General features: G+C 42.5%; 68 protein-coding genes, 1 tRNA gene and 3 pseudogenes (2 of these 72 running past the window's edge). 32 read left to right on the top strand and 40 right to left on the bottom strand.

Features of this window, described 5'->3' with window-relative positions; genetic code table 11:
* Both NLP_RS05420 and ruvB read right to left on the bottom strand, forming a co-directional pair.
* Positions 1-62: the beginning of a tetratricopeptide repeat protein gene (locus tag NLP_RS05420; RefSeq protein WP_104905486.1), read on the bottom strand. The gene continues 742 nt to the left of window position 1, outside the view; the window shows 62 of its 804 coding nt (coding positions 1-62); its start codon is at positions 60-62; its stop codon lies beyond the left edge, outside the window.
* Between the two features lie 340 nt (positions 63-402).
* Complete coding sequence (ruvB, locus tag NLP_RS05410; protein WP_104905485.1) at positions 403-1,503, bottom strand: Holliday junction branch migration DNA helicase RuvB; 1,101 nt, start codon at positions 1,501-1,503, stop codon at positions 403-405.
* Positions 1,504-1,704: 201 nt separating this feature from the next.
* Between ruvB and hisF the strand changes: the two genes are divergently transcribed.
* The gene (gene hisF / locus NLP_RS05405) at positions 1,705-2,478 is read left to right on the top strand and encodes an imidazole glycerol phosphate synthase subunit HisF (protein ID WP_104905484.1); all 774 of its coding nucleotides are present in this window, start codon (positions 1,705-1,707) and stop codon (positions 2,476-2,478) included.
* 99 nt (positions 2,479-2,577) lie between these two features.
* Positions 2,578-2,769, top strand: a complete 192-nt coding sequence (locus NLP_RS05400; RefSeq protein WP_104905483.1) for a hypothetical protein — start codon at positions 2,578-2,580, stop codon at positions 2,767-2,769.
* Positions 2,770-3,094: 325 nt separating this feature from the next.
* On the opposite strand, the gene NLP_RS05395 is transcribed toward NLP_RS05400, so the two are convergent.
* Positions 3,095-4,576 (bottom strand): GTP-binding protein, encoded by a 1,482-nt coding sequence (locus tag NLP_RS05395; protein WP_104905482.1) that lies wholly within the window; start codon positions 4,574-4,576, stop codon positions 3,095-3,097.
* Between the two features lie 228 nt (positions 4,577-4,804).
* On the opposite strand from NLP_RS05395, the gene tpiA reads away from it, so the two are divergent.
* Both tpiA and folP read left to right on the top strand, forming a co-directional pair.
* The gene (tpiA, locus tag NLP_RS05390) at positions 4,805-5,536 is read left to right on the top strand and encodes a triose-phosphate isomerase (RefSeq protein ID WP_104909784.1); all 732 of its coding nucleotides are present in this window, start codon (positions 4,805-4,807) and stop codon (positions 5,534-5,536) included.
* 52 nt (positions 5,537-5,588) lie between these two features.
* On the top strand, positions 5,589-6,449 hold the full coding sequence (folP, locus tag NLP_RS05385; protein ID WP_104905481.1) for a dihydropteroate synthase: 861 nt from the start codon (positions 5,589-5,591) through the stop codon (positions 6,447-6,449).
* On the opposite strand, the gene NLP_RS05380 is transcribed toward folP, so the two are convergent.
* A complete protein-coding gene (locus NLP_RS05380; RefSeq protein ID WP_104905480.1) occupies positions 6,446-7,288 on the bottom strand; it encodes an SPFH domain-containing protein in 843 nt (280 codons plus the stop codon). The two genes, folP and NLP_RS05380, sit on opposite strands and share 4 nt — an antisense overlap.
* Before the next feature lie 371 nt (positions 7,289-7,659).
* Here NLP_RS05380 and NLP_RS05375 point away from each other — a divergent pair, with 371 nt between their 5' ends.
* Both NLP_RS05375 and rpsU read left to right on the top strand, forming a co-directional pair.
* Positions 7,660-8,004, top strand: coding sequence for a hypothetical protein (locus tag NLP_RS05375; RefSeq protein WP_104905479.1), 345 nt, complete (start codon positions 7,660-7,662; stop codon positions 8,002-8,004).
* A gap of 292 nt (positions 8,005-8,296) precedes the next feature.
* Positions 8,297-8,476 (top strand): 30S ribosomal protein S21, encoded by a 180-nt coding sequence (rpsU, locus tag NLP_RS05370; RefSeq protein ID WP_104909783.1) that lies wholly within the window; start codon positions 8,297-8,299, stop codon positions 8,474-8,476.
* Between the two features lie 270 nt (positions 8,477-8,746).
* On the opposite strand, the gene pth is transcribed toward rpsU, so the two are convergent.
* The gene (gene pth / locus NLP_RS05365; RefSeq protein WP_104905478.1) at positions 8,747-9,388 is read right to left on the bottom strand and encodes an aminoacyl-tRNA hydrolase; all 642 of its coding nucleotides are present in this window, start codon (positions 9,386-9,388) and stop codon (positions 8,747-8,749) included.
* A gap of 30 nt (positions 9,389-9,418) precedes the next feature.
* The gene (locus NLP_RS05360) at positions 9,419-9,691 is read right to left on the bottom strand and encodes a TatA/E family twin arginine-targeting protein translocase (protein WP_104905477.1); all 273 of its coding nucleotides are present in this window, start codon (positions 9,689-9,691) and stop codon (positions 9,419-9,421) included.
* A 112-nt stretch (positions 9,692-9,803) separates the two neighbouring features.
* On the opposite strand from NLP_RS05360, the gene NLP_RS05355 reads away from it, so the two are divergent.
* Positions 9,804-10,382 (top strand): Uma2 family endonuclease, encoded by a 579-nt coding sequence (locus NLP_RS05355; protein ID WP_104905476.1) that lies wholly within the window; start codon positions 9,804-9,806, stop codon positions 10,380-10,382.
* A gap of 1 nt (position 10,383) precedes the next feature.
* Here the strand turns inward: NLP_RS05355 and NLP_RS05350 are convergent, their stop codons facing one another.
* Positions 10,384-10,578, bottom strand: a complete 195-nt coding sequence (locus NLP_RS05350; RefSeq protein ID WP_442946644.1) for a hypothetical protein — start codon at positions 10,576-10,578, stop codon at positions 10,384-10,386.
* Positions 10,579-10,935: 357 nt separating this feature from the next.
* Between NLP_RS05350 and NLP_RS32845 the strand changes: the two genes are divergently transcribed.
* Positions 10,936-11,130 carry a hypothetical protein gene (locus tag NLP_RS32845; RefSeq protein ID WP_158680297.1) on the top strand — a complete coding sequence of 65 codons (195 nt, stop codon included), beginning with the start codon at positions 10,936-10,938 and terminating at the stop codon, positions 11,128-11,130.
* Between the two features lie 33 nt (positions 11,131-11,163).
* Here NLP_RS32845 and psbH read toward each other — a convergent pair whose 3' ends face one another.
* Positions 11,164-11,367, bottom strand: coding sequence for a photosystem II reaction center phosphoprotein PsbH (psbH, locus tag NLP_RS05345; protein WP_104905475.1), 204 nt, complete (start codon positions 11,365-11,367; stop codon positions 11,164-11,166).
* 85 nt (positions 11,368-11,452) lie between these two features.
* Here psbH and psbN point away from each other — a divergent pair, with 85 nt between their 5' ends.
* Positions 11,453-11,584 (top strand): photosystem II reaction center protein PsbN, encoded by a 132-nt coding sequence (gene psbN, locus NLP_RS05340; RefSeq protein ID WP_104905474.1) that lies wholly within the window; start codon positions 11,453-11,455, stop codon positions 11,582-11,584.
* A gap of 231 nt (positions 11,585-11,815) precedes the next feature.
* On the opposite strand, the gene NLP_RS05335 is transcribed toward psbN, so the two are convergent.
* From NLP_RS05335 to NLP_RS05320, 4 genes are all read right to left on the bottom strand, one after another.
* Entirely contained in the window at positions 11,816-12,820 is a 1,005-nt protein-coding gene (locus NLP_RS05335; RefSeq protein WP_104905473.1) for a transaldolase, read from the bottom strand.
* A 147-nt stretch (positions 12,821-12,967) separates the two neighbouring features.
* Complete coding sequence (gene pyk / locus NLP_RS05330) at positions 12,968-14,398, bottom strand: pyruvate kinase (RefSeq protein ID WP_104909782.1); 1,431 nt, start codon at positions 14,396-14,398, stop codon at positions 12,968-12,970.
* A gap of 239 nt (positions 14,399-14,637) precedes the next feature.
* Positions 14,638-15,681, bottom strand: a complete 1,044-nt coding sequence (gene gap / locus NLP_RS05325) for a type I glyceraldehyde-3-phosphate dehydrogenase (RefSeq protein WP_104905472.1) — start codon at positions 15,679-15,681, stop codon at positions 14,638-14,640.
* A gap of 244 nt (positions 15,682-15,925) precedes the next feature.
* Positions 15,926-17,770, bottom strand: coding sequence for a vWA domain-containing protein (locus NLP_RS05320; RefSeq protein WP_104905471.1), 1,845 nt, complete (start codon positions 17,768-17,770; stop codon positions 15,926-15,928).
* Positions 17,771-18,019: 249 nt separating this feature from the next.
* Between NLP_RS05320 and NLP_RS05315 the strand changes: the two genes are divergently transcribed.
* The 8 genes from NLP_RS05315 (at position 18,020) to NLP_RS05280 (ending at position 22,713) form a co-directional block, all read left to right on the top strand.
* A complete protein-coding gene (locus NLP_RS05315; protein WP_104905470.1) occupies positions 18,020-18,379 on the top strand; it encodes a Rieske (2Fe-2S) protein in 360 nt (119 codons plus the stop codon).
* 342 nt (positions 18,380-18,721) lie between these two features.
* The gene (locus NLP_RS05310) at positions 18,722-19,183 is read left to right on the top strand and encodes an HAD family hydrolase (RefSeq protein ID WP_234017222.1); all 462 of its coding nucleotides are present in this window, start codon (positions 18,722-18,724) and stop codon (positions 19,181-19,183) included.
* Between the two features lie 58 nt (positions 19,184-19,241).
* A complete protein-coding gene (locus NLP_RS05305; protein WP_104905469.1) occupies positions 19,242-20,024 on the top strand; it encodes a class I SAM-dependent methyltransferase in 783 nt (260 codons plus the stop codon).
* A 24-nt stretch (positions 20,025-20,048) separates the two neighbouring features.
* Positions 20,049-20,510: a GNAT family N-acetyltransferase gene (locus tag NLP_RS05300; RefSeq protein ID WP_104905468.1), complete on the top strand. Its 462-nt coding sequence runs from the start codon at positions 20,049-20,051 to the stop codon at positions 20,508-20,510.
* Positions 20,511-20,518: 8 nt separating this feature from the next.
* Complete coding sequence (locus NLP_RS05295; protein ID WP_104905467.1) at positions 20,519-21,028, top strand: GNAT family N-acetyltransferase; 510 nt, start codon at positions 20,519-20,521, stop codon at positions 21,026-21,028.
* A 23-nt stretch (positions 21,029-21,051) separates the two neighbouring features.
* The gene (locus NLP_RS05290) at positions 21,052-21,279 is read left to right on the top strand and encodes a 4Fe-4S dicluster domain-containing protein (RefSeq protein ID WP_012408944.1); all 228 of its coding nucleotides are present in this window, start codon (positions 21,052-21,054) and stop codon (positions 21,277-21,279) included.
* Between the two features lie 29 nt (positions 21,280-21,308).
* Positions 21,309-22,268, top strand: a complete 960-nt coding sequence (locus NLP_RS05285; protein WP_104905466.1) for a HEAT repeat domain-containing protein — start codon at positions 21,309-21,311, stop codon at positions 22,266-22,268.
* Between the two features lie 4 nt (positions 22,269-22,272).
* Positions 22,273-22,713, top strand: a complete 441-nt coding sequence (locus NLP_RS05280; protein WP_267894930.1) for a P-loop NTPase — start codon at positions 22,273-22,275, stop codon at positions 22,711-22,713.
* A gap of 469 nt (positions 22,714-23,182) precedes the next feature.
* On the opposite strand, the gene NLP_RS05275 is transcribed toward NLP_RS05280, so the two are convergent.
* Entirely contained in the window at positions 23,183-24,067 is an 885-nt protein-coding gene (locus NLP_RS05275; protein ID WP_104905465.1) for an NAD(P)-dependent oxidoreductase, read from the bottom strand.
* Positions 24,068-24,221: 154 nt separating this feature from the next.
* Between NLP_RS05275 and NLP_RS05270 the strand changes: the two genes are divergently transcribed.
* Positions 24,222-24,896: an O-methyltransferase gene (locus tag NLP_RS05270; protein ID WP_104905464.1), complete on the top strand. Its 675-nt coding sequence runs from the start codon at positions 24,222-24,224 to the stop codon at positions 24,894-24,896.
* Positions 24,897-24,940: 44 nt separating this feature from the next.
* On the opposite strand, the pseudogene NLP_RS05265 reads toward NLP_RS05270, so the two are convergent.
* From NLP_RS05265 to NLP_RS05250, 4 genes and pseudogenes are all read right to left on the bottom strand, one after another.
* Positions 24,941-25,292 (bottom strand): annotated as a pseudogene (locus NLP_RS05265) (TauD/TfdA dioxygenase family protein); the annotation flags it as partial.
* 81 nt (positions 25,293-25,373) lie between these two features.
* A complete protein-coding gene (locus NLP_RS05260; RefSeq protein WP_104905463.1) occupies positions 25,374-26,240 on the bottom strand; it encodes a CmcJ/NvfI family oxidoreductase in 867 nt (288 codons plus the stop codon).
* Positions 26,241-26,325: 85 nt separating this feature from the next.
* Positions 26,326-26,997 (bottom strand): glutathione S-transferase family protein, encoded by a 672-nt coding sequence (locus NLP_RS05255; RefSeq protein ID WP_104905462.1) that lies wholly within the window; start codon positions 26,995-26,997, stop codon positions 26,326-26,328.
* Between the two features lie 796 nt (positions 26,998-27,793).
* A complete protein-coding gene (locus tag NLP_RS05250; protein WP_104905461.1) occupies positions 27,794-27,982 on the bottom strand; it encodes a hypothetical protein in 189 nt (62 codons plus the stop codon).
* 163 nt (positions 27,983-28,145) lie between these two features.
* On the opposite strand from NLP_RS05250, the gene NLP_RS34675 reads away from it, so the two are divergent.
* The 3 genes from NLP_RS34675 to NLP_RS34665 are packed head-to-tail and all read left to right on the top strand — an operon-like array spanning position 28,146 to position 29,146.
* The gene (locus NLP_RS34675; RefSeq protein ID WP_234017221.1) at positions 28,146-28,382 is read left to right on the top strand and encodes a hypothetical protein; all 237 of its coding nucleotides are present in this window, start codon (positions 28,146-28,148) and stop codon (positions 28,380-28,382) included.
* Positions 28,372-28,863 carry an RNAseH domain-containing protein gene (locus tag NLP_RS34670; protein WP_234017220.1) on the top strand — a complete coding sequence of 164 codons (492 nt, stop codon included), beginning with the start codon at positions 28,372-28,374 and terminating at the stop codon, positions 28,861-28,863. The genes NLP_RS34675 and NLP_RS34670 overlap by 11 nt, the downstream gene beginning before the upstream one ends.
* A gap of 40 nt (positions 28,864-28,903) precedes the next feature.
* On the top strand, positions 28,904-29,146 hold the full coding sequence (locus NLP_RS34665; RefSeq protein WP_234017219.1) for a hypothetical protein: 243 nt from the start codon (positions 28,904-28,906) through the stop codon (positions 29,144-29,146).
* Here the strand turns inward: NLP_RS34665 and NLP_RS34660 are convergent.
* A pseudogene (locus tag NLP_RS34660) lies at positions 29,138-29,257 on the bottom strand (arsenate reductase); the annotation flags it as partial. The gene NLP_RS34665 and the pseudogene NLP_RS34660 sit on opposite strands and share 9 nt — an antisense overlap.
* Before the next feature lie 60 nt (positions 29,258-29,317).
* Here NLP_RS34660 and NLP_RS05230 point away from each other — a divergent pair.
* From NLP_RS05230 to NLP_RS05215, 5 genes and pseudogenes are all read left to right on the top strand, one after another.
* Positions 29,318-29,872, top strand: coding sequence for a Uma2 family endonuclease (locus NLP_RS05230; protein ID WP_104905460.1), 555 nt, complete (start codon positions 29,318-29,320; stop codon positions 29,870-29,872).
* Positions 29,873-29,969: 97 nt separating this feature from the next.
* The gene (locus NLP_RS34655; protein ID WP_234017218.1) at positions 29,970-30,164 is read left to right on the top strand and encodes a hypothetical protein; all 195 of its coding nucleotides are present in this window, start codon (positions 29,970-29,972) and stop codon (positions 30,162-30,164) included.
* Between the two features lie 57 nt (positions 30,165-30,221).
* A pseudogene (locus NLP_RS05225) lies at positions 30,222-30,794 on the top strand (gamma-glutamylcyclotransferase).
* Positions 30,795-30,947: 153 nt separating this feature from the next.
* A complete protein-coding gene (locus NLP_RS05220) occupies positions 30,948-31,322 on the top strand; it encodes a hypothetical protein (protein WP_104905459.1) in 375 nt (124 codons plus the stop codon).
* A gap of 103 nt (positions 31,323-31,425) precedes the next feature.
* Complete coding sequence (locus NLP_RS05215; protein ID WP_234017217.1) at positions 31,426-32,733, top strand: site-specific integrase; 1,308 nt, start codon at positions 31,426-31,428, stop codon at positions 32,731-32,733.
* A gap of 97 nt (positions 32,734-32,830) precedes the next feature.
* On the opposite strand, the gene NLP_RS05210 is transcribed toward NLP_RS05215, so the two are convergent.
* Entirely contained in the window at positions 32,831-33,055 is a 225-nt protein-coding gene (locus NLP_RS05210; protein ID WP_104905458.1) for a hypothetical protein, read from the bottom strand.
* A gap of 415 nt (positions 33,056-33,470) precedes the next feature.
* Here NLP_RS05210 and NLP_RS05205 point away from each other — a divergent pair, with 415 nt between their 5' ends.
* Positions 33,471-33,767 carry a hypothetical protein gene (locus NLP_RS05205; protein ID WP_104905457.1) on the top strand — a complete coding sequence of 99 codons (297 nt, stop codon included), beginning with the start codon at positions 33,471-33,473 and terminating at the stop codon, positions 33,765-33,767.
* Between the two features lie 541 nt (positions 33,768-34,308).
* Here the strand turns inward: NLP_RS05205 and NLP_RS05200 are convergent.
* The 7 genes from NLP_RS05200 to NLP_RS05180 all read right to left on the bottom strand — a co-directional run bounded on the left by NLP_RS05200 (position 34,309) and on the right by NLP_RS05180 (position 39,046).
* The gene (locus NLP_RS05200) at positions 34,309-35,928 is read right to left on the bottom strand and encodes a VapE domain-containing protein (RefSeq protein WP_104905456.1); all 1,620 of its coding nucleotides are present in this window, start codon (positions 35,926-35,928) and stop codon (positions 34,309-34,311) included.
* 93 nt (positions 35,929-36,021) lie between these two features.
* Entirely contained in the window at positions 36,022-36,168 is a 147-nt protein-coding gene (locus NLP_RS32830; protein WP_158680294.1) for a hypothetical protein, read from the bottom strand.
* A gap of 191 nt (positions 36,169-36,359) precedes the next feature.
* Positions 36,360-36,908: a transposase gene (locus NLP_RS05195; protein ID WP_104905455.1), complete on the bottom strand. Its 549-nt coding sequence runs from the start codon at positions 36,906-36,908 to the stop codon at positions 36,360-36,362.
* Positions 36,905-37,213 carry a transposase gene (locus NLP_RS05190; protein WP_104905454.1) on the bottom strand — a complete coding sequence of 103 codons (309 nt, stop codon included), beginning with the start codon at positions 37,211-37,213 and terminating at the stop codon, positions 36,905-36,907. The genes NLP_RS05195 and NLP_RS05190 overlap by 4 nt, the downstream gene beginning before the upstream one ends.
* 65 nt (positions 37,214-37,278) lie before the next feature.
* Entirely contained in the window at positions 37,279-37,509 is a 231-nt protein-coding gene (locus NLP_RS05185) for a hypothetical protein (protein WP_104905453.1), read from the bottom strand.
* Positions 37,510-37,513: 4 nt separating this feature from the next.
* Positions 37,514-37,687, bottom strand: coding sequence for a plasmid mobilization protein (locus NLP_RS32825; RefSeq protein WP_158680293.1), 174 nt, complete (start codon positions 37,685-37,687; stop codon positions 37,514-37,516).
* Positions 37,688-38,398: 711 nt separating this feature from the next.
* Entirely contained in the window at positions 38,399-39,046 is a 648-nt protein-coding gene (locus NLP_RS05180; protein ID WP_104905452.1) for a hypothetical protein, read from the bottom strand.
* A 256-nt stretch (positions 39,047-39,302) separates the two neighbouring features.
* Between NLP_RS05180 and NLP_RS05175 the strand changes: the two genes are divergently transcribed.
* Positions 39,303-39,518, top strand: a complete 216-nt coding sequence (locus NLP_RS05175) for a hypothetical protein (protein WP_104905451.1) — start codon at positions 39,303-39,305, stop codon at positions 39,516-39,518.
* Positions 39,519-39,563: 45 nt separating this feature from the next.
* Here the strand turns inward: NLP_RS05175 and NLP_RS05170 are convergent, their stop codons facing one another.
* The 5 genes from NLP_RS05170 to NLP_RS05150 form a co-directional block, all read right to left on the bottom strand.
* A complete protein-coding gene (locus NLP_RS05170) occupies positions 39,564-40,157 on the bottom strand; it encodes a hypothetical protein (RefSeq protein ID WP_104905450.1) in 594 nt (197 codons plus the stop codon).
* Between the two features lie 93 nt (positions 40,158-40,250).
* Complete coding sequence (locus tag NLP_RS05165; RefSeq protein ID WP_104905449.1) at positions 40,251-40,793, bottom strand: hypothetical protein; 543 nt, start codon at positions 40,791-40,793, stop codon at positions 40,251-40,253.
* Positions 40,783-41,049, bottom strand: coding sequence for a hypothetical protein (locus NLP_RS05160; RefSeq protein WP_104905448.1), 267 nt, complete (start codon positions 41,047-41,049; stop codon positions 40,783-40,785). Before NLP_RS05160 ends, NLP_RS05165 begins: the two co-directional genes overlap by 11 nt.
* 314 nt (positions 41,050-41,363) lie before the next feature.
* Positions 41,364-41,434, bottom strand: a tRNA-Cys gene (locus tag NLP_RS05155).
* A 242-nt stretch (positions 41,435-41,676) separates the two neighbouring features.
* A complete protein-coding gene (locus tag NLP_RS05150; RefSeq protein ID WP_104905447.1) occupies positions 41,677-42,267 on the bottom strand; it encodes a chromophore lyase CpcT/CpeT in 591 nt (196 codons plus the stop codon).
* A 358-nt stretch (positions 42,268-42,625) separates the two neighbouring features.
* Between NLP_RS05150 and NLP_RS05145 the strand changes: the two genes are divergently transcribed.
* Entirely contained in the window at positions 42,626-43,852 is a 1,227-nt protein-coding gene (locus NLP_RS05145) for a tetratricopeptide repeat protein (protein ID WP_104905446.1), read from the top strand.
* 64 nt (positions 43,853-43,916) lie between these two features.
* Entirely contained in the window at positions 43,917-44,717 is an 801-nt protein-coding gene (locus NLP_RS05140; protein ID WP_104905445.1) for a Uma2 family endonuclease, read from the top strand.
* Positions 44,718-44,803: 86 nt separating this feature from the next.
* Here the strand turns inward: NLP_RS05140 and NLP_RS05135 are convergent, their stop codons facing one another.
* The 6 genes from NLP_RS05135 to NLP_RS05110 all read right to left on the bottom strand — a co-directional run bounded on the left by NLP_RS05135 (position 44,804) and on the right by NLP_RS05110 (position 50,320).
* Positions 44,804-45,238, bottom strand: a complete 435-nt coding sequence (locus NLP_RS05135) for a type II toxin-antitoxin system VapC family toxin (protein ID WP_104905444.1) — start codon at positions 45,236-45,238, stop codon at positions 44,804-44,806.
* Complete coding sequence (locus tag NLP_RS05130) at positions 45,238-45,537, bottom strand: hypothetical protein (RefSeq protein ID WP_104905443.1); 300 nt, start codon at positions 45,535-45,537, stop codon at positions 45,238-45,240. The genes NLP_RS05135 and NLP_RS05130 overlap by 1 nt, the downstream gene beginning before the upstream one ends.
* 126 nt (positions 45,538-45,663) lie before the next feature.
* Entirely contained in the window at positions 45,664-46,008 is a 345-nt protein-coding gene (locus NLP_RS05125) for a DUF5615 family PIN-like protein (protein WP_104905442.1), read from the bottom strand.
* Entirely contained in the window at positions 46,005-46,298 is a 294-nt protein-coding gene (locus NLP_RS05120) for a DUF433 domain-containing protein (RefSeq protein WP_104905441.1), read from the bottom strand. The genes NLP_RS05125 and NLP_RS05120 overlap by 4 nt, the downstream gene beginning before the upstream one ends.
* 106 nt (positions 46,299-46,404) lie before the next feature.
* Positions 46,405-49,704, bottom strand: coding sequence for a tetratricopeptide repeat protein (locus NLP_RS05115; RefSeq protein ID WP_104905440.1), 3,300 nt, complete (start codon positions 49,702-49,704; stop codon positions 46,405-46,407).
* A 220-nt stretch (positions 49,705-49,924) separates the two neighbouring features.
* Positions 49,925-50,320, bottom strand: a complete 396-nt coding sequence (locus NLP_RS05110) for a hypothetical protein (protein ID WP_442946643.1) — start codon at positions 50,318-50,320, stop codon at positions 49,925-49,927.
* Positions 50,321-50,858: 538 nt separating this feature from the next.
* Here NLP_RS05110 and NLP_RS05105 point away from each other — a divergent pair.
* Entirely contained in the window at positions 50,859-51,254 is a 396-nt protein-coding gene (locus NLP_RS05105) for a hypothetical protein (protein WP_104905438.1), read from the top strand.
* Positions 51,255-51,388: 134 nt separating this feature from the next.
* Here the strand turns inward: NLP_RS05105 and NLP_RS05100 are convergent, their stop codons facing one another.
* From NLP_RS05100 to NLP_RS05090, 3 genes are all read right to left on the bottom strand, one after another.
* Positions 51,389-52,396, bottom strand: a complete 1,008-nt coding sequence (locus NLP_RS05100) for an aldo/keto reductase (protein WP_104905437.1) — start codon at positions 52,394-52,396, stop codon at positions 51,389-51,391.
* Between the two features lie 111 nt (positions 52,397-52,507).
* On the bottom strand, positions 52,508-52,957 hold the full coding sequence (locus NLP_RS05095; RefSeq protein ID WP_234017216.1) for a hypothetical protein: 450 nt from the start codon (positions 52,955-52,957) through the stop codon (positions 52,508-52,510).
* Positions 52,958-53,364: 407 nt separating this feature from the next.
* Positions 53,365-53,670 (bottom strand): RNA recognition motif domain-containing protein, encoded by a 306-nt coding sequence (locus NLP_RS05090; protein ID WP_104905435.1) that lies wholly within the window; start codon positions 53,668-53,670, stop codon positions 53,365-53,367.
* Positions 53,671-54,073: 403 nt separating this feature from the next.
* Between NLP_RS05090 and ilvA the strand changes: the two genes are divergently transcribed.
* A protein-coding gene (gene ilvA, locus NLP_RS05085; RefSeq protein WP_104905434.1) for a threonine ammonia-lyase, biosynthetic crosses the window boundary here: on the top strand, positions 54,074-55,156 show its 5' portion. The gene runs 429 nt beyond the window's last position; the window shows 1,083 of its 1,512 coding nt (coding positions 1-1,083); it begins with the start codon at positions 54,074-54,076; the stop codon falls past the right edge of the window.

Here is a 55,156-nt window from a genome sequence, read left to right as displayed (position 1 = left end):
ACTGGAGTAGCCCAGCCAAACACAAGCAACAGACTGAGAAAAATACCAATCAACTTAATCATCTAGGTTTACCTAATTTGTCATTTGTCATTTGTCATTTGTCATTTGTAATTGAGCATGGGACTCATTAAAGGAGTTCAAAGGCTCATTAAAGGAGTTCAAAGGCTCATTAATGGAGTTCAAAGGCTCATTAAAGGAGTTCAAAGGCTCATTAAAGGAGTTCAAAGGCTCATTAAAGGAGTTCAAAGACTCATTAAAGGAGTTTAAAGGCTCATTAAAGGAGTTCAAAGACTCATTAAAGGAGTTCAAAGACTCATTAATAGAGTTCAAAGACTCATTAATGGAGTTCAAAGACTCATTTACGAGTATCAATGCCCCATGCCCAATGCCCAATACCCATAATTACAATAATGACAACTGTTCATTAGGCGGCGTGAATCCCAAATGCTTATATGCTGCTTTTGTCGCCATCCTACCGCGATGAGTCCGAGTTAAATACCCAATCTGCATGAGGTAAGGTTCGTACACCTCTTCAATTGTTTGAGTATCTTCCCCCGTCGCTGCTGCCATTGTTTCTAACCCCACGGGGCCGCCGTTAAATTGTTCAATTATTACACTCAGCATCTGGCGATCTGTCCAATCTAAACCGCAAGGATCTACTTGGAATAGTTGCAATGCCTCAGATGCAATGTTTTCATTAATCTCTCCAGATATTTTTACTTCCGCATAATCACGCACCCGTTTCAGTAACCTGTTGGCAATACGTGGTGTTCCGCGTGAACGACGGGCAATTTCTGTGGCACCATCTTCTGTAACGGGGGTTTTGAGTAATTGAGCGGTTCGCAGTACAATTTTAGTCAGTTCGTCAACTTCGTAAAATCGGAGTTTTTGAATTAAACCAAAGCGATCGCGCAGTGGTGAAGTTAAAGCACCCACACGAGTTGTAGCCCCGACTAAGGTAAACTTTGACAGCGGCAAACTTCTAATGCGAGCGCTGGAACCCTTACCAATGGTAATATCTAAGCGATAATCTTCCATTGCTGGATAGAGAATTTCCTCCGTCATCCGCGAGAGACGATGAATTTCATCCACAAATAAGATATCCCCTGGCTTGAGATTTACTAGTAACCCAACAATATCTCGTGGACGTTCTAAGGCTGGCGCACTAGTAATTTTATAATTTACCCCCATTTCCGATGCTAAAATCATTGCCATTGTAGTTTTGCCCAATCCCGGCGGCCCATACAGCAGTAAATGATCCAACACCTCACCACGAGATTTGGCTGCTTTAATGGCAATATCTAGTACATCCTTTAAATCTTTTTGCCCAATGTAATCAGCAAATCGGTGTGGTCGAATACCTTCTTCTTGCTGTTCTTGCTCATCAATAGCAGCTTCAGGCTTCAAAATATTTTCTGTGGATGGTGCTTTCGCCGACTCTCGACGCTGCTTTGGTTCTCCGTTAGGTTCTGGAGGCTGTTTTTTCGAGGAGATTATCGCCATAATTCAGCTATCTACTTTATAAGGGACTAGAGAGTGGGAGTGGGGAGACAGCGATGCAGGGGAGCAAGGGAGATGTTGCAGTAAGTTTTTCCCCTGTGCACCTCTGACTCTTGTACCCCATGTGAAAATTTTCGTTTGAAAATACCCGCGCCAATTTAAAATTTAAATTCCGGTCAATTACCCAGAAGTACAAAAGTTATTATGTTATCTAAAAGAATCTTACCGTGCTTAGATGTGAAGGCGGGACGGGTTGTAAAAGGAGTTAACTTTGTCAATCTCCAAGATGCAGGCGATCCGGTAGAGCTGGCCAAGGTTTACAACGAAGCCGGTGCTGATGAGTTAGTATTTCTGGATATTACAGCTACTCATGAAGATCGAGCTACAATTTTAGATGTGGTCTACCGGACTGCTGAACAGGTCTTTATTCCATTGACTGTGGGTGGTGGCATTCAATCCTTAGAAAATGTTAAAGCTTTGTTACGAGCAGGCGCAGATAAGGTTAGTATTAATTCTGCGGCAGTGCGGGAACCAGACTTGATTAATCGGGCAAGCGATCGCTTTGGTAATCAGTGCATAGTTGTTGCTATTGATGCCAGACGCAGAAATAACCCGGAAAATCCAGGTTGGGATGTGTATGTGCGGGGTGGCAGAGAAAATACAGGCTTAGATGCCCTATTGTGGGCACAGGAAGTTGAAAAACGGGGGGCCGGAGAACTGCTAGTCACAAGTATGGATGCTGATGGAACCCAAGCCGGGTATGACATTGAAATCACACGGGCAATTGCCGATGCTGTAGAAATTCCAGTTATTGCTTCTGGTGGTGCAGGTAATTGTGAACATATTTACACTGCCCTAACTGAAGGCAAAGCTGAAGCTGCATTACTCGCGTCACTATTACATTACGGACAATTAACCGTAGCAGAAATTAAAAGTTACTTGCGCGATCGCAACGTGCCAGTTAGAACATTCTGCTGATCCACCATTTCTCATTTAATGACATCCATCTAAGGTTAGACACACTTCCTAAAAAGGGTGTTAATATTATTTTACAAGTATTAACAAATATTAAAAAATATGTTGCTTCCTATTTTACTTTTTGATGTAGCCCTGGTAGCGTGGTCGCTGCACTTAATGGAAAAAGCCTACGAGAGTAAAGAATTTTCTTTAATGTTAGCTGGTACATTGGTTGCTCTGGCTGCTGCTGCCATGTTAGTAGTTTACTTTTTGATGGGGCATTGTATGACCTATTTGTTGCGAGTATCCTAGAGAGTGCTGAGGGTGAGAGGAGATATTTAAAATTTAGTTTTCAGGAAAAGCTTGACAAACTAATAATAATTAAGCGATTATACATAACTTATTTTAAGTGTTTATAGTGCAGTTGGTAGCGCATCTGTACATTTACAAATTAGATGTCGCAATCGATTTCGGCGTTTGAGCAAGGATTATGAGTTTTAGACAGAGCTAAAGAGCTAAGTGAAGCAATGATTTATGGCTCATTGATTCGTCTGATGATAAAGTGAATGGCACCTCAAGCTTTTCTTGACGAATCAGCTCTAAGGACAAATATGGCTAACCAAACCTTATTTATGCATCACTTTTTGAGTTTTACTTTGTGAAGTAATTCATCTTTAATCCGATTAAGAATTGAAGTTTCATCCAAGTTTGCCAAAATCCGATTAATCACTGCTTTTGGCCCATCAGGCCCCCAAGTTGCGCCATTGGCTAAATAAACTTTGGTCACTTGTCCAATCCCGTAAGAAGAAACACCAGCTACTCCCCCTTGGGTGATTGCTACCGATATATAAGGGCCTAGCGCAATGCCACCCGTAGCTGTTGCAGAGATTCCAAGTAAAGTTTTTAGTCCACTCAAGCCTAAATTTGCTAATAATTCACTAGCACCGATGCCGCCCATACTCAGTGCGATTTTTTGTAGCAATTGTACAGCTCCGGCTTCGGTCATCGAGAAGCCATAGAGTTTAGATAAACCCAAAATCAGAGCAATATCAATTACCACACTACTGAGAATATCTACCACAGTTACAGGATTAAGTGCGATCGCTAATGCCTTAGTCATCACAGCCTTCCAAATCAACTGATTGGCATTCTGTTCCCGAATCATCAGTTTTCGTTCTATCAATTGCTCATTTACAATGTCGGCATAAAGCATGGTATTTAGGGCAACCAAGGCTTTACCCTCACGATGCAGAATCTCTAATATTTTCAGCTTCAGTTCCTCAACCTGGGCATTACCTGTACGTAACTGTATGCCCCTAGTACCATCAGGGCGACGAATCGCCGTCTTCACCAATGGCGATGCCGCAGCCATAACAATTTCTAAAGGTGTAAGTAATTCCCGTACCCTTTCATCCCGAATTTTATGATAAATTGCCATCCGGTCTGCTTCTGGATACTGATCTACTTTATTAAACACCAGAATGATCGGTTTACCTGCTTCCCGCAACTGAGAAAGGGCGCCATATTCCAGCTTTGTCATATCACCAGATATCACAAACAGAATCAAATCCGCTTGTTTGGCAATCTGTTCAGCTAAGGCGGCGCGGGTTGCACCATCTACTTCATCTAACCCAGGAGTATCAATTAATTCCACCTGGGATTGACCTACACCAGGAAGAGTAACACGCAAAGCCCGTTCAGTTTCCCCAATCGTCTCCTCGCTAATACTCCAATTAACTGTTTGTGCGGTACGGGTGACACCGTGCAGCGGCCCAGTTTCAAATACCGTTTGCCCAACCAAAGAATTGAGTAGCGAAGACTTACCACGTCCCACCATGCCAAAAGTCGCAATCTGCACTACCATGCGGTCTAACTTTCCCAGCATGGTTTCCAAATCAGCAATTTCCTTCTCTAACCCAGTTTTTTCCTGGGGAGTGAGGTCGAGATTGGCTACCAAGTTTCGTAGCGCCGTTTGTGCTTGTTTATAGTTCAGTTCTGTTTGAATGTCTTCAAAACTGAAAATGGCACTATCCAGTTCTTCCTCCCAGCTGAGAGAATTTGCGTCAGTGTTAGCGGAATCGCTTTGATGAGGTTCAGGCACGGGCAATGTGGAAGTCATATCAATTTGAGATTTGAAATTTGGGATTTTTAAATTAGCCCTGTCTCTTATCCTAGTTATTTTTAACAGAGGTTTGGGTCTTGGGACTGGTGACTGGGCTTTTCTTCAATCTCTAATACCTAATGACTAATGACCAATGACCAATGACTAATGACTAATGGCTAACAAAAAGTCATAAACTGAAAAATGCATCTAATATAACGCGTTAGGATCTTGACTAAATTACCTGTGCGGAAAATTGTTATTGCCGGCAACTGGAAAATGTTCAAAACCCAGGCAGAGACCCAGGAGTTTTTACAAGGATTTCTGCCCCACTTAGAGGAAACCCCCCAAGGGCGAGAAGTGATATTGTGTCCTCCTTTCACTGATTTAAGTGTTTTGTCCAAGACTTTGCACGGTAGCCTCATCCATCTGGGGGCACAAAATATCCATTGGGAAGAATATGGAGCCTATACGGGTGAGATTTCTGGCCCAATGCTGACAGAAAGTGGTGTGCGCTTTGTGATTGTCGGTCATAGCGAACGACGGCAATACTTTGCAGAAACGGACGCCACTGTTAATCTGCGCCTCCGAACTGCTCAAAGGTTTGGTTTGACTCCAATTCTCTGTGTTGGCGAAACTAAACAACAACGAGATGCGGGAGAAGCTGAATCTCTGATTGCTCTCCAACTCGACAAAGGCTTGGTAGATATCGATCAAGATAATTTGGTGATTGCCTACGAACCGATTTGGGCGATTGGCACTGGTGACACTTGTGAAGTAGAGGAAGCTAATCGAATAATTGGCTTAATTCGCAGCCAGTTGACTAATCCGAATGTATCAATTCAATATGGCGGTTCAGTCAAGCCGAATAATATTGATGAGATTATGGCTCAACCAGAAATTGATGGTGTCCTCGTGGGAGGAGCAAGTCTAGAACCTGAGAGTTTCGCTCGGATTGTGAATTTTCAGTCAGTGTGATGTGCTTTTTTCTCGTTCCCATGCAGAGCATGGGAATGCCTAATGTAGATTTATGCCAAGGAACTTGATAATTCGAGGACGCTATTTCGATTGGGGACAGCGGACTTATTTGATGGGCATTTTAAATGTAACGCCTGATAGCTTTAGTGATGGGGGTGAGTTTAACACTTCCTCTGCCGCTTTAGTACAGGCGCAAGCACTGGTGGCTGCTGGTGCTGACATCATCGATGTGGGCGGTCAATCAACTCGACCAGGGGCAAAGCAAATAACTCTAGCGGAGGAACTTGACCGGGTACTATCGGTATTACACGTGCTAAGACCAGAGATTTCAGTCCCGATTTCTGTAGATACAACCCGTGCTGCTGTAGCCCAGGCATCTGTAGCAGCTGGAGCAGATATTATTAATGATATTTCTGGCGGCACTTTTGACTCAGAAATGTTGCCAATAGTCGCAGAGTTAAGTGTGCCGATGATTTTAATGCACATTCGGGGAACACCACAGACAATGCAACAACAGACTGATTATCAAGATTTGCTCGGTGAGATTTCTAGTTTTTTGGCTCGGCAAATTCAGGCAGCAACTACCGCAGGCATTAACCTGGATAAAATTATTATCGATCCTGGTATTGGTTTTGCTAAAAACTATGAGCAAAATTTAGAAATTTTTCGCGGCTTGCGATCGCTCGCACCACTCAACTGTCCTATCTTGGTAGGAGCATCTCGTAAAAATTTCATTGGTCGCATTTTAAACCAACCAGATCCCAAAGCAAGAGTTTGGGGAACGGCAGCAGCTTGTTGTGCTGCTATTTTTAATGGCGCTGATATCCTCCGAGTTCATGATGTTCAAGAAATGCGTGATGTTTCACTAGTAGCTGATGCCCTATTGAGACAAGCTATACAGCATGACTCTTAAGGATTACCGTTTTCGAATTTTTTGCCGTTACCTTCTTGATTTCCTGACTCGGCTATCAACTCCTGAAACATTTCACTTGAGTTAGCTGGGTCTACAAAGACAATTTTGGCATTACTGCTCTCACCAAGTTTTTGGCTGGCATCTACGTAATCTTGAGCTACAAGATACCGCAGAATGTCCCTACTGTCAGGATTGGAACGTAGAGCTTGAGAAATGATTTGCACTGAAGCCATAGTTCCTTCTGCTTTTTTTATAGCAGCTTCCTTTTCCCCTTCTGCTTCGGTAATCAGTGCCCGTTTTTTGATGACGGCGGCTTGTTCCTCTTCCCTAGACTTTCGGACACTCTCAGGTAGAGTAATTTTCTGAATATCTAACCGGAGTATATCAACTCCCCAATCTGCCGTTACACTATTCAACTGGTCTAAGATCGCTGAGTCCATCTCTGCTCTGGAAACGTTGGTCTGCTCTAGGGTATTCTGAGCAATGATTTCTCGCAGCGTGGTTGTGGTTATCTGTGTCAATGCTCCTTGCAGATCCTCAATCGCGTAAAAGCTTCTCTCAATATCTCTAATGCGCCAATACACAATAGCGTCCACTTCCACGTAAATATTATCATAGGTGATCACATTCTGAGGTTTGATGTCTAAAATTTGCTCTCGTGTAGTATCTTCCATCACAATCTGATCTACCAAGGGAACAATAAAGTTCAGCCCAGGCTTAAGTTTCCGATGATACCGCCCCAAGCGTTCGACTAGGGCTTCATTTCCTTGATTAATCAGTTTTGCAGAACCTAAGGCATAACCTATAAGGGCTAAAACTATAGCAATAATTGGCTCCATGTATGCTCCTATTCAGCTTTGGGGAGATTTTAGTGTCAAAGATATGCTACTAGCTTGTCATATCTTTGAGTTTAATGTTTTGAGTCTGTAATTTTATCAACACCAGCAGCGATGTCGAGTCGCTGCAAGTTTTGTACATATTTTGTAGGTTTTTGCAGAATGCGATCGCTATTAAAGCACCTTGATAAAACGCTGGCAAGGACTAATTGATGTAATCAACATTACTTGTACTGGCATTTTCTAATAGCCTAGATTTTTATTAAATATATTTACGTAAAAAATTAAAGAGTAGGTAAATTTTTATACAATTTTAAAAACCCCACTATAATCGGATAAAAATTGGCTTCAGCCATTAAAAATATCAAAATATTATGGGCAGGTTGTTAATCAAACTTATAGGTTTAATTCTACTTTTCACAGGATTATACTTTTTTGGTCAAAACATCATATTTGTTAGCGGTTACTATTCATATTTTTACCGTAGCTTACCTGCTACAGCTTCAGTTTTGGCAACGATGATAGGTATATTTGCATTAGTCTTTTTTCAAAGAGAAACTGGTAACTTGGGATGGATTTTTCTCGGCATTGGCATAGTACTAGTTTTCTTAAGCGGTGGAGTTATTTTAAAGCCAACTAGCTTATGGAATTTTATAATTGCTTTTACAGCATTAGCAACTGGATATAAATTACTAAATGAGGGCAGAATCAACTTTTAAAATCTGTTTTCATCATGTATCTTAGTAACTAAGATTACATTATTCCCCAGTTTCAAGTACAGCTAGAAAAATTTAGCATTATAATTTCCCCATCTTCTCTATTGCTTCTGAGAGTGCATTAGGGCACTTAGATTAACTTTTAGTTAAGTGCTGGTTTCACGATACAGAAGCACACATAACCCGCCTCAACCAGACGAATAGCCTCTTAATCATGACTTTAGCTCAGAGGGGTTTTACTAAGGTTGAGAGTAATATTAGAATGGAAACTATTGATGATGAGGAAAAGGGAAGAATGACCCAGGTGGTTCTAGGAGAGAACGAAGGAATAGACTCAGCTTTGCGTCGGTTTAAACACCAGGTTTCCAAAGCTGGGATATTAGCTGATGTGAAATATCATCGACACTTTGAAACACCGATAGAAAAACGCAAACGTAAGGCAGTAGCAGCTAGACGCACAAGACGTTTTAAATAAACCTATTTGGTGTGATATTGGCGTTGCTTGAGGTTATGACCGAAAACAGGCAATAGCGCTCGCGCCATTATTCATACAAACATTAAGCAAAGTCTGCCGCACTGCTAATTAGGGTGTAAATGAGTTGCTTTTCCTATACTTAGAGCGCGTTAGAGGCTTTATCTTGGTTAGATGGAGCAAGCTAAAATCGCTGCCCATCAACCAAAATAAGCGCCTTTAAACATCGGTTAGCTTTCTTTAATAAGCTGATAGGACAGTATTCATCCAGCCCTAAGACTCAGAATTATTAATGGTGCGGCTATTACAAACATTCATCGCCTTTTCTACTCCCTGTTTGAGGCTTAGTTCAATACACTCAACCACGAACTGAAGTACAAGAGACATCTGCTGATTTTCGGCAGCGGAAAATCGCCCCAGTACATGGGAGATAGCACCGGAATCATCGTTATTAGCTGCATCTTTGGGTTTACCAATACCGATTCGCAAACGGGGAAAGTTTTGGCTACTAAGATGTGCGATCGCACTTTTCATGCCGTTATGTCCCCCAGCTGAACCAGATAAACGCAAACGAGTTTTTCCCAAGGGCAAATCCATATCGTCATAAATCACCAACACTGACTCAGGCGGCAATTTATACCAACTTGTCACCGCTTGTATTGCTTGTCCTGAGCGATTCATATAAGTTAACGGCTTTAGCAAGCGAATCTTACCTCCACCTGGGGCGATACCCTCGCCATACTCACCCTGAAATTTGCGGTTTTCTGCTAAGGGAATGCGCCAAGAATCGGAGAGACTTTCTACAGCAGCAAAGCCGATATTATGGCGTGTTTGGTCGTACTTAGCTTCTGGATTCCCTAACCCGACAATTAGCTGGGGAATCACCAAAGCTGGTTGCGTAACAGCTTCTGTCATTTTGCCTACAGTCAATTGATATGCAGCATCCTAGCTAGCTTGGGAAGAACTAGCGGTATCCTGCTCAGATTTAGCAGGGTGGATTTGCTTAGGTTCCAATTCAGCAGTAGTCTTGACAGTTTCTTCTAACTGTTCCGCTTCTTTTTGAAACTCGTTTTGAAACTCCTTGGAAGCTTCTTGGAAACTACGAATTGTTTTGCCCACACTCCGACCAATTTCTGGCAGCTTCTTTGGGCCAAAGATTAACAGCGCTACTACCATAATTACAGCCATTTCCGGCAGACCGATACCAAATATATTCATTTTTGTCTCCGATAAACTCTAAAACCACTACATAGACTCACATATTATTATGTAGTCTACTCAATAATCGCCTATCATAGAAAGCGATCGCCCCACAAGCGAGTTATGCCTTATGTCTCTGACAATCAAAGACTTAGAACAATTACAATCACAGAATCCTGATTGGCGGATGGAGCTAGTAGAGGGAAACATCATTGTTATGGGTCCATCCGATTATCAGTCAGACGAAATTGGTTCTCGTCTGCTGACGTTTTTGAATATATGGGTCATGCCTCGCAAACTGGGACGTGTTACTGGTTCTAGTGCTGGCTTTATCTTGCCCAGCATTGAAACAGATGAAACTGGAGGCGACCCGGAAAAAAGAAATCTACGCGCTCCAGATGTTTCATTTGTTCGAGCAGAAGGACTCAAGAAGACTCAACGTGACTTTGTGCAGTTAGTACCCGATCTCATGGTTGAGGTCAAATCGAAAAGCGATCGCCTCAAACCACTCCAAGAAAAGATTAAACTATTCCTAGAACTTGGATCTACAGTGGGTATTCTCATTGACCCTGATAAACTTTTAGTAACAGTTTATCGCTCTAACCTTGAACCAGTAGTTTTAAAAGATAACGACAAACTGACAATACCAGAATTACTTCCAGGTTGGGAATTAACAATAAAAGAACTGTGGCCACCTGAGTTTGAGTAAACTAAGTACTTAATGACATCAAATTGAAGTCGAGCAGCATTCGTGTTTTATAGCGCAAAATATCTAGTTGAGTATTCTGAGATTCTAATTGAATAAGTTCATCTTTAGCATATTTGGCTTGAATTAATCCCTCTAATAAATCGTACAGTTGATTGATTATCCTGTCGCCTAAAGTAAACTTATGAATTTTCGGCAATTTTTCAACAATTAAAACGTACTACTTAATACAAGCCAGTAAATTTGCGATAGTAGTTTAGCTTAAGCAAATCTAAACTCTTTAACAATAGGACTGACGCATCAAATACGAAATGTAGGGGCAATTCATGAATTGCCTTACAGGAAATCAAAGCTTTCACGTCATTTTGCGTAAGTCCTGAACCAAATACTTGCTGTGTTCTGGACAAAAAAGGACAAGGGGACAAACAGACGACCTCAATCATCATTACTGGAGAAGGTATATCTAAAGAGATTGTAACCTGTCGTTTTGCGATCGCTTCTACCCCGCTTGTGTCACTCTGGGGAGAAAAAAATAAATGTAGGTTGGGTTGAACGAATGCGAACAGCGTCCCGTAGGGAAGTGAAACCCAACATTCTCAAGAGTTTGTTGGGTTTCGTTCCTCAAACGCCACTTGCTTCAAGTCGGGAAACCCGCCCAACGCAGTGGCTCCCCAACTTACACCTGCTGAGTTATTGTTCAGTAGCAAATTACAACTCACAAAAAAACCCGGAAGAACCGGGCGTAACTTAACTTGTTATCCAAACTCGCTCGCTGTGATATGCGTTACCGTCCTAAACTCCGCCAATCGACAAATACATCCTGAACCAACAGTGATTTATTGTAAAGTTGCAGAATAATCAGCAGAAACACGAAAAATAGCGCTATAAAAACAGCCATTACAGGGGTAGTACCCCAACCTGGAGCCACTTTCCCATACTCAGAGTTCAGTGGTTTCAGGATATCTCCCAACCTAGTCCTTTGTGCCATAGTTCACCTAAGATTACTTGCCAAAGCTTTTTTTAATCTTCTGTAATATTCTATAAGAATAGCACTCATCATCTATCTCTCAATTATGGAACCCGCAATAGTTCTTAGCATTTCTATGGCTGCCGTGGTGATTGCCATCACTGGAGTTTCTATTTATACCTCCTTTGGTCCTCCTAGCAAGGAATTGAACGATCCGTTCGATGACCACGAAGATTAAAAGAGTCATATCATGTCCGCAGTGTAAATTTTTGGTGCAATGTCTACGACGGGCTACGCCTACGTAGACAAAGCATTGCTGTTACTTGTCGGGGTTTCCTCCATGAGCAACTGGCGTGTGGGGTGAAATGACTATGGCAATCATAACTAATTACCCAGACATGATATTTGAAGTGCGTTACGGCTCAAGCCGTAACGCACACTACTTTGGATGTTTTTTAATTGCAAGTCCCTAATGGGTTGCCACTACCTCTCCTTCCAGGCGAACGAGTCGGTCTGCCAAAAGTTTCTCAAGGTCTTCTAGTGCCTTGGTGAAACCTTTAATACCTTCGTCTAGTTTGTCAGTTGCCATGCGGTCAGCAGCGTGCATCTTGTCATAGCTGGCTTTGTCAATGGATATCTTTTCGATTTCCAAGTTTGCTACCTTTGCAGGGTCGAGTTTGCGTGGCAGTTCTCCAATGGTTGCCTGTAATTCACCCAAAAGTGACGGGGAAATTGTCAATAAATCACTACCAGCAAGTTCAGTAATTTCACCAAGGTTACGGAAACTAGCTCCCATAACTTCGGTTTTATAGCCAAATTTCTTGTAGTAGTTGTAGATTTTGGTGACAGACAAAACTCCTGGATCTTCATCTGCTGGGTAGCTATCCCGTCCAGTATCTTTTTTGTGCCAGTCGAGAATCCGACCGACGAAGGGAGAAATTAGGGTAACACCAGCATCTGCACAGGCGATCGCTTGGTGAAGACCAAACAACAAGGTAAGGTTACAGTGAATACCTTCTTTTTGCAGGATTTCTGCTGCCCGAATGCCTTCCCAGGTGCTGGCAATTTTAATTAAAACGCGATCGCGGCCAATCCCGGCAGCTTTATACTGGGCAATTAATTCCCGTGCCTTAGTCAGGGTAGCTTCAGTATCGTAGGACAAGCGAGCATCCACTTCCGTAGACACGCGACCGGGAATAATTTGTAAAATCTTTAATCCAAAGGCAACTGCTAGACGGTCAAAAGCTAGAGAAACTATCTCTGTTTCGGTAGCTTTAGCTCCAGCATCTTTCTTTGCCTGGAGTAAAGTTTGATCGACAACTTCCTGATATTCTGGCATCTGCGCCGCAGCAGTAATCAGAGAAGGATTGGTGGTGGCATCTTGAGGTTTGAACTTTTCAATTGCCTGGATATCCCCCGTATCCGCAACCACGACAGTCATTTTCCGCAATTGTTCCAGTAAACTCTTGGACATAAAATACTCCGTGATGAATGTTACAGGATTTACTTAATTCCCCAGCTGTTTAAACTCTTGACTATTCCTTCAATTCTGATTCTGGCAATTTTTCGGAATCATTGCCCAATGCTTACTATTCACAGCCACAGCCCTATTCTAGGTGGGTTATGCTGAAATTGGCTGTCCAATGGAATGCACTTTGATTAAACTAGTTGTTCCTGATTTACCAATTGGAACACCAGAGGTAATTACCACTTTATCGCCCTTATTCGCTAGACCCATGTCTACAACTGTGTTTACCACATTGGTAAACATCTCCTCAGCATTGTGGACTGGTGGGATGAGCAAAGCCTCCACACCCCAAGAAAGTGCTAGCTGGCGATAAGCGGTGATGTCGGAGGTTAGGGCAATAATCGGAGAAGTAGGCCGATATTTAGACACCATTCTCGCCGTACTTCCTGATGAAGTGTTACAAAGAATTGCCCGTGAGCCTGTTTCATAGGCGATGCGACAGACGGATTCTGCCACAGATTCGGTAACGCTAAGACTGCCCGCTTCATGACACCAAGCATGTTTGCTACCCTCATCTAGAGCTTGTTCTGTCCGCACGGCGATGTTGTGCATCATCTGGACGGCGGCGATGGGATATTGTCCGACAGCTGTTTCACCAGAAAGCATTACCGCGTCTGTTCCATCCAAGATAGAGTTAGCAACATCGGTTGCTTCAGCGCGGGTGGGATCGGGGGCGCTAATCATCGACTCTAGCATTTGGGTAGCTGTAATCACCGGCTTGCCAGCACGATTGCAACGGCGAATAATATCTTTTTGAATTAGGGGTACTTCATGAATTGGCACTTCCACCCCTAAATCGCCACGGGCAATCATAATCGCGTCGGCAACTTTCAGAATGGAGTCAAAGTTTTCTACTGCCTCTGCTCTTTCAATTTTGGCAATTAAGCGAATCGAAGCGCCAGCGGCTTCAATCATGCGCTTGGCGGGTTCTAAGTCTTGTGGCGATCGCACGAAGGACACCGCTACCCAGTCTACACCCAACTGAATCCCAAAACGCAAATCCAGCAAGTCTTTTTCGGTGATCGAACTTACAGGTAAAGGAGTTTGGGGCAGGTTTACTCCCTTGTGCGTAGAAATTAAGCCGCCATTTTTCACTTGGGCCCGAATGCGATCGGCATCGCGATCGGTAACTATCAATTTGACGCGACCATCATTAATCAAAATCGGTTCACCTGGTCGCACCATTGCGAACAAAGTCGGCAATGGTAGGGGGAGTTCGTCGATACTCTCACCCTTTTCTTGCAAAACAAAGGTAACTTCAGTACCAGCTTCTAAATTTAAGCCTTCCGGTGGTAAAGTTCCCAAGCGAATTTTGGGGCCACATAGGTCTTGCATAATTGCGATCGGCTTTTGCTGCTCAGTACTAATCTGCCTGAGATAGTGAGCCGTTTGGGCGTGGAATTCATAAGCTCCGTGGGAGAAATTCAGCCGTGCCACGTTCATTCCAGCTTCTACTAAGGCTTGCAGCCTTTCAAGTGCAGATGTAGCCGGCCCAACAGTACAAATGATTTTGGTTCGACGCATAGGGATTGGGGGTTGAGGAGTAACTTGCAAATTTGGATGCTTTGAGCGATCGCCCAAAACATCCAAATTCACACGTGCTTCATATCACTGGTTTGCTAAATAAAAATACTAGATTACCTTTTGTTTTCGGAGTATTTACCATTTGACCCAAATCCCAAAAGTCAAGAGTAGAGACGCGATTAATCGCGTCTGTACAAAAGTCATGAGTCAGCAGTCAAAAGCTAATGACTAATGACTAATCAAACCACAGCCGCTGTCGGGGCAAGTTTTTCCTTTTGTGACATAGACAACATCAGGTCAATCACACGATTTGAGTAGCCCCACTCGTTGTCATACCAAGCAATTACCTTGAAGAAGTTGGAATTCAACTCAATCCCAGCACCTGCGTCGAAGATGCTGGAATGAGTATCACCTTGAAAATCTGTGGAAACTACTTCTTCTTCTGTGTAGCCTAGAATACCCGTTAGTGAACCTGCGGCAGCCTCCTTCATGGCGGCACAGATTTCCTGATAACTGGTGGCTTTGGCTGTTTTGAAAGTTAAATCAACTACAGAGACATCGGGAGTTGGAACTCGTAATGCCATCCCAGTTAACCTGCCCTTCAATTCTGGTAAAACCAGTGCTACGGCTTTCGCTGCGCCTGTCGAGGAGGGAATAATATTTTGGGATGCACCTCGACCACCCCGCCAGTCTTTCTTGCTGGGGCCGTCTACAGTTGGCTGAGTGGCAGTCATGGCATGGACTGTGGTCATTAACCCTTCAGTCACCCCAAAATTATCATTAATCACCTTAGCTATGGGAGCTAGACAGTTTGTAGTGCAGCTAGCATTGGAGACAATGATATCCTTGCCAGGGTCAAATAGGTGATGATTGACACCCATTAACAGGGTAGTAACTCTATCTGGATCTTTGGTGGGAGCAGAAATTACCACTCGCTTTGCACCTGCTTTCAGGTGGTTTGCAGCTCCTTCGTAGTCAGTGAAGAGTCCGGTAGCTTCCACGACATAATCTGCACCTAATTTTCCCCAAGGTAATTCTGCTGGATTCCTCACTGACACACAAGGAATGAAATGTCCGTCAATCAGGATGCCGTCTTCCTTGGCTTCAACCTTGTGCTTTAATTGACCGTGGGTTGAATCGTACTTTAATAGATAAGCGAGGTTATCTGGTGGTACTAGGTCGTTAATGCCCACAAACTCAATGTTGGGATTATCGATGCCAGCGCGAAGTACAAGTCGCCCGATTCGACCGAAGCCATTGATACCAACTTTCAATTTAGTCAAGATTAAACCTCCCGTTGTGGAAGTTGAACAAAAGGAGAAAGTTAAAAGTCAAAATAGATTGCCTTTTACTCTTTACTCTCTGATCCTGACAGTCTCAGTCAGCTAAGGCATATTTACTTGGCTTCTTTTAAGGATTGGGGTATTGGGCATTGAAAAGAGTCAGAGGGGCGGGGGTAGAGGGGAAAATTCTTTTCCCTTGCTCCCTGCCCCCTGCCTTATCCAAACTATAATTATTTACGCCGACCTAGTTAGTAGTGGGTTGGACAAATCGCTTAATTTCACCACAGGCAATATAAGATTTGCCATCCGGTGCGGTTTTGACTTCATCAACGACGTAAAGCATTCCCTCCTCGCGAACCGAGCGCGGAAAACGCATGTTCCAATCCGGTTCATATCCGTCGGAAACCACCCTAGCACGTAACTTGCTGCCATCTTTGACACACTGAACTAAAATGCTGTCTCCTACACTGTCAATTGTGGGAAGATCGGCAGCACTGGCAGGGCCTTTGGAAGCTTTACCTGTGTTAGTTGGATGCGATTGTCTAGGGGCAACGAAGATATCTGTTTCACCGGGTTGAGCAAAACGGGTGATATTACCACGTACCCGATAGAAAGTGCGTTCATTTGCGAGTTCCAGTCCTTCAACAACATAACGTGCCCCCTCGGCACGAATGGCGCGGGGAAACTGGATGTTCTTGGTTGAATCGTAGCCTTCGGACATGACCTTGACCCGCAGTTTACCCCCTTCACGAACGCAGTACAATTCAACACCTGAACCGACTTCATTCACAATGGGCATGGCGTACACTTCATCGCCAGTAGTGACACCGCGACCCACCAGATCGCTGCGATTGCGCGTCATCGTCTGGTAAGTCTGATCCCGCATCTCTTTCCGCCCGGCGTTACCTAGAGCTTTTTGGGCGATCCGACCGGCGAAATATTCAAGCTGATCGATCTCTTCAGCAATCTCAAAATTCTCGTTCAACCCTTTATCCCGCAAATCTTTCACAAGTGCCCGCAAGGTTTGTTCAGCTTCCTGATGCTTGCCATGTTCAGCAAGATTAAGGGCAGTCTCTTTAGCTTTAGCGATCGTCAGGCGACTCAGCTCAAGAATAATATGGCTCGTAGCAGCAAAAGCTGCTTCCTCAACAGTGCCAACTTTGGCGACGACATCTATAGTACCTGACACGCTTTGAATGCGGTCATTTTGCACAACATCGGCGCTGTAATGCAGTTTCATCACAGGTAACTCACCAACTTGAGCGCTTGATATCCCCAGACTCAAACCGAGAAGTTTGTCTTCGCCCTCGTAAAGCTCTCCCAAGGTGATGACACCTTGACTGGCGTCATTCTGGCTAACTTTAGCCAGACTTAAAGTATCAACAAGGCTGACACCATCAGCCAATTCAAGTGTCACCTTGAGGTTCTGTCCCACTACTGCTCTGAGACTGTCTAGCTCAATACTAAACACTTCAGTTGCTTCGTCGATGCTCTGAATGAAGTAGAAGTTGCCCGTGGCGGCTCTTGCCATACCAATCAGCAAGTCTTCATTGAAACCTTGAGCAAAGCCTAACGTAGTTGTGATAATGCCTTCTTCAGCTTTTTGTCCCGATGTCGCCGTCAGTATTTTGGGGTCTTGAATGCCCATATTGGCGTGACCATCGGTAAGCAGGAGAACACGGTTGATTTTTTGCGGTTCGAGTCGCGTTTTCACGTGTTCGCAGCCTTTGAGCCATCCCCCCGATAAGTTGGTAATACCGCCTGCTCTCACCTTGCGGATGGAATTTTTCAGTGCGGCTTTGTTAGTCACAGACTGGGGTGGCACAACACTGTCCACTTCATCGTCGTAAACAACTACCGAGAGAATGTCATCTGGCTCAAGTCGATCTACCACAGACTCAGCGGCTTTGAGTGCGTGATGCAAGGGAGCACCTGCCATAGAGCCGGAACGGTCAATTACAAGCGAAAGGTTAAGGTTACGTCGAGGAGATTTAGCTATGTCAGCACGAAAACTTAGTAAAATATTAGTCTTTAATGCAGATCCGGCGGCGAGGATAGACTGGTCAAATTCGTAACTTGTCTTAATCATTTTTTATATCCCTCATAATTGTCTGTTATTAGCTACAAGTCTTGTGAGGCATAGACAGTAAGTGCTTTATCTAGTTTACCCAGAAATAATTTTTTCCAGTATAAAAATTGGATTTAATGTAATATTTTATAGTTACAGTTTATCGCCAGCTTAGACAAAGCCCATCATAGACATCCGGTACTCAAGGGCGATCGCACTGGTCACAATTGCGGGAAACTGAAAGCAGATATATTAGGAGAGGAGAAGCTAATGAGTTGGACTAAAGTTCTTGCAGTAGAAGCACTTTCCCCAGGTGCGCGAGAAGTGGTGAAAGTTGGCAACCGGAAAATTTTGCTTTTGAATCACGAAAGTCAGCTTTATGCTGTAGATAACAACTGTCCCCACTTAAAATTACCGTTGAAAAGTGGGAAAATCACTGAAAGTGGGGCAATAGTTTGTACTTTCCATCGCAGTGCTTTTGACCTACGGACTGGTGAGGTACAAGGATGGTGTTCCTGGCCACCTGGTGTAGGTAAGGTACTCTCGTTGGTTTCACAACCAAAAACATTGCCAGTGTTTCCGATTCGTATTGAAGAAGGCAGTATCTGGGTTGATGTGCAAGAGGAATAGCACCCTCTCCCTGAATTTAATGAAACAGTGCTAAGTAAAAAAAGAAAAACCCCAGCTCAACTTATTGGCTGGGGTTTGTATCAAAATTTACCTTTTTCAGAGATATAAGAATCATTGTGTCAAGTTAGATGTTTACCCCTAGACATACTTTTTCATATCTTGCATTTGCAGCTTATATATGTGAATATTCTATCACAAAATACGGTAACTTGCTCAATTTATCGTAGTATAATATTGCTTATAGTTTAAATGTACGTATGTTCGCTAAGTATTTACCAAATCGACTGTATAGTGTTGCAGCTAAGTAAGAGGATGTTTTCAAAATTTTAGGCAAAATGTAAGGTGTATTGTCGCGTAGCACAAAGCACCATCAGCAATCTCAGTCAAAGTTTTTGGCATATTTTTAATCATTCTGCTGTAATGGAACCTAATGTAAATGAAGTACTAACTGTTCTCGCACGTAGTTATCGTTTGGCTGTGATCACCAACGGGTTTGTATCAGCACAAGTACCGAGAATGCAAGCTGCGGGAATTGAGCATTTTTTTGAGGAAGTTATAGTTTCTGAAGCAATTGGTTTTGCTAAACCATCTCCTAAAATATTTAATCATGTGTTATTTAGATTAGATTTAACACCAGCACAAGTACTTTACGTAGGAGATTCTCTCGCTTATGACTATGTGGGAGCAATGCAAGTCAAGATTGATTTTTGCTATTACAACCGAAAAAACCAAATTTTACCACAAGAAGCACAACCAAAGTTTATGATAAGTGAACTCTTAAAGTTGCTGGAGTTGGTTAACTAACAGGCTTTAAACCTTAAATGGTTTTGTTTAAATTATTTTGAGGAATTGTATTATAAATATGTCTATCTATAATTCAATTGGTCAACAATATTCCAAAACTCGCGTTCCTGATATTCGCATCGTCAATCAATTAATTGATTTACTCAATTTACCAAAAGGTAGTCTGATTGCTGATATTGGTGCTGGTACTGGTGGTTACAGTTTAGCACTAGCTAACCAAGGTTTTTTTGTGAATGCTATTGAACCTTCTTTGGTAATGCAAAAACAAGCATTACAACATCGGCAAATTAAGTGGTTTACTGGCTATGCAGAAAATTTACCTCTACCAGATCAGTCTGTTGATGCTGTTGTAAGTATCCTGGCAATTCATCACTTTTCTCATCTCGAAAAAGCGTTTCAAGAAATGCACAGAATTATTAGAGATGGAGCAATAATTTTGCTAACTTTTGATATTAGATTAGCTAAGAAGATATGGCTTTATGATTATTTTCCATTTTTATGGGAAGATGCTTTACGATTTTTACCACTTAACGAACAGATTTATTTAATTCAGAGGAATACTAAAAGGCGTGTTGAAGCCATACCCCTTTTGTTACCATACGATTTGTCTGATTTATTCGCAGCAGCAGCTTGGAGACGACCAGAGTTATATCTTCAAGCAGAAGTACGCGCGGGAATATCATCTTTTGCATTAGCGAATCAAGATTTAATTGAGCAAGGAGTACAGTTACTTACAGCAGATTTAAGTAGTGGGGAATGGACGAAAAAATATGGTGATATTCACAATTTAGCAGAGATTGATATAGGCTATCGTTTTATCCGTGCAACGCTGGATAACTAAATAATTGTAATTTAAAATTAAATTATGACAAATAAAGTTATTGTAGATGAGAAAATTAAAATTAGACAAGCTGAGATTAAAGATGTGCAAAGAATTACTAGTCTTTGCGAACAACTTGAATATTATGTGACAAATCAACAAATAGAACAGCGCCTTACTAAAATTAAAAAGAACAATGCTCATATTGTGTATGTTGCCACTTTAGAAGATGAATATGTAATTGGTTGGGCACACGCTCATATTTGTGACTCAATAGTTATTCCGACTCCAGCAATTCTTTTGGGATTAGTTGTAGATAAAGATTATCGTCATAGTGGAATTGGACGTTTTTTGATGCAGCAAATTGAACAGTGGGCTTCTCTGGTTGGATGTGAGGGTGTTCTGTTACGTTCTAATATCAAACGTCAAGAAGCTCACTCGTTTTATGAAAAAATTGGTTATACCAATATCAAACAGTCGGTGACATTTTATAAAAAATTGATTTAGTGAAGAATATGCAGTTAATTAATACATTTACTACTCAGCGTCTGTTTGCTGAACGTCTGCGATTTAAACATTTGAATGAACTTCATTGTATGCATCAAGATGCGCAAGTTATGGCAACCTTGGGCGGTGTTCGCTCTGATGAAGAAACACGGCTTTTTATTCTCAATAATTTGAATCATTGGCAGCATTATGGATTCGGATTATGGGTGTTTCGAGACAAAATTAACAATCAATTTGTTGGTCGTGCTGGTCTTCGGAATACTGAAGTAGAAGGTAACGATGAAGTAGAATTAACTTATGCTCTAATAGCTAAATTTTGGGCTAAAGGGTTAGCGACAGAAATGGGTGAAAAAATATTGAAAATTGGTTTTGAACTACTGAGATTGCCAGAGATAGTTTGTTTTACTCTAACGACGAATCAAGCTTCACAAAGGGTTATGGAAAAGTTGGGATTTAAATATGAGCGTGAAATTATACATGCAAATTTACCCCATTTAGTTTATCGTTTAAAAGTTTAGTTATAAAATCAAGGAGAAATTTTATGGCTTTAATCAATCAAAGAATAGATGTTCCTGTTATCGTTGATGAATCGAAATGTTTAGAAAAATGCACAGCTTGTATTGAAGTTTGTCCCCTTGATGTATTAGCAAAAAATCCAGAGACAGGGAAAGCTTATATGAAATATGATGAGTGTTGGTTTTGTCTCCCCTGTGAAAAAGAATGTCCCACTAATGCAATTACAGTACAAATTCCCTTTTTATTACGTTAAAGATTCTCTGTGACTCTGTGGTAAAAATAATGAGCGATGACCTCAAAGATTGGCTAAAAATGCTGCGATCGCCTGACGTAAATGAGCGCTTATTAGCCGTCAAAACTTTACAACATCTCGGCGAAGAAGAAACAGTAGACGCACTAATCATCGCTTTACAAGATGAACAGATTGCTGTTCAAAAAATAGCTATATCTGCCCTTTGGGAGATTGCTAATTCTTCAGCTATTCCTGCTTTACTTGAATGTCTCAGTTCCGCAGATGTAGATATTCGCACTGAAGCTGCATCAGCTTTAAACGAGTTAGTTACCCAGGATGATTTACTACTGTTACTAGATAAACTTCAGAGTGATGATATAAATATCCAACTAAATATCTTATTCCTATTGCGAAAAATCCATGACATTCAATCTTTACCCTATATCTTACCATTTTTAAAATTAAATAATCCTGAGTTAAGAGAAGCGGCAATTACCACACTACGATATATCAATCAACTAGAAAAATGTCCACAAGCTTTGGATTTAATATTTGATGAATCAACACTTGTTCGTCGTGCTACTGCTTTAACTTTAGGACATTTACAAGATACACAAGTAATTACAATACTTGCTCAAGCACTTACAAATGATAGAGATTGGCAAGTTCGCCGTAATGCAGCCAAATCTCTAGCTATTCATGAAAATCAACAAGCAATTTCAGCATTAGAAATAGCTTTAGGTGATGAACATTGGCAAGTACGTAAATCAGCAGCACAAGCTTTGCAAAAAATCCCAGATATTCAAGTTATGCCGAAATTAATTCAAGCATTAACAGATGAATATGCAGATGTTCGCAAAGAAGCAGTAATTGCTCTTGGGAATTTAGCTCATCCCGACGTTATTAACCCCCTACAACAAGCCTTAGATGACCCGGACAAAGAAGTGTCTATCCAAGCGCAACGTGCAATTAAAAAGATTCAAACAGATAGAAAATTCGTCTTGGGTTAAGTGAATTGAAGATTTACCTCCCGGTACAGGTGATGCTCAAATTACAATTATTCAAGAAAGCCCAATTTGTGGAGTTATTTTAGTGACAACTCCTCAACAAGTGGCTGTTGCAGATGTACGACGTAATATATATATGTTTCGCCAAGTGGGTGTTCCTGTCCTTGGCATCATTGAAAATATGAGTTATTTAATTTGCGGTGATTGTGGTTCACACACACCAATTTTTGGTAGTGGTGGCGGCGAACAACTGGCCGCAGAATTACAAGCGCCTCTGTTGGGACAAATTCCTATCGATCCCCGCATTTGTAGCGGTAGTGAGACTGAAAATCCGATTGCGATAAGCGAATATGCTTCACCAGCAAGGGAGGTTTTTACACAAATAGCTACTTCATTAAATACTACTTTTACGTTACACGATCGAACTACGCAGCTTGACCAAGCTTAGTAGCTTCAGAAACTTCAATCAATTGCCCTGCTTTTAGTAAACAAGCCAAAAGTAAAAAGTTAAAAGGCAAAAGAAAGAAAAATAAAAATGCGATCGCAGCGGTTTTTCCTTCTGTAACAATTGCTGTTTTACCTGATAGTTGTAGATATAAGCTTATACAAAATTCTCCTCAAAATTATAATTTGATTGTTTATGCAACATTAATAGCGATTAAATATCATGCTTGATATGTAAACAAAAATATCAATGATATCTTCTAAAGTCTAAAATATTCCTGTTTAGTTGAGCATTTCCAACTAAATAATCTTTGCGATGTGTTTACTATCTATTAGAACACCATCACAATCAAAAATAACTAATTTAATTTTGTCCATAACTTACAAAAAATTCGCTGAATCAGATTTATTAGGGTCAACAGCAAAAGCACGAATTTCACTCATTTTGTCAAATCTGAATCGAGTTATAAGCTTTATTTTGATGCAGTTTCGTCGGAAAGAGCATTAATAATTTCTCTCAAGGGGCGATCGCTCTTAGACTGTTCTGGTGTTTCTTTACCCAAAGATGTATCCTTTACTAAGCGGTAAATATCAGCTGCTCCGTAAAAAATGCGCTCAGTCAGACCTACCTCCTGAAAGCTTTCGGCAATCTCTTCCATTTCCCCTATCCAACGATGTGCTTTTGGTGTCATGGATGGAATGGAACGGGTGAGTATAGCAGCAAGTTCCGGTTGGCTGCTAGATACTTCTTCCCAGAGTTGCTCATCCAAGCCTAAGCGATGGGCGGCGATCAGTAATTCTGTACCAATCGCTGTCAGTCCTTTTGTCAAGGCGGCGTAAGACATCTTCAATCCAGAAGCCTGACCAATTTCATCGCCAATTACTCGTATATCCAAGCCATAATTCCGCAGTTGTTGAAATTCAACGGCCTGTTTTCCTGACGCATAGATCCGGGTACGACCAGGAACTCTGGGAGGTGGGCCAATAATTGAGGCATCTACGAATGTGACTCCCACTGATTCGATGACTTGGGCAATACGTTTTACTTTTTGGGGTGCAACTGCATTGCAATCAACGTACAGAATCTGTTTCCCCACATTGCCTATTACCTCAGCTACAAGATTCGCTGCTTCTATTGCGGCGGCGGGGACTAGCACTGATAACACCACATCAGATTCAATTAGTAGTTGTGTGAGAGAACCCACATCTTGGATATTGGCTGCGGCGGCTAATTGCCGAGTTCTGGGACTGCGATCGTCCAGGGCGGCAATTGTCTTCAATCCATTTTGATTGAGAACAGATGCGATCGCCTGTCCCATGTCACCTGGGCTTAAAATACCAACTGTTTGAATTTGCATGGAAAGCTTGATTGTTAACTGTATTCAGCTTTTGATTAATACGCTGATTTTAGTGATTGAGTTATGAGACAAGCTACGGTAAACTGATGCCATTACCGTTATTACTCTAAATAGAAACTTACCATACATCATTCCTTGGAAGCAAGCTATTTTGATGACTCAAGAACTATGGACAGAAGTTGATCGTTACATCACTGATTTGCTTATACCTTCTGATCCTGTATTAGATGCTGCTCTTCAGGCTAGTGATGCGGCTGGTTTACCACCACATAATGTTTCGCCAAACCAAGGTAAACTGCTCATGCTATTAGCCTTAATCCATAAAGCGCGGACTATTCTGGAGATTGGCACTTTAGGCGGCTACAGTACAATTTGGTTAGCTAGAGCATTGCCTGCTGATGGTCATTTGATCACCCTAGAGTCAAATCCCCAGCACGCCGAAGTTGCCCGCGATAATATTGCCCGCGCTGGACTGGCTCATCTTGTCGAGGTGCGTGTCGGCCGGGCAATAGATACACTGCCGCAATTAGCTAACGAGGAATACAATCCATTTGATTTGATTTTTATTGACGCAGACAAGCCAAGCAACCCAGAATATTTTGCGTGGGCGTTAAAGCTTTCTTGCCAGGGTAGCCTAATTATTGCCGATAACGTTGTTCGTAACGGAGCTGTAATTGAGGTGAACAGCGATGATCCTAATGTTCAGGGAGTGCGTCGTTTTAACGAATTGCTCAGTGCCCAAGCGCGTGTAAGTGCTACGGCAATCCAGACTGTAGGTAACAAAGGGTATGATGGCTTTGCGATCGCTCTTGTCACTGCTGACAATTAGCTAATTTTTTCCAGCATTAGTAGTTGTTATAATTCTCCTTTTTGGATATGATCGGATTCATTTTGTGATAGACCACGGAGACGGCGCACGAAACCACCGATAAATAATCCACGTTCACCGGATTCAGGATGGACGCGGACAACTGGATGCAGGGTTTCGTATAAAGTTGAGGTGAAAACAGCCCGATGCTCTAAAATTTCTTGTGGTAAATCAATGGCTACTTGTCCTTGAGCGTCAAGGTTCTGCTCTCGGAAGAAGATGACTTTGTAGTTTGACTAAAGCTTTACGGATATCGCTGATGATTTCATTGCTGAGGTTAGTGCTCAAGTCAACACCAATGATTTTTGCACCGATACGTCCAGCGATTGGTTTGATGTCAAAGTGTTGGGAAGCCATGATATTTATGTCTTCAAGGGTTAATTAATTTGTTTTACGCAGAGGCGCAGAAAGTAGGAGTTTGAGAGAAGTTTTTGCGATCTATGCGGGGTAAAAGACGAATGCTCGTAGTTCGATGCTTTCTCGTGGGGGAGCGTTGGCTGGGCTGGTGGGGTCTTCAAAGGCTGTATGGGCGGCAAAACGGGCGTGTCCGTCTTCTGCGGAGTCAAAACATTTGATAAACAGTGCTTCGTCTCTGTGCATTTGTGGGAAGTAGAACCATTTATGTTTGGAGTTATACGTGACTCCGTATGTCTCACCAACCCGATCGCGGTACACAAAATCGCCAGCTACAATGTCTGTGGGTGCGATACTTTGCGCGTCACACAGTGCTAAGGGTGATTCTAGGATTGGTGTTGCGATCGCTCGCCAGACATTGATGATGGCAAATCGTTGTTTTAGTAGCGCATCAATATCATCTATGCCTCGCGCTGCTAATTCCAAACGGGCGCGAGTATAGCTTGATTTGGCAGTGAAGTCGTTGTGTACACGCTTGGCAGGTTCCTTAATATTATTCTCACCTGGCTTGGAATTACCAGCATTACGAAGGGTGTGATCGAATATCACTACCTTTGTTGCTCCCGTCACCTCTTTTAACAATTGCTCGCCTTCTGGATAGTAGACGCGGCGTACTTTGTCTTCATCGTAAAAGTCGCGGACATTAGTATTATGTCCAGTAAAAGCGAATCCTTCTCTATCTAACGAGATGTTATCTGAGATGGAGCGAGCATTGTAAATTGGCAGTTTGTGCGTCTGATAAGTTGCATTCGTGCGGGGAATCCCCGCTGGTGGTTCATAAGTATAGTTAACAGGTTTTTCTGCCATTGGAATCAGGTAACTGAGGTTAGCCTCTACGGATGGCAGTTCTTGGGAAATCGCTCTGTCTAGAACTTGGTTATTTAAGCTCATAGGTCATCCCTTTTTGGATTTTGGTTAATTATTTGGTCAATACTCAACAGTTAAGGTTTCACTCCCATCACCATACCTTTGTGTCCTATTTTTGTGCTGCACCAACGGGAATAGGTTCACCGAGAACTTTGGCGAATCTTTGCAAATAGAAGTCCACAGGATTTTCTACCGCTTGAATTGAGGAGCGATCGCCTACCAGATTCCACCATGTCTGCAACCGAGGCGTTTCTGCTGGTAGTGTGAATTTACGGAAGTGTTCTAAGAGTGGTAAACGTTCAAACCAAGGATAGAAGCTGATATCAACTAGGCTAAACTGATCTCCTAACAAGTAATCACCTTTGCCTAATCCTTCTTGTTCAATATATAGAAGTGCTTCTGTGAACTCTTTTCGTCCTTGTTCCTGTTCGGTGCTATCTTTACCGCGCAGAAATTTGTTAAAAGCTGGGACAAGGCGAGTATTGGCGTAGTCTATCCAAATCCGAGCGATCGCTTTAGCTGCGGGATCGCGGGGTAACAAAGGTGGTTCTGGAAAAACTTCATCTAGATATTCATTAATAATAGCGGACTCATAAATTTCAACATCCCCATGTTTGATAGCTGGAACTTTACCATAGCGCGAAATCTGCGTGTACCCATCTGGTTTATTTTGTAAGTCAATTTCTATCGAGGTGAAGTCAATACCTTTTTCTAGTAAGACGACGCGAGTACGTTGAGAGAAGGTAGAGGCTTTGGCGAAGTATAGTTGGATGTTGCTCATGAAATCTTTTCCTTGTAATAATCGTGACATGCAGACTATTGGAGATTGCACAACTCAAACTAAAGCAATAAAACAGAAGCTGTTCATGAGCGATCGCCCACTATGGATGAAAGCAACCATTCTGTTTTCTGATTAGTGCACTTAAATAATTGACTGGCAGGTATCTACGTCAGTTAGATGATATACTACAGTTTATCGGTCGATTTAATGTACTTAAAAATAGTATACAGTCTTTATGAAAATATGCATACCTAATTATTAGTGTAACTAAATAAATAGCTAGACATAATCAGGCGTTTGTGCTCTGGGATTCTTTTTGTTGGCTGTGGCGTTTATCGCTCATTTCAGTGTACGGAAGAGAAAATCTCCAGCCGTTTAATGCAAAATCGAGTTCATGCTGCAAATCTGTCCTCAATTTCTTTTACTTAGCAAGAGAAGGAATCAATATTAATGGCACATCTATTTGAACCATTCAAGATTCGTGAAGTTGTTTTTCGCAACCGCATCACCGTTTTATCCACAGTCTCAAACAGAGAATACGACGCTGTGTGTAGAGGTGGGTATTTCGTGTGTGGCTAGTTGTTCTAGTTTTCAGATGCTCATGTATTCACTAATGCGAAAAATAGATTAACGAAAACTACGAAGAAAAGCAGGATTGTTCATCTAAAATCCAAAATAATATCAGTTTTAAGAAAAGTTGAATCTTATTGATGAACTACAGGCATTCAATTAGAAATAGCAAAAGTGAGAATATTAGGTATGGAAAAAAACATTACTTTCTCACACTAATATTCATTCAGGGAATAGCGATCGCACTCTTATTCATCAATACAACCGCATTGGCAGCCACAGTCAATCCCTGTCCCCAAGGTATGGCGATGATTTTAGGAGGAACGTTCAAAATGGGGTCTGATAATTCCAGTTTTGTGGAGGAGCGATCGCCTAGTTCTAAGGTTGCAAAATTTTTCTCCCACCAGTCCAGCATTGCTTGTTACCTTTAGCACCCGATTTCAATTACTGTACCGTATTTGCTGTGCTGTTTCTTAAATCCTTTTCCAGTAAGCTTTTCGAGACTTAACCGGAAAAGTCAGATTTGGGAACCACTCCGCAACCTCCGCTTAGTCATATCATCCCTGCTAACAAATTTTGTGCTAGTGCCGCTTTTTGTATATTTGTTACTACAAGTAGTACATTTAAGCGAACCATTAAGAGATGGCTTACTGATCATGGCAGTAGCATCAGGTCCTCCAGCACTACCTAAACTTGCCCACATAGTGAAAGGCAATATAGCTTTCTCGGTGGGATTAATGATGTTGCTAATGCTGGGCACAATTTTTTATATGCCGATGTGTACTGCCCTTAGTGGTGGAAGGTGTGCAAATTAACTCCTGGGATATTGCCAAACCCTTATTGTTAATGATGGTCAGCCCATTGATCATTGGGTTATTCATCAAAGCAAAATTGAGTGCGATCGCCCCCATTATCCAGCCGATTTTGTTCAAATTATCTAATGCTGGATTGCTTTTAGGTCTGGTTGTCAGGCTGATAGTTCACACTAGCCCTGTGAAGGTGACAAATAGCCGGATAATAATGCCATGCGATCGCTCTTTGGGAAAAACTTTTTGGTTTACTGTGAATAAACCATCCTCTAAGCGCAAAAAAACTACTTCTGCTGCATCTAGTGACGACACGCCACCAGATGACCAAGACTTTGAAGAAAACCCAGCTACAGCAACAATTAACATTACTGCTGTCGAAATTCCAGAGTTGACAGAAGAAGAACAGCGCGACCGCCTTCACCTAGAGCGCCGTGTGGAGAGAGCAGTTTTTGAGGCTGGTAAGGCGTTGATGGAATTACGCATTTAGCTGCACCGTCAGAACTTGGGATAGGGAGTACACAGTTGGGTTGCAACATCTGAAGTCCTTCAACTACCTGCCTGCCGAGTGTGAGCAGATGCAGGTAATTTGCGATCGCATCAGTCGGGTGTATTCCGATTCACTTGAGGAGACACTCAAAAGTCTGTTGCAGTCGTTGGGGAAGCTGAATCGGCCTTATTTAACGGCTGTGGAAGAGAAGCTGTTGGTTTTGATTGAGCGGGAATATGGAGTTGATGATAGATTTGGCTTTGAGGCAAGAGGTTTACGCTAAATCTAATTTTTCTCGAACTACTCCCTCATCCCTGAAGCCTACTAGGACTGCTGTTCCATCTTTGACAAAAAGCGGACGTTTGAGTAGCATTGCATCGTTAGCAAATGCGTCATTCTAAAATCAAAGTAAACAAGAATGTCTAATTGGTAGAAAAAAAGCTAAATAATGGTTATGACCGTAACTACCTATAAATGGACAATTAAACGTTATCACCAAGCAATAGAGGCAGGTATCTTTGACGACCAGTCCATTGAACTATTGCGCGGCGACCTGATTGTTATGCCCCCAGAACGAGAACCTCACGCCTACTACAACACAGAAGCAGCTGATTATCTTCGCACACTGCTTGGTGAACGGGTAAAAATCCGCGATGCCAAACCGATTACCTTACCCAACGATTCAGAACCTGCTCCCGATGTTGCGATTGTCAAACCTTTAGGTGAGGTCTACTTAGAACACCATCCTTACCCAGAAGACATCTTTTGGGTTATTGAATTTTCCAAAGCCACCCTGAGCAAAGATTTAGGTGAGAAAAAAGACATTTATGCTGAGGCTGGTATTGTTGAATACTGGGTTGTCAACCTGAAGACTCCGCAGTTAAAAGTATTTCGTGACCTAAAAAATGGGGAATACAAAACCGAACTGACATTAACCACAGGTACTATTTCACCCCTAGCCTTTCCTGATGTATCTGTCCAAGTTCAGCGTCTTATAAGTAAGACGTAGTACAACGCATAATTGAAAGAACGAAAGTAGTACCAAACACCTACCAAATCGGGGAAGTCTGCCAAATCCTTGCTCTTGACAACCCAGAACTCAGAGGGTGGGTGTTGGGCGATCTAGCGCTGGGCTAGTTGTGATTGCGGTTTGGGTGTTCGATGTTATCACCACCTTTGCGGCTCGTAACCCATTCGACTACACAGCCCCATTCATGATTTTGAGCTGCATCTTATTTAACATCGGCACAATGATGGCGGGTGAAATTGGGTTCGCCATCTGGCGGTTGACAAAGGATTAAAGTGAGTTACAGCGATCGCTCCATAAAACACTACAACAACAGCTACCAAATTCTGATATCTGGATATTTGCCTACGGTTCGCTGATTTGGAATCCCCTAATCACATACGTCGAGCGCCGTGCTGGGATCGTTTATGGTTGGCATCGGTGCTTCTGTACATGGATGATTCTCGGTCGCGGTACTCCAGATAATCCGGGATTACTCTTAGGACTCGATCGCGGTGGTAGCTGTCGTGGCGTTATTTATCGGATTGCTGCTGCTGATGTCCCGTCTGAATTACTCCTGATTTGGCGATGAGAGATGTTAGCTGGTGTCTACATTGCTCGTTGGGTGAAGGTATTTGACGGTACGCAGGAATTTCCAGCGATCGCTTTTGTTGCCAATCGCCAACATCCCAGGTACGCTCATCAGATACCATTCACAACTACTGTTAATAGCATTGCCACCGCATCAGGAAAATTGGGTTCCGGCGCTGATTATCTGATGAAAACAGTTGAAGGATTAATCGCAGAAGGCATTAGAGATAGACAATTACTCTTATTACGCGAACAAGTACTGGCAAAACAACAAGCGCTTTTAGTTAGTGGCGATCGCTCTACTTTACCGCCTATTTACGGGCAACAGCCATGATCTGAGCGCTCATCCCCAATATAGAGGGTTCGGTTTCTAACCAGCGAATCGCTTCTAAAAGGCGATCGTGGCGACCTAGTAGTCTGTAAATTTTAAATTGAGGGATACGCGGACAGTGTGATCTGTAAATACTCAAAGCAATGCGCATATCTGATGCCGAAGAAAAAATACATTGTCTCTCTAACATCTCAAGAGAGAGCATATTTAGATAAATTGACAACTACAGGTAAAACTTCTGCGTATAAAATAAATCATGCGCGTGTGTTACTGCTGGCAGATACTAACCGAGAGTCAGGGGGTTGGATAGATCAAGCGATGCCTACGGTGGGCTACGCCTACGCTTCGACCATAGACATCAGTACCTCAACAATTGAAAGGGTAAGACAGCGATTTGTAAAGAAGGGTTTGGAACAAGCTCTAAAGATGTATTTTCGCATAATCTGGCATATTATGATACTTGCAAATTACCCCAGTTTTACCCCACTTGATAGTTTTGGGTTACTGTATTCCTGTGAAAGAAAACAATAAAACCCTTGCTGTACAAGGGTTAGAATTAACGTATTTTCTTAAAAGGCGGCACCTGGATTTGAACCGGGGGTGGAGGTTTTGCAGACCGGTAGCTTCGCACCCTTTGGCACCTAAAGCGCTTCTATGTCCCATAATCCAACCAACCGCCCTTGACTTTGAATATCATTTTGAATATCATCAGGGGACAGTAGAGGTTAGTGATATTCAAATGGGGACAGCCAAGCCAGCTAGGACAGCTAGGGGTAATGTAGGGGTTGAAGAGTTCCGGGGTAAGTTTAGGCTGAGATTGCCGAGGTCTATAACACCTCTGGGTAAACAGGTAATCATCAGTACTGGTTTAGATGCCACTGAGCTTAATCGCCGCCGAGTAGACTCAGTAGCCAACTGGATAGAGGAAGAAATAATCACAGGACAACTAGACCCGACACTTGAGCGCTATAAAGAGAAACTAGAGAGCTACAGAAAACCCCAGTTATCCATAGTTAAGCCCAATACACCGCAGACAGACATCATGGGGTTATGGGAGCAATACTGCGCTTATATGAAACCGCAGTTAGCCTCTACTACTTATAGGCGCGATTATGCCAGAAAGTATACAAATCATATCAAGGCACTACCTACTAAAGACTTGGGTCAGGCGATCGCCATCAGAGATTATTTATTATCTCAGTTAACACCCAATGCAGCTAAGAGAGTACTGACCTATTTAGCCGCCTGTTGTAAATGGGCTATGGGGTCAGGTCTGGCAAAGGATAACCCATTCGCCGGGATGTCAGAAGACATCAAGCTACCTAAACATGATTCAGATGCCATCGACCCATTTAGTAGGGTAGAAATGAATATCATTATCAAAGCATTTGAGGATACCCGACCGAACTATGCGCCCTTTGTTAAGTTCTTATTCTGGACTGGTTGCCGGACTGGGGAAGCGATCGCTATTCAATGGCAACATATAAACTCTGATTGCACTCAGATCACATTCTCAGAATCCTATGACAGCCAGCTAAATATCAGGAAGGGGACTAAAACAGGCAAGGCTCGGAAGTTCCCATGTAACAGCCAAGTCAGAGAACTATTACTATCCATCCGGCCCCCTAATCCCGACTCAGAACAATCAGTATTTACCAGTCCTACTGGGGGAATCATCAGTAACACCCGGTTCTCTACCCAGGTCTGGAAGGGGGGCAGGACAAGTAAGAAGAACTACAAAGGAGTACTTCAGGGGTTATTAGATGAAGGCAAAATCGAGCGCTACAGATGCCCATATAACACTAGGCATACATTTATTACCCTGATGCTGGCTGAGGGTCTAACAGTCTCCACAGTAGCTAAGTTAGTTGGTAATAGCCCAGAGATTATCCTGAAGCACTATGCAGGAAACACAGTACCTTTGAGCTTACCGGAGCTATAGGAGCCAATAAAGAACCCCTAGAGTATTCTGGGGGCTTTGTTGTATTTACTGGATTTCAAGGGAGTTTGTTATGCTTATTTGGTTGTTCCGATAGGTTCTACATGGTCTGGAAAAGGTTCAACAGTGTCTCCTCACAACCTAAGTTGTCTAAAACATCCAGAAGGTATTCTTCCTCATCCTTCATAACCATGTGGAAATATCGCGCTTCTGTGTAGTCATCATCGGTTAGCCCCTCTTCCTGAACCTCAATAAAATCTACATCGGTGGTGTCTATTTCCACTACTAATCCATCTGTGGTGATGATTTTGATTACTCTTGACATATTGGGTTGGGTTAGCCTGGGTAGGCTGACCTTATATTTAATGGCAACACTTTAGCACTTAGTTTTTAGTCTGTGCCTGGGGTCGCTTTAGTATTGGTTTTCTGGTTCCCTGCGATCGCTGCCTAAGTACCGCTATTAGTCTTTGTCTTTGTTCAGGGGTCAATAGCTTGTAAAAAGCCCTTTGTTCAGGGGTAAGGTTCTTGAGAATATTCAGGGGTTTAAGGGTCATATTAGGGTTCCTTGTCGGCTGTTGTAGACACTTAGTCAAACTAGGGTTATCGCTGATGCTCTTTATCTGTTCCAGGTGATAGATTGTGAAGCAACCCAGTTCTTTTTGGCACTAAGGCTACTGATATGTGTCACAAGACCTTAATGAGGGACTGGTACAACCAAGAGAAAGACAAAGGATTCCCAGGTGTTAAATAGAGCTTTATTTTTAGGTTTATTGTTAACTGCTAGCACTCCAGCGATCGCCCAAGAGATCAACCATGAGCCAGTTTTAGTTGCTGGTAGCCAGTCCATATCCCCTTATGGTTTGGTTGTTTTTTACTTCAATCAGAGCGGTAAGACTTACAGGGGTGCGGCTGACTGTAACAAGGATCTAGTTGAGTACCGGGTACAAATAGAATCAGGCGACTGGATCTTAAATGAGGTCAAAGAGTCAGCAGAATATGTAATGCTGGCTACTGCCTGTAATCTGAATGAAGATTAGCCTGTAGGGTTAACTGAATAACCCTTAAACCCCTAAACGCTTGCCATGAGTCCCCATAGACTAAAGCCCCTGCGGTAATCTTAGGGATACCGGAGGGGGTTAGGGGATAACTGGCGATCGCCGGGTTATCCTTGGTTGTTCTCGATGTTCTCTATCTTGTTCCCGATCTTTGGTTGAGAACAAGGTCGGGAACAGGGTCAAATATAGTCATAGCAAGGGTTTCATAATAATGTTCTCTATGTTCTCTATCTTTAGTATTTTAAAGTCTCCTCAGAAATAGCCCTTTTTTATTAAATATCCTTATTTTATAAAAGATAGAGAACAAATAATAGTAGAACCCTTACAGGATAAGCATTTGACCCTGTTCCCTATCTTTTTAGGGGTTGAGAACAATAGTACCTAAGAATACCTGAAACCATTACCTATTGGGGGTTCTACCTGTTCTCTATCTTGTTCTCAACCCCCCTAGACATCGGGAACATAGGGAACAAATAAACCCCCAAGGGGAGCCTTGAGGGTCTATCGGGTTATGCGGGGTTGATTAGAGTGTGCGGCTAATATCTATTATTTCCTGTCTACCCAAGTGCTTAACATTATCCTTGTTTACCTCCGGTTTAGTCCACTGGGTTATCGGGGTATTTAAACCAAGTACTCTGGTCTTCTTTTTCTGATAACCCAATCCCTCAAGTAACTTGGCTATTTTGGCATCTTGTCTACCAGTCTTCTGTGCGCCTAGTGGTATGCCAACACCCTCCATAATGTCCGGTAGAGTAAACCCGATGCCCAGTATATTACCAGCCGATCCCTCTCTAATGTGTTTACTTTCTAATGAAGCCAGTAACATAACTAAGCTATCCTCATACTGCGACTTCTCCATGAAGTTAGCATTCTGTGCCTCTGACTTGGCTTCCCACTCCTTTGTAAACCACCAAGGAGTACCAGCTTTAATATGTTCTTGGTATTTATGGTAAGCAGTAGCTAAGATATGCGCTCTATGCTGTCCAAACCAATCTAGGGGTATGGATTGGGTTACAGGTATGATAGTAAACCTTCGGTTCCCAGTAGTATCCTTAAGGATCTCCTCAGAGTTACAAGTACCTCCGAAGGCAATATGTCTAGGTCTAACTGGGATATCCTCTGTATGCATAACCCGCAGGTGGTCTTCTTCTTTGGTAGCCCAGTGCTTTAGACTTTCCACATCAGACTTTCTGGTAATCCCCTCTAGTTCCCCAAGTTCCCCTATCCAACCTTTCTGTAATAGTCTAGTGGTTTCAACAGATGTTACATCTTCTATGGAGACAAAATATTCCCCCCCAATAGCCTTAAAAAAGCTGGTTTTTGCTAACCCCTGATCAGACTTTAATACCAGTATGGTATCTAGTTTTTCTCCTGGTTTAACTGCCCTTGCCGCCGCCCCTATCAAGAACACTTCGATCATTTTTTGGTGTAGCGGGTCTTTAGTACCAAATAAGATGGAGGCTAGCTCATCCCACTGGGGGAAAGGCTTAAAATCATTAACTAGAATAAAACCTCTAGAGCAAAGCCTTTCTAAGCTATCGGGGTCTGTTAGGTCTAGGAATAAAGGATTACCATATCTATCCTTAACCATAGTATCTGAGGATATCTTTAAGGTCTTAGGATCAGTACCCGGATGCACCCATACCTCTGCAAACTGCTTATGGTAACTCTCTAGCATCTCTTTAACCGGGTTAAACCCCACCCTGTTTTCAAAGTCTCTTCTTCTAGACTTAAGGAATGCTTCAGAACCTTTCCGACTACATACCACATCCTCAAACCGACACATTAAAGAATCCCAGCTAACCCCTTCACCGCCTACTTCATAGGTCTGTTTCCAGCTATTAAACCTAACACCGGAGTACACAGTCTCGAATAACTTCCAGAACATTTGGGGCTTATCCTCTGCCCCTTTAATCATTTGTTTAGCCATCACTCTGGCTCCCTTAATCCTGCCCCTGTCTTTAGGATCAGCACATCGGGACATATCCCCCCCATCAGGAATATCATTGCCGAGAATCCCGGCATTTTTTATTACGCTTAACTTAAACTCGGTAGTACCATCTGAGTCTATGTCTATCCCACTGTGGTCATCATCAAATCCGAGGGTTGACTTATTGTCTGTATCTGAGTTATAATGAAGCATTAGATGAATCCTTTGGGCACTTAGCCCAGTTTTGTTTACTTTGAAATATTTAGGGTTGGGGTAACTAGTTAGCGCTGGTTGCCCCTGTTGTTTTTAGGCTGCCTGGGACTTTAGGTAAATCGCCAATGCCTCTCTGATAATCTCTCCGGCGGTCATTTGCTTTACTTGACCTAACTGGTTAACCTGTGCCTTCATGTCGGCAGAAAGTCTTAGGGTTTGATGGGTGTCTTGTCTTTTCATTTGAGTGTTTCCTTTGTGTCCCTTACTAAGAAACTGTCATTATTTTTTATTAACCAAAGAATCAGGGTTCTAGCCTCCGAGTTGGAATGATGCGGGTTAGGAGGCTTAAAATAACCATTGGATTATCCTATGATTATCATAGAAAATACTCTATGAATATATACTATGTAGTTATAGAACCCATTTGACATCTAAGAAGGTGCAGCAAGCCTCTTAATCATTAGCCTGATGAAGCAGAGATTGATTTTGGCAGTGGCACTAACTAGGGTTCGTTCAAAGTTCTTAACCAGAATTTTACAGCGCTCCATCCAAGCATTGGAGCGTTCGATCACCCATCTGGCTATTGCCGGAACAAATCCAGATTTTCCTTGTGCTGCTTTCTCTTGTTTTGAGGGTTTCGTAGAAAGTTGAAACTGAATTTTGGTCATGATATCTGGGTAAATCTGCTCTAACTCCTGAGTCAAATATTCTGGGTGATACCCATGATCTAGCAGGATAGTGATCTTGGGAATATCGATAGGTTTTGACTTGAAGTAGTCGATGTTGAGAGTAAAAATCTCAATTAATCCGGCATCATCCGAGACATTGGCGCGAGTACAGAGCGTAAAGAAGGGAAACCCAAGGGTGTCAATAGCCAAATGCCTTTTAATACCGTTAGTGGCTTTGTAGAAGCAAAAACCTTTCGACTCCACACTGGCATTGCAGGTATTTTTCACTGCTTGGGAGTCAATGATGATCAATGTCGTCCAGTGCGGTTTTTTTTTACCTGTTCACGCACTTGTCCATGTAAAACACTCATCAGTTCCTCAAATACCCCGGCTGCTCGCCACTGTTTGTAGTGCCAATATACAGTGGAATAAGGGGGGAGGTCTTTAGGTAAGTCTTGCCAATTGCATCCATTTTTTAGTTGATAGAGAATTCCATTGAAGATATCTCGCTTTGGCCAGTTGGTCGGTCGAGTCTGCTTCTTAGTCGGTAATATCTCTTGCAATAAGGGTTCAAAAATTTCCCATTCTGCATCAGTGAGGTTGCTGGAATACGCCATTAGTATTGAATTTTAGATGCTGAGGAGTACCTTAATTCAAAACCTCATAAGATGTCAAATGGGTTCTATACAGGTTGAATGATATCTAAAAGTAGCTCATAAGTATTTCCATCAAGCTCATCTTTTGTTACAAAAATATCGGCTTTACCTGCTTTATCTAAACCAGAATCTGTAAGAGTTACCCAGAAACCATCGGCGGCTAAGAAATCCTCAGTTTCTTCAGTACCTATGACACAAGTCACAAAATCAATATCATTCCCATCTAACTTGATACCATCTAATACAATAGTAAACATCTAGTTATTCCCCTAATGACATACCTAAATCTGCCTTGATAGCCTTGAGTACAGTAGACCGGACATAGCTAGACATCCCCTGGCCTGTTTCAGTAGCCGCCTGGGACAATAACTCATGTTCTTCCTCGGTTAACCAGACCTGTAACTTAACTTTGCGGTTGGTTCTCGGATTAGTCATTGTTATTTTTATTTCTTAGTATACTCCTATTGTAACCCCTAATATTATCAGTTTCAGTAGTTAACTGGCACATAAATGCATAAACTGGCACATGTGTTAACCCTATTAGAGTCAACGGGATTGATTAGGGGATGTCATAGTATGGTTAGGTCGGAATAAATGACCTTTCACGAGTGCTTTATTGACTCTGGGTAAGACTTCTAGCCCTTTTTCAGGTCGGAAAACACGAGTGCCCTTATTGCCACTAGTAGCCGACTAGCCGCAACTAAAAGCCCCTGATATAGCCTGAACTCAGCCCCCAATCAGCCTTTAGGGTAGCAGCAAGGGAGCCGAAAGGATTCCAAAAAAACCCTTGATTTCCAGTTAACTAAAACACCTCATAAAACCCCAAAAACCCTAATGGGTAAGGTTTTCTCTAGTCAGCTAGGTTTTTTTGATGTCCAAAATGGCTATAACCCTTACCAGCTAAGGATAGCGATGTTTTATCCTTTATAAGTACAAATACTCTAGCGATCGCTGGTAATCTTTCAATGCACTTGCTGTATCCAAAAACCGAGATAATCAGAGATAACTGGAGCTAGCTGGAGATAATAGGCGATTCCCCAGTTGCCTTGCTGTGACCCATACGCACACAATAAACCCCACTGGGTATCCGGTGGGGCTATTGGTTATTAGGGTTAATCAAAGGAGCCAAGAGGCTCCTAAGTGGCTCTAGAACATACCGAGGAAGGCAGAGAGGAAAGCAGCATCCTCAGCAGTGAACTGAGATATATCGGGGATGTTAAGAGGTGTTTTAGCTTCCTGAACTATCCGGCGGATTAAGTTAGCTATTGAGGCAAATCGGTCTGGTAGGAAAGTATCAGCAGCTAGTTTAGTAGAGTCTGCAAAAACAAGCTCCAATATTTCATTTACCCATTCAACTGAATCGAAAGGATCATCACCTAAAACCTCTTGAATAGCCTCATAGAGTTCTTGGGTGTTTTTGTAGTTCTGAGCTTTCCAAATAAGACCACCATTACCAAATCGGCTAGTAGTTGTCTCAACTCCATAATGGGGATGATTCAACAAGTTAGCAGCAAGTCTCAGGTATTCATTTTGGGTTTTTTCCAGTCCATAAAGTTCCACATATCTGTTTAGGTAAACTTGAGACTGTCTGAGGGATAAAGTACCTTGCTTAATCCAAATCCGAATAGCATCTTGGATGACATTAAGCGCATTTAATGAAGACTTGCTAGCAAATGCCTTGGCATCATCAATAGCCTTCTGAGCATCATTAGCAGCTTTCTGTGCCTTAGCCGCTTCTGCTGCCATTTCTCGCGCCTGTTGTTTCAGTTGTTCCGCATAGGTTTGATTAGCCATTTTTCTTAGTCCTTGAAATATTTAGTGGTTCTTCTATGAGTTAGTCAACATCAGATGTCATTAGCTGACAAAGTACAGTAAATAACCCAAGGACAAAAAATGAACCTTCAACGGATATCTGTTAGGGTCGATGAGGACACCCAACAATGGTTAAATGAACTCTCCCAAGAGTCGGGGGAATCATTCAGTACTGTACTCAGAATGGTACTCAGACAAGCCCGATTGACCGCTAAGAAAACCTTAAGGAATAAATAATATGTTTAACTTCTCTTATGCCCCTAACTGGCTACTAAGGAACTATCAAGAGTCCCCTAAGCGCCAGAAGTCACTCAAGGGAACCATTGATGAACTGAATAGAAACCAAGTGAAAATGTCTGATTCAATAGCCAAACTGAACATAGCGATCGACAAGCAAACAGCAGTTACCGACAAGTTACTACAATGGCTACAGAACGCACCTAATAAACCCTAGAAACCAATGATAAAACAAATAGCCCCCTGGATATCCAGAGGGTTTTTAGTTGGTTAATTGGTTTTTAATGAAGTCCAGCCAACTATCTAATGGTTTAAACAAATGCCGGGGGACACTATAGGATAACTCCTCAGCCTTGATTCGCAGCCAGCTTGTCTCTCTGGTCAGTCTATCCGCTTCAGTTACCCTGGCTTCTCCTGTGGTGCGATCGATGGCAATAACAAAGTGAACCGGGAACTTATAGCGCTCCCATCGGGTTGCAATACCGCCTACCAATATGTTATGTTTTCCAAATATGCCTGATTTGGACTTGACCTCAATGTTATAACCTTTACCTCTGTGGATAACTCGGATGTCCCTTTGGTACTTTGGGTACAAGTCTTGGGCTAGCTTAGACTGACTCCGCGATCGCCAGTTATCCGGGTCAGCCTTGTAACTTCCATAAACCGCCCTGTGGGTCATGTACTGATCCAGATGGTAAACCTTGTCTAGCCCTTGAGTCTTCAGATACTCAGCTAGGCTATGTTCCCAACTGTTACCACAGGCTAACCGGGACTCAAAGGAGTCTTGAAAATAACTGCTGTCTTTTTTCTCCCCATTAGGAGAAAGATGTGCTATAATGTGAGTAGTAGAAAACATATTAATCTTTTAGTTTTTGGTAGTCCCCCTAGAAAGCTGGTAACTTTCCGGGGGATTTTAGTTAGGGTAAAAAGCTTGGTTTTGAGCTTTTGGTCATTGGTTGGGGCTTCCGCCATCATCTCCGCCATCATCGCGGAAATGGGTAAAATCTCCGCCATCATTCCGCCATTGGCTCAAATCAGTTTCAGGTAGCCCTAGTTCTGCCTCCAGAGGCTTCATAATCACACTGACATCATAATGAGTGTCGGGTGGATTATTGACCACCAAGAACTTAGCTATACCCATAGCCGCCTCGGTCATTTCTATGAGTAACCTAGCAGTCCTTAAGTCCCCAGTATTCTTAAAACTGTTATTAAGTTCATTAGCATTACTGAGTAACATATCCCGCGCCGATCGCATCAACTGACACTCTGAATCGCTAAGGGTATAAAAAGAGTCTTGAGATATGTTTAGGGTTGCTTTGGGGGCTGTCCTTTCCTTGTAGTTATTCAGTTGCCTGGGAGTAACCCTAAACCCTTGCTTTGCTAGCCATCGGGATATGGAAGGGGCAGATATCCCCTTAGATATCTGGTCATCTACAGTAGCCCGGATATCCTCTGATAGCCCCTTAACCACACAGGGTTTATTATTTGCCATTGCGACCCTCTTTTATCTTCTGGTTTACCTCTTTTCGCAGGTTCTTAAGCGCCAACAACAACTCGGAGGGATCTTCTATATCTGCCAGTTTTATCTCAACCACCGGAGTAGTCCGAGATTTCTTTAACATCTCTATACCCTCTCGGATTAACTCAGCTACACTCTGACCGCTATTTTGACTTTCCTGTTCTAACCATAGGAGAGTAGATTCCTTCATCCGAGTTGTATACTGTTTATCCTGAATCTTCTGTTTCATATCCGCATCCCAAATGCATTACCTACAGATATTTAGTCAATATGGAAATATCAGCATAATCTGCACTTTCAGACTATCCCTATCAGGTTTACTTATATTCCATAGCCTATGACATTAAACCACTTAGCTACTAAGCATCTGAGGCGATCGCTGAGACATTGGGGGTAATATTGGTCAGCCAGGAAGACCAAACAGGGGTAAACAGGGTTAACCCATTGGATGTCTAGGGATAAACTGGGGCTTTGAATATCGCTTTGAATATCATTTACCCCAGTTTGTTGATTTTTGATTATCCTAAAAGGCTGAAAGCCTTAAGGCGGCACCCGGATTTGAACCGGGGGTGGAGGTTTTGCAGACCTCTGCCTTACCACTTGGCTATGCCGCCACAGCAAAATTCCCTGAACTACTTTAATGTTGCTAAGGTATCTTAGTAGCCATTTAGTAGTCATAGGGCGCTAGTTAAACCATGATAGCATAGGATTCTGAGGTAGAGATAGTAGGTTAACTGGATGTTTTTGGTAGTTTTTAGGCGATCGCTAAAAGGTGGCAATTACAAGTTGACCAAACCACAAACTACTCTTAGCAGATTAAAGGAGTTTTGAGTTGTAACTCCTCACTCCTGACTTGTTACACCTTTACTTCATCGGCAAAACTACCCCAACGGAGAAAGTGAAATGGGCCGGCGATAGAACCCCAGAGACGTTCATCGGTGTCTAAATCTCTTCCCCGGTCGAGGCTGAAAAATTCTTTAGCGTCAATCTCAAATTCGTTATCCAGATAAGTATTTTTGCCGTCACGAACCACTATGCAGCCTTTACCAGGTTCAACTCTGCCTTTAAAGCTTTTACCTGTCCACTCTACAACCATGTTGCAACCTGACATTTTTTTTAATTGGTCAACAGACAACTCTTTAAGGCGTTCGGGTTCGCGAGATGCACCGTAAAATTTCTCTTCTTCTTTAACCGTATAGTGTTCAATTGCAATATGATTTTCTGCCGGAATTAACTTCATTACGCGCATCCGGTAGGGTTGATTGAGCGCAAAATCATAAGCTTGTTCGAGAAACAAACTTACCCCTGAGAACAATTCTAAGGGGAGGGGACGGATACAGACGCGGATATGAGCATAAAAAGGCGGATTTTCAAAAGCTTGTTCTTGATTGCTAAAGTCAGCTGCCATCCAGCGGGCTAAAGTGGCGATATCAGTAGAATGAGTCATTAGAAAACGATCGACTAGTTACTTAAATATTATCTAGAATTATTTTGACACTCCCCTGACTCAAAAATCCTAGTTGCGATCGCAATTTTTAAATTATATCTAGGATGTATGCTCTGACTGGAAAAAATTAGGCTGCTTCAGTACAAGTTAAACTGCTGACATCTTGTACCTAACAACTAGAACTCGTTAGGCATTTATTTTGGCAAAATTCGTACACTGCCTTTTATCTGTGTGCTGAAGCCACATAGCTCTCAGGTAGGCTTTTCTTGTAAAGCTGGAGAATAGTTAGTCAATAATAGGGCATGGGGATAATCGCTAATTATCTCATGCAACTCACTCAAGGTAAAGTAAAGTACCCATGCTCAGGCACTTAATTGCGATCGCTACTGCCACTATACTCTTTAGCAATTCCTTCGCACTGGCAGCGAGTAAACCGCCGAAACCACCCGATAAATTTCCTCCCAGCCCTTTAGAGATTACCACACCCGATCCACTGTCACCACGTTCGCCCAAGGATAAACAACCGCTAACTCCCCAAGAACGGCAAAAGTTAGAACCAGCATTAGATGCGTTAAATCAAGAAGCGGCGGCGAAACTGCAAGCAGGTGAAGCGATTGCGGCGTTTGAAATTTGGAACCGAGAATTGCGTTTGCGGCGCTTTTTAGGTTCATTAGCAGAGGTGCAAGCATTATCACGAGTTGGGGTGATCGCTTGGAAGCAAAACGACGCACAAGAAGTACAATACATTACGCAACGATTGCAAGAAATTCAAAAACAAGCCCAATCTCAAAAAAAAGCTACCCCAATCGAGCTAGAATTGTGGCGATCGCTAGGTGAAGCTTACAAAAATGTGCGATCGTCTAAACTGGCTATAGAAGCTTATGACCAAGTTTTGCTAGTAGTGCGACAACAACAAGATCGAACAGCGTTATTAGAAACCCTCAAAACAATTGGAGAACTGCATTTGAGTTGGTTTGATTATCGCAAAGCTGCGCCAATCTATGAGGAATTATTGAGTTTAGCTACATCTCTTGGCGATCGCGTAAACGAGGTAACATATCTGCAACAACTGGCTTATATTTACGAGCAGACAAACCAACCGCAGCAGTCTTTGAATGTACTTAACAAACTAGCAGAAATTTATGGCAATGAAAATAAGCTTACGGAAATACTAGAATTAAAGCTAGCGATCGCTTCAGATTACGAATCTCTAGCCAAGAAAGATCCTAATTTACTGCTAGAAGCTTTTAAAAATTATCAAGAAGCTTATACCACTGCTTGGCAATTAAAGGAGTACGTTCGTGCTGGTGATGCTTTGCAGAAGTTAATTGCGTTGTATCGTTCGCAAGGACAAACAGAAGAGGCTTTGCAGGCTAGCGAAATTTTGGTGCAGATACAGGCGCAAGCTGCCAACTTTTACGGAATGATGCAAGCTTATGACCAAATTGGGCAATTGTATCTAGAACGCAAAGAATTTCCTCAAGCACTAACAGCTTTTCAACAAGGGTTAAAACTGGCGCAACAACTCAAACATGAAGAAGCATACTTTACTGGGCAAATTGCAAAACTGTCGAAAGCAAATTAACTGAAATTTCTGCGATCGCTTAACATAAAAATACCCGCCACGCTTACCCACAAGGTGAAAAGCTATGTCAGAAACTACCCTAGCTGCACCAGATATTCAACTCCCACCCACCCAAGCAGAATTACCAGACGATGACGGTATCCCGATGGAAAGCCCGCGACACAAAGCCCAGATGGATTTGCTAATAGATGCTCTGATACCTTGGTTGGAAGAACGAGAAGATGGGTTTATCGGCGGTAATATGTTTGTTTACTACAGTCTGGCCCAGGTGCGAAACAAAGACTTTAAAGGGCCAGACTTTTTTGCTGTGTTGGGAGTCCCGAAAGGAGAACGTCGCAGTTGGGTGGTTTGGGAACAGGGGAAAGCACCAGATGTAGTTATTGAGTTGCTTTCTGACAGCACAGCCCAAGCAGACAAAAATGAGAAAAAGCTGATTTATCAAAATCAAATGCGGGTGCCAGAATATTTCTGGTATGACCCTTTTAACCCTAATGATTTGGCTGGTTTCTCTAATGAAAAAGGAGCTTATCAACCTATTGCAGTAAACCCTCAAAATCAGTTGGTGAGTCAATCTTTAGGGTTAGGATTGCAGTTGTGGCAGGGAAGTTATAAAGGTATTGATGCTACTTGGTTACGCTGGGCAAATTTGGCAGGGGAATTGCTGCCAACTCCTGAAGAAAAGGAACGCCAAAGGGCAAAACAAGAAAGCCAAAGGACAGAACATGAACGCCAAAGGGCAGACAAGGCAGAATTGCAGTTATTACAAACTGCACGCAACTTAATTGAATCTGGGATGCCAATAGAACAGGTAGCGAGGTTAACAGGTTTGAATGTATCTGAGATAGACACTCAAAAGAATGGATGATTTGTGGGATTTGTTTAAGCGATCGCTAATCAATATCAATCCTGTTCTAAAATTTTTTCTATATCTTGCTAATTCAGGTAATGCATTTAATCGGGGACTTGTACAATGTGAGCGATTGCATTTCCCAAACGAGTAAAGTGATTTTGATTCAAGGTTAACAAAGCGTCTACCTCTGCTTTTAAAGCAGCTTGAGCAATTAAAGCATCAAAAATACCGCCACCTGGAAGATTTAAGGTTGCCATTTGAGCAATTGCAGCTTGATAGTCATTGAAAAGCAGTGGAACTCCTTCTAAATACTGTGACATATCTACAATAATCATCTCAGCTTGTTGGGGACTAATGCGCGGCTGAATGGGTAAGCGTGTGATCACAGAATATGTTTCAGCTAAACTGTGAGTTGAGATAAACCCTTGAATTTGCTCAGATTTTGCAGCTTTAATCTGGGAAAAACAAACCAAATGTTGGGGGTGATTGACAATGAATGCAGGAACTAAGATAGAAGTATCAAACAAGACTTTCATTAAGTTATTCGATCCTGAATACGTTCTTCTCTCAACTCATCTATAAAGGCATTAACATCAAAGTTTTCTGGTAGTTCTGCCTCTACAACTAAAATCCCTTCTTTTCGATAAATATTTGGTTGGTTAAGAGGCAGTACATTGGTGATCTCAGAGTTTTGTTGAGTATGTTCTTCAGTGACTTGCTGACTCAGCGTGGCAATTTTTTCTGCAATAGCTTGCAAAACAAACTGCTCAGTCGAAATTCCCTGACTGTTTGCCCATTTTTCAATCTTTTGTTGGAGTTGGGGAGGAAAGTTCATAGACGTAAATACAATTAATACTCCAATTGTAAAAGGCGATCGCCTACGACGGGCTACGCTTATGCATTTGTGTTGGTAAGAGAAAAGCGATCGCTAATCAACATCAATCCTGTTCTAAAATCCTTTCTACACATAAAGTAACTGATTGAAAATTTCGTCTGCTGTCAAAGTATCGATAAGAATTGCTATCCTTTCAGCAATTTCATAGGGATTTCTACGTTTAGCAATTAAAATACCTGCATGAGATTGATGATTTATTAAATAGTTTGTATGTAGTTTCTCAAAATCAAGTCGGTTGTGAGTTAATATACAACGTTCAACAGATACAGCAAAAGCGAGTTGTTTTTCATCTGATTCTCCTAACATTTGCTGTTCTCGTGCTGTTGTTATATTAATACCTCGTGCTAATAGTAAGGTGGCAACTAGAATATCTACATCTTCATCAACATAAACCTGAGCAAAAATCGTCATTTTTGATTGAGTCTGGCTTTGATAGCTGGATGGACTAATTCATCAGGAACATGATTGCGCTCGATATATTCATTGATTTCTACTTGATTGTCTAGATAAAAACTCAGAGCATCAAAGACTTGGGCTAAAGTTAAATGAGGTAAGTGTAGCGGAATTTCTTCTGGTCTAATCCCTAAACGCCAATTTTCGACAATCGCTCTCACAGGTGTTCTCGTGTTCGCAATAATTGGTTCACCAGACAAAATTTCAGTTTGCCGAGTCACGTAGCGAGAGGTGGTTGTACTGGTCATACTGATTAAGTTTTTGCAGTATTTTTCTTAAGCTAGCACAGTATTGATTGAACAGCGCTCGCTCAAAACTACTAGATTGCCAACTCTATTGTCTGGACTCACTCTTTTAATTACGAATTAATTTTTTAGCCAATCGCCACAACAGAGAAAACGGTAAAATTAATATCGCCTTTAAGGTTTGCACAAATTGACCTAACCGACGTTTCCGGATAGGACGGGGAGTAGACTGGCGTTGCAGGATTGCTAGATTTTGTCGAATTGTCGCGGTAGTGGGATGATTAACTCCTAACACCCGTTGGCACATTGCCAAAGCTTCACTGTATAGTGGTTCGGCATCGCTGTACCGCCCAAGGCTATAGTAGAGTGCTGCTAAATTGTTCAAGCTAGTAGCCACATCCGGATGGTCGCCAGCAAACAGGCGCTTTCTCATTGCCAAAGCATCACTGTATAGTGGTTCGGCATCGCTGTACCGCCCAAGGCTATAGTAGAGTGCTGCTAAATTGTTCAAGCTACTAGCCACATTGGGATGGTCGCCAGCAAACAGGCGCTTTCTCATTGCCAAAGCATCACTGTATAGTGGTTCGGCATCGCTGTACCGCCCAAGGCTATAGTAGAGTGCTGCTAAATTGTTCAAGCTACTAGCCACATCCGGATGGTCGCCAGCAAACAGGCGCTTTCTCATTGCCAAAGCATCACTGTATAGTGGTTCGGCATCGCTGTACCGCCCAAGGCTTTCGTAGAGTCCTGCTAAATTGTTCAAGCTACTAGCCACATCCGGATGGTCGCCAGCAAACAGGCGCTTTCTCATTGCCAAAGCATCACTGTATAGTGGTTCGGCATCGCTGTACCGCCCAAGGCTTTTGTAGAGTCCTGCTAAATTGTTCAAGCTACTAGCCACATCGGGATGGTCGCCAGCAAACAGGCGCTTTCTCATTGCCAAAGCATCACTGTATAGTGGTTCGGCATCGCTGTACCTCCCAAGGCTTTCGTAGAGTAAAGCTAAATTGTTCAAGCTAGTAGCCACATAGGGATGGTCGCCAGCAAACAGGCGCTTTCTCATTGCCAAAGCTTCACTGTATAGTGGTTCGGCATCGCTGTACCGCCCAAGGCTTTTGTAGAGTCCTGCTAAATTGTTCAAGCTACTAGCCACATCGGGATGGTCGCCAGCAAACAGGCGCTTTCTCATTGCCAAAGCATCACTGTATAGTGGTTCGGCATCGCTGTACCTCCCAAGGCTTTCGTAGAGTAAAGCTAAATTGTTCAAGCTAGTAGCCACATAGGGATGGTCGCCAGCAAACAGGCGCTTTCTCATTGCCAAAGCTTCACTGTATAGTGGTTCGGCATCGCTGTACCTCCCAAGGCTTTCGTAGAGTCCTGCTAAATTGTTCAAGCTAGTAGCCACATAGGGATGGTCGCCAGCAAACAGGCGCTTTGTCATTGCCAAAGCTTCACTGTATAGTGGTTCGGCATCGCTGTACCGCCCAAGGCTTTCGTAGAGTCCTGCTAAATTGTTCAAGCTAGTAGCCACATTGGGATGGTCGCCAGCAAACAGGCGCTTTCTCATTGCCAAAGCATCACTGTATAGTGGTTCGGCATCGCTGTACCGCCCAAGGCTTTCGTAGAGTCCTGCTAAATTGTTCAAGCTACTAGCCACATCCGGATGGTCGCCAGCAAACAGGCGCTTTATCATTGCCAAAGCATCACTGTATAGTGGTTCGGCATCACTGTACCGCCCAAGGCTATAGTAGAGGAAAGCTAAATTGTTCAAGCAACTAGCCACATTGGGATGGTCGCCAGCAAACAGGCGCTTTATCATTGCCAAAGCATCACTGTATAGTGGTTCGGCATCGCTGTACCGCCCAAGGCTATCGTAGAGTAAAGCTAAATTGTTCAAGCTAGTAGCCACATCCGGATGGTCGCCAGCAAACAAGGACTGGCAAGCATATACGCATTCTTCACTCCAAGGTTCTGCTAATTTATATAATCCTTGTCCTTTGTAAAATTCTGTTATCCCCTCAAATATCCAAATTACTTCATCGCTAGGGACTGATGCTAGAGAAATTATCTGTGCTTCTTTTGCTTCTTTTATCTCTGCAATTATACGCTTACCCAGGTCTTCGAGATGGAGAACGATATCTCTGATGCTTTCAATCTGCTCAGAAGTGGCAGAATCAGGAAGGATTTGAGCTTTAGCTATCATAGCGGAGGCGAAGGTTCTTTCCAAAACTGATTTCATCTCGCCAGCATCGGCTAACTGCCCTTGCAAAAACCACCGCACTAAGGCATGAATTTTATAACATCCTGCTCTTTCTTCTACCAGTTGCAGCAAGTTGCGCTCGTAGAGTTGATTTTTAGCTGCGTTTAATTCATCTTCTGACCAAGTTAGCTGTTTTTGTTCTTGATTTTCTGCTTCCCCTCCACCTGTCGCCACCCAAATAACCAATTCCCAAAGAATCTGTACAGGAGAAAATAAACTCAAAAATATTCCTAGTTGTTGCGCCAGTGGGTTGAGTTCTGACCAAGTTAAAGCAAAGGCGGCTTTGACTCCTAGTTGAGTTGAGTTGAGAGTTTCTCGGTCTTGTAAAGCTGACTCTGCTAATTTACGTTCTTGCAATCGCCCAAACATGATATCTAAAGATATGTCCAGGTCGCGTACTAAATAACCTCCCACTAACTCTATGCCCAAGGGCAAATATTCCAGACATTCACATATTGCTGTTGCGGCTTCTGGTTGGTTTTCAACTCGCTTATCTTTTTCCCCCAACAGTCGTTTTAACAGTTCTAAGGCTTTACCTGGTTCTTTTTGGGGCGAGAGAACATCTAAGGGAATCTCTTGAATTAAATTAGCATCTAAATGCCGCAGTCGAGTAGTTACTAGGACTCGGAAGCGGTTATCGTTGGGAACGACTTCGCGGAGGTTGTCTAAATCAGTTACGTCATCGAAGACGATTAAAATCGGCAAGGGAGAGTTAGGATATTTAGACCAACACCAGGCGACTTGTTCTTTAAGGCTTAAAATTCCTGCTAATTCTTGGGGAATCTCCAAACCGAACTGCAACCGGAAAAACTCTAAAACTTCGGCGGCGAGATTGGTTTTTCTGTCGTTAAACCAGGCAATTCCACCATAATCTTGTTGATATCGTCTGGCGTATTGGGTAGCTAATTCAGTTTTGCCCACGCCACCCATTCCGGCTATTGCTACATAATTTCCGCGCTGCAAGTCTTCATGCAGCATTGTCAGTTCCGTTTCTCGCCCGACAAAATGAACAGAACCGCGATAAGGGATAGATTTTGTGGGAGTTAACTGTTTCTGCCCCTCAATAATTTGAGTGCCAATGTTAACTTGAGCGCCAGGGGCAGCAAAAGCACCAATTTTTTCGGCAAACTTGCCAGAGTCTTCAGGCATACATAATATATCTAAATGCCGTTAAATTTAGATATTGCACTGGTTGCAACACCCGCCTCAGAATGAATTCTAAGGCTAATAGCTAAAGTCTTCTAAAGAAGACTAAGATAAAAAGTTTTAGTCCACTTGAGTGGACTTGAGCTATTAGCCCGGAAATTTATTTCTGGGCGGGCTGGGGGGCGAATTGAGAATCATGTTTAATTTTTAGATTAATTTTAGATTAAAAGGACTGATTTTGAATATTTCCTGTCCCACCTGGCATAACAACCTGACCAATTTTGTCTGCTAATTTCTCTAGGTTAGGCATAGCCAAAATTTCAGCCAATTTAGGATTTGGTTCTGCTTTAGCTGCTTCTACCAATTCTTTAGCTGCTTGAGCCACTTCAGGATTAGCTTTAGCAGCCAATTCCACCTCTAGTACAGCCTTTTGATAATCGAGTGGTTGCTCTGGTGCTTTCTCTATCGCAACTACAGTATGGGGAGACTGTTTTTTGAGGGTGACGAGAAACTTACCAGTCTTATCCAATAAAGTCTCTGTTACCTTTTCGGTGGTTTTTTCTAAGGCTTTAGTAGCTATTATAGTGCCAACAGCGATCGCCGCAGTTTCAAGTATCATAATCCTGCCTTGACTATGTGTATTTTATTTACTTATTAATACACCGCTTTTGTTCTAAATTCCGCAGCTAAGTTAAAAAACCCTAGATTTAACCCAGTGTTACAGATTTTGCATAGTTCAACATTATTTGCTCAATTAATTGCCTGTGATATCTAGATGTTTGGAATTGAAACCAGTTGCCGTTACTAACATTGCCACTAACATTGCGCTTTAAGTTACAAAAATAACGAGTTTAGTTACCACCACGACGATTTTTGTTACAAACATGATTATTTTCGTTACAATGTTACGAATTTAGTTACAAAAATAACCAGTTTAGTTACCACCACGACGATTTTTGTTACAAACATGATTATTTTCGTTACAATGTTACGAATTTAGTTACCACCACGACGATTTTCGTTACAAACATCATATTTTTCGTTGATATTGCGGAGTCTATCGTTACACTCGATACTAATATCTGTGGATTTTACTCAACCAAAATTAGGCTTGAGTAGGGCAAGCTAGCTCTAGAACACATAAAAAAAAGATAATTATGCCTCGGCAAAAGCGTACATATCGCGTTCTCGAAAAAGCTGAATTGAGAATCGCCGGACTCAAAGCAATCGATCCTGGCATGGATTTTGGAGATGGTCGGAACTTGCAAAATATTAAACAAATAATTCAGCAGTATCGTAGCAAAATAGATACTTATAATACTACTCTAGCTATGATTGACTCTTACACAAATGAGATGAAAGAGTTGGAAAAAAGTTTGAGCGATCTGACTGAAAAAATGCTCCTAGGAGTTGCTTTTAAGTACGGCAAAGACAGCCAGGAATATGAGATGGCGGGTGGTGTTCGCAAAAGCGATCGCATCCACAAAAGCTTAGTCAATCGTTTAAAAGCTAGTACAGATGAAGTCTCTAATCATAATACCCAAACTGCATAATATCATCGTTAGACTCTTAACAAAAGTCTTGATTTGACAGCGCTTTTCAAATAATTGAACTACACCATTCCCATATCAGTCGTAGTCAAAACACCTGTTTGTAATGATTCATATTCTAACTCAGCGACCTTGAATCACTTAGTTTGAAAGATATTTTGTACCATTTTTTTGTCTGTACTCGCCGCCGCCTGATCCAACTCTGCAATCTCACCAGCGTCTAATTGCCAACCCAACGCCCCAAGATTCTCCTTTGCTTGTTCCACGCTCTTTGCTCCAGGGATGGGAATAGTTCCTTTACAGATGCACCAATTAATTGCTACCTGTGACATAGTTTTGTTTCTGAACTGTGCCACCTCTCGCAAACATTCCCAAAGCGATTTGCCAGCAGAAGCCGCTTTACCTCTGTGCATTCCTGATAACATTTGCTTAAATAACAGACCTCGAATGCCTTTAGGCAAAGGGCCTTGCTCAGAGTATTTTCCTGTCAGTAGTCCCAAAGCTAGAGGGCTGTAGGCAATCAATTTAATGTCCAACTCATCGCAAAGGTCTTTGAGCTTGAGTTGAGTCACAGGATATGTAGACAACAGAGAATATTGAACTTGCAGAGTTGTAATCGGAACACCTCGTTGGGCGAATTTTTTATGCACTCGCTGAAGCCGTTTTGGCCCATAATTGGATAATCCCACGCCCTTGACCAGTCTTTGCTCATACAAATCGGCAAGACCATCTAAAAGTCCTTCTTCTTGCCAAGGAGCATAGTTTGCTGTTGACCAGTGCATCTGTACCAAGTCAATATTTTTTCCCAGGCGTTGGGCAGATGACTGGCAAGCCTTTACCATTGATTGACGTGTCCATCTCCACGGGTAAGCAGCAAGCTTAGTCGCAATACAAATATTTTCTTTGCCTAAACCGAGATATTCTCGGTTGAATCGTCCCAGAAGTGACTCACTGCGACCATTCAATCTCCCAGTTCCGTAAGAATCACCTGTATCAAATAAAGTTACACCGTTGCTTACACAAAGGTTAAAGACCGCTTGCAACTGCTCATCCATACTTTCGTCATATCCCCAAAGCAGTTGGTTGCCCCAAGCCCAAGTGCCGCAGCCCATGCTTGGGAGTGAGAGTTTTTGGAGAGTCTGCATCTTTGCTGTTTGTAGATTGCCTTATTAATTATCAGGCATATATAGCAGTCCGAAATCATTCGTTAAAATTTGAGATAGTTAGAATTCCCATCTAGTCTTGATTCATTAATTTCAACTTGACAGGCTACTATTAGGGAACATGGTCGGATTTGCCAAGAGCCAAGCTTTTTCAGTCCAGGCGTTATTAAATAACTCCACCTCTGACACTTTTAATTCAAATGAATGGGGTGGTGATTCTAGCAACAAGGGCGAACCTTTATCATGGGCCTCAATTAAGTTAACTATCCAGGGAAGAAAGTCTAAAATTTCTTTTGGTAGTACAGTTAACTCGAAATCCCACAACAAATTCAGACCTCGGCAGACTTGTCCTTTTCTGGTCACTGTCACTCTACCAGCACTTTTGTTAATAGCCACTCGCAGAATGAATGGGCGGAATGGGACAAATTCATCTGGCGCTGTATAAGCGTATACATTAATATAGTTTAGTCTCTGCCTACGATCCATCCAAGATGCGATCGGTGAATTACTACTATAAGATGTACCAGTTACGATCACCGGCATATTCATAGCAGTAGCAAAGTTAGAGTAGAACTTATGCCTTAGTTCATTAACAATATGTTTAGCTTCTGGGTTCATGGTTGCTACACCTATTACATAAAACGATACCTGCGGTAAGCTACCCTAACGCATGGCTTGATAAGAATTATTTCCTAAAACCTCCTGCATCCTGCCCTCTGACTTGAAAGTGCTGAGTGCTGTTAGCGGAAGCGGGGCCTTTAGCCCGTACTGTTGGTAGCGGGGCGTTTAGCCCGTGCTGAGTCAAAATACCAGTCCCCAGTCATTCTTTCATCCAAGGCTTTTGAAACTTGTTTCATTGGAACTGCCTTTCTTCGTTTAACCGAAGCACAAAAAAGGCAGACCCTTTGTCTGCCCTCAAGACCTTAGAGTTAAATTGTTGGTTTTAGACCTTAATAGCGGCCACCACCACCACCGCCATAGTTTCCTCGTCTACCACCAGAGGAACCACCGTCTGTCTTGGGCTTGGCTTTATTAACTTTTAAGCTTCGACCCATCCATTCAGCATTATCAAGGGCATCAATTGCCGCTTGTTCTTGGGCGTCTGATTCCAATTCCACAAAGCCGAAACCTCTCATCCGACCTGTTTCTCGGTCGATAGGCAATTGAACATTTTTTACAGTTCCGTATTCTGCAAAGACTTGCCGGAGGTCATCTTCTTTAACCTCATAAGATAGATTACCAACGTAAATTGACATAGAATGTCTCCAGAATCAGAGGATGTAGAGATTTAGATCCGGAGAGGTCTGTAATACAAGTATATATAAAAACAAACTGTACAGCCGAATTTGATCTTCCACGCATACTTTAACATAAATGGAGAAGTTATGTTCTTAAGTAACACTATACTTAATTTGTCGATCTAAATATTCGGATAGTTGGCAAAACTCGTTTAAAATCGACCTACCAGCGATCGCATGAAATTTGCAGTCATCAAAAAGCTTCCATAACTGAACTTATTTCTCTTCAAAGAGTATTAATTAGTAATTTTTAAATTTTGTTCAATCAAAATTTCGAGAGAGTGTAATTAAATGAAACTAGTGCGATCGCTTGTAACGTAAAATTAATTTCCATCCAGCATTTGCTAACAGCTTGACGCCCATGTTTTGCGACTACCTCATCCAAATCCTGACTGCCCGTGTATATGATGTTGCCCAGGAAACACCACTGGAGTATGCACCAAATTTGTCTGCGCGGCTGAACAATCAACTCCTGTTGAAACGTGAGGATATGCAGTCAGTATTTTCCTTTAAACTGCGAGGTGCTTATAACAAGATGGTGCAACTGCCACCAGATATATTGGCACAGGGTGTAATTGCCGCGTCTGCGGGGAACCATGCTCAAGGAGTCGCCCTTGCAGCCCAACGGTTAGGAACCAGAGCGATTATTGTCATGCCAGTAACCACACCTCAAGTGAAGGTAGATGCGGTGAGAATGAGGGGCGGAGCAGTGGTGTTATATGGAAACACTTATGACGATGCTTATAGCTATGCGCGTGAATTAGAAGTAGAAAAAGGATTGACCTTTATTCATCCCTTTGACGATCCCCATGTAATTGCTGGACAGGGAACAATCGGGATGGAAATTTTACGGCAATATCAGCAACCCATCCATGCAATTTTTGTGGCAATTGGCGGCGGCGGATTAATTTCTGGGATTGGGGCTTATGTAAAACGGTTGCGTCCCGAAATCAAGATTATTGGTGTTGAACCAGTAGATGCTGATGCCATGTCTCAATCACTCAAAGCCGGACATCGGGTGCGCTTGTCCCAAGTGGGTTTATTTGCTGATGGCGTGGCGGTGCGGGAAGTAGGTGAAGAAACCTTCCGTTTATGTCAGCAGTATGTAGATGAAATTATTTTGGTGGGTACAGACGATACTTGTGCTGCGATTAAAGACGTGTTTGAGGATACGCGATCCATTTTAGAACCAGCTGGTGCATTAGCGATCGCAGCTGCCAAAGCCTACGCCGAACGAGAACAAATCGAGGGACAAACCTTAATTGCTGTCGCCTGTGGTGCAAACATGAATTTCGATCGCCTCCGCTTTGTAGCAGAACGCGCAGAGTTGGGCGAACGCCGCGAAGCAATCTTTGCAGTCACAATTCCAGAGCAACGGGGAAGTATTCGCCAGTTTTGTGAATGTATTGGCAACCGTAATCTTACCGAGTTTAATTATCGCATT

The sequence above is a fragment of the Nostoc sp. 'Lobaria pulmonaria (5183) cyanobiont' genome, from assembly GCF_002949795.1.
Lineage (GTDB): Bacteria > Cyanobacteriota > Cyanobacteriia > Cyanobacteriales > Nostocaceae > Nostoc.
Note: the sequence above shows the minus strand (reverse complement) of the source record. Positions and strands in the feature narration are given on the sequence as shown.

Bases quoted from the DNA above. Each gene is read 5' to 3' on its own strand.
- NLP_RS05130 (WP_104905443.1), bottom strand. From the start codon at position 45,537: ATGAACTTTCCTCCCCAACTCCAACAAAAGATTGAAAAATGGGCAAAC.
- NLP_RS05095 (WP_234017216.1), bottom strand. From the start codon at position 52,957: ATGCCGGTGATCGTAACTGGTACATCTTATAGTAGTAATTCACCGATC.
- NLP_RS05400 (WP_104905483.1), top strand. From the start codon at position 2,578: ATGTTGCTTCCTATTTTACTTTTTGATGTAGCCCTGGTAGCGTGGTCG.
- ruvB (WP_104905485.1), bottom strand. From the start codon at position 1,503: ATGGCGATAATCTCCTCGAAAAAACAGCCTCCAGAACCTAACGGAGAA.
- NLP_RS05175 (WP_104905451.1), top strand. From the start codon at position 39,303: ATGTTTAACTTCTCTTATGCCCCTAACTGGCTACTAAGGAACTATCAA.
- NLP_RS05180 (WP_104905452.1), bottom strand. From the start codon at position 39,046: ATGGCTAATCAAACCTATGCGGAACAACTGAAACAACAGGCGCGAGAA.
- NLP_RS05355 (WP_104905476.1), top strand. From the start codon at position 9,804: ATGTCTCTGACAATCAAAGACTTAGAACAATTACAATCACAGAATCCT.
- NLP_RS05185 (WP_104905453.1), bottom strand. From the start codon at position 37,509: ATGTTTACTATTGTATTAGATGGTATCAAGTTAGATGGGAATGATATT.
- NLP_RS05115 (WP_104905440.1), bottom strand. From the start codon at position 49,704: ATGCCTGAAGACTCTGGCAAGTTTGCCGAAAAAATTGGTGCTTTTGCT.
- pth (WP_104905478.1), bottom strand. From the start codon at position 9,388: ATGACAGAAGCTGTTACGCAACCAGCTTTGGTGATTCCCCAGCTAATT.
- NLP_RS05140 (WP_104905445.1), top strand. From the start codon at position 43,917: ATGTCAGAAACTACCCTAGCTGCACCAGATATTCAACTCCCACCCACC.
- NLP_RS05305 (WP_104905469.1), top strand. From the start codon at position 19,242: ATGTCTATCTATAATTCAATTGGTCAACAATATTCCAAAACTCGCGTT.
- NLP_RS05255 (WP_104905462.1), bottom strand. From the start codon at position 26,997: ATGAGCAACATCCAACTATACTTCGCCAAAGCCTCTACCTTCTCTCAA.
- NLP_RS05320 (WP_104905471.1), bottom strand. From the start codon at position 17,770: ATGATTAAGACAAGTTACGAATTTGACCAGTCTATCCTCGCCGCCGGA.
- NLP_RS05150 (WP_104905447.1), bottom strand. From the start codon at position 42,267: ATGACTCATTCTACTGATATCGCCACTTTAGCCCGCTGGATGGCAGCT.
- pyk (WP_104909782.1), bottom strand. From the start codon at position 14,398: ATGCGTCGAACCAAAATCATTTGTACTGTTGGGCCGGCTACATCTGCA.
- NLP_RS05090 (WP_104905435.1), bottom strand. From the start codon at position 53,670: ATGTCAATTTACGTTGGTAATCTATCTTATGAGGTTAAAGAAGATGAC.
- NLP_RS05220 (WP_104905459.1), top strand. From the start codon at position 30,948: ATGCCGAAGAAAAAATACATTGTCTCTCTAACATCTCAAGAGAGAGCA.
- NLP_RS05360 (WP_104905477.1), bottom strand. From the start codon at position 9,691: ATGAATATATTTGGTATCGGTCTGCCGGAAATGGCTGTAATTATGGTA.
- NLP_RS05100 (WP_104905437.1), bottom strand. From the start codon at position 52,396: ATGCAGACTCTCCAAAAACTCTCACTCCCAAGCATGGGCTGCGGCACT.
- NLP_RS05170 (WP_104905450.1), bottom strand. From the start codon at position 40,157: ATGTTTTCTACTACTCACATTATAGCACATCTTTCTCCTAATGGGGAG.
- psbH (WP_104905475.1), bottom strand. From the start codon at position 11,367: ATGGCACAAAGGACTAGGTTGGGAGATATCCTGAAACCACTGAACTCT.
- NLP_RS05285 (WP_104905466.1), top strand. From the start codon at position 21,309: ATGAGCGATGACCTCAAAGATTGGCTAAAAATGCTGCGATCGCCTGAC.
- NLP_RS05335 (WP_104905473.1), bottom strand. From the start codon at position 12,820: ATGTCCAAGAGTTTACTGGAACAATTGCGGAAAATGACTGTCGTGGTT.
- NLP_RS05165 (WP_104905449.1), bottom strand. From the start codon at position 40,793: ATGGCAAATAATAAACCCTGTGTGGTTAAGGGGCTATCAGAGGATATC.
- NLP_RS05395 (WP_104905482.1), bottom strand. From the start codon at position 4,576: ATGACTTCCACATTGCCCGTGCCTGAACCTCATCAAAGCGATTCCGCT.
- NLP_RS05260 (WP_104905463.1), bottom strand. From the start codon at position 26,240: ATGAGCTTAAATAACCAAGTTCTAGACAGAGCGATTTCCCAAGAACTG.
- rpsU (WP_104909783.1), top strand. From the start codon at position 8,297: ATGACCCAGGTGGTTCTAGGAGAGAACGAAGGAATAGACTCAGCTTTG.
- NLP_RS05300 (WP_104905468.1), top strand. From the start codon at position 20,049: ATGACAAATAAAGTTATTGTAGATGAGAAAATTAAAATTAGACAAGCT.
- hisF (WP_104905484.1), top strand. From the start codon at position 1,705: ATGTTATCTAAAAGAATCTTACCGTGCTTAGATGTGAAGGCGGGACGG.
- NLP_RS05125 (WP_104905442.1), bottom strand. From the start codon at position 46,008: ATGACGATTTTTGCTCAGGTTTATGTTGATGAAGATGTAGATATTCTA.
- NLP_RS05250 (WP_104905461.1), bottom strand. From the start codon at position 27,982: ATGCTGGACTGGTGGGAGAAAAATTTTGCAACCTTAGAACTAGGCGAT.
- NLP_RS05210 (WP_104905458.1), bottom strand. From the start codon at position 33,055: ATGTCAAGAGTAATCAAAATCATCACCACAGATGGATTAGTAGTGGAA.
- NLP_RS05200 (WP_104905456.1), bottom strand. From the start codon at position 35,928: ATGCTTCATTATAACTCAGATACAGACAATAAGTCAACCCTCGGATTT.
- NLP_RS05270 (WP_104905464.1), top strand. From the start codon at position 24,222: ATGACTCAAGAACTATGGACAGAAGTTGATCGTTACATCACTGATTTG.
- NLP_RS05190 (WP_104905454.1), bottom strand. From the start codon at position 37,213: ATGGCGTATTCCAGCAACCTCACTGATGCAGAATGGGAAATTTTTGAA.
- NLP_RS05230 (WP_104905460.1), top strand. From the start codon at position 29,318: ATGACCGTAACTACCTATAAATGGACAATTAAACGTTATCACCAAGCA.
- NLP_RS05315 (WP_104905470.1), top strand. From the start codon at position 18,020: ATGAGTTGGACTAAAGTTCTTGCAGTAGAAGCACTTTCCCCAGGTGCG.
- NLP_RS05295 (WP_104905467.1), top strand. From the start codon at position 20,519: ATGCAGTTAATTAATACATTTACTACTCAGCGTCTGTTTGCTGAACGT.
- NLP_RS05275 (WP_104905465.1), bottom strand. From the start codon at position 24,067: ATGCAAATTCAAACAGTTGGTATTTTAAGCCCAGGTGACATGGGACAG.
- NLP_RS05110 (WP_442946643.1), bottom strand. From the start codon at position 50,320: ATGATACTTGAAACTGCGGCGATCGCTGTTGGCACTATAATAGCTACT.
- NLP_RS05160 (WP_104905448.1), bottom strand. From the start codon at position 41,049: ATGAAACAGAAGATTCAGGATAAACAGTATACAACTCGGATGAAGGAA.
- NLP_RS05375 (WP_104905479.1), top strand. From the start codon at position 7,660: ATGGGCAGGTTGTTAATCAAACTTATAGGTTTAATTCTACTTTTCACA.
- NLP_RS05380 (WP_104905480.1), bottom strand. From the start codon at position 7,288: ATGGAGCCAATTATTGCTATAGTTTTAGCCCTTATAGGTTATGCCTTA.
- psbN (WP_104905474.1), top strand. From the start codon at position 11,453: ATGGAACCCGCAATAGTTCTTAGCATTTCTATGGCTGCCGTGGTGATT.
- NLP_RS05145 (WP_104905446.1), top strand. From the start codon at position 42,626: ATGCTCAGGCACTTAATTGCGATCGCTACTGCCACTATACTCTTTAGC.
- NLP_RS05290 (WP_012408944.1), top strand. From the start codon at position 21,052: ATGGCTTTAATCAATCAAAGAATAGATGTTCCTGTTATCGTTGATGAA.
- NLP_RS32845 (WP_158680297.1), top strand. From the start codon at position 10,936: ATGCGAACAGCGTCCCGTAGGGAAGTGAAACCCAACATTCTCAAGAGT.
- NLP_RS32830 (WP_158680294.1), bottom strand. From the start codon at position 36,168: ATGAAAAGACAAGACACCCATCAAACCCTAAGACTTTCTGCCGACATG.
- NLP_RS05135 (WP_104905444.1), bottom strand. From the start codon at position 45,238: ATGAAAGTCTTGTTTGATACTTCTATCTTAGTTCCTGCATTCATTGTC.
- NLP_RS05120 (WP_104905441.1), bottom strand. From the start codon at position 46,298: ATGACCAGTACAACCACCTCTCGCTACGTGACTCGGCAAACTGAAATT.
- NLP_RS05105 (WP_104905438.1), top strand. From the start codon at position 50,859: ATGCCTCGGCAAAAGCGTACATATCGCGTTCTCGAAAAAGCTGAATTG.
- NLP_RS32825 (WP_158680293.1), bottom strand. From the start codon at position 37,687: ATGACTAATCCGAGAACCAACCGCAAAGTTAAGTTACAGGTCTGGTTA.
- folP (WP_104905481.1), top strand. From the start codon at position 5,589: ATGCCAAGGAACTTGATAATTCGAGGACGCTATTTCGATTGGGGACAG.